This is a genomic window from Thioalkalivibrio sp. ALMg9, assembly GCF_000380625.1.
Taxonomy (GTDB): Bacteria; Pseudomonadota; Gammaproteobacteria; order Ectothiorhodospirales; family Ectothiorhodospiraceae; genus Thioalkalivibrio; species Thioalkalivibrio versutus.
Genome location: NZ_AQYC01000009.1, coordinates 55,919 through 112,017 on the forward strand (window position 1 = coordinate 55,919; position 56,099 = coordinate 112,017).

The 56,099-nt window shown below is 68.0% G+C and carries 54 protein-coding genes (2 of these 54 running past the window's edge); 30 read left to right on the forward strand and 24 right to left on the reverse strand.

The window, feature by feature from the left end; translation table 11 throughout:
- The 3 genes in view from F792_RS0109420 to F792_RS0109430 are tightly spaced (at most 31 nt apart) and all read left to right on the forward strand, a layout consistent with a single transcriptional unit that may run on beyond the window.
- Positions 1–513 carry the final stretch of a PAS domain S-box protein gene (locus tag F792_RS0109420; RefSeq protein WP_018169376.1) on the forward strand. It extends 1,860 nt beyond the left edge of the window, so only the last 513 of its 2,373 coding nucleotides appear in the window; the start codon falls outside the window, past its left edge; it ends in the stop codon at positions 511–513.
- Positions 514–544: 31 nt separating this feature from the next.
- Complete coding sequence (locus F792_RS0109425) at positions 545–4,087, forward strand: PAS domain S-box protein (protein ID WP_018169377.1); 3,543 nt, start codon at positions 545–547, stop codon at positions 4,085–4,087.
- Between the two features lie 24 nt (positions 4,088–4,111).
- The gene (locus F792_RS0109430) at positions 4,112–4,471 is read left to right on the forward strand and encodes a diacylglycerol kinase (RefSeq protein WP_018169378.1); all 360 of its coding nucleotides are present in this window, start codon (positions 4,112–4,114) and stop codon (positions 4,469–4,471) included.
- 189 nt (positions 4,472–4,660) lie between these two features.
- Here the strand turns inward: F792_RS0109430 and znuA are convergent, their stop codons facing one another.
- A complete protein-coding gene (gene znuA, locus F792_RS0109435) occupies positions 4,661–5,746 on the reverse strand; it encodes a zinc ABC transporter substrate-binding protein ZnuA (RefSeq protein ID WP_018169379.1) in 1,086 nt (361 codons plus the stop codon).
- A gap of 44 nt (positions 5,747–5,790) precedes the next feature.
- Between znuA and znuC the strand changes: the two genes are divergently transcribed.
- Positions 5,791–6,624: a zinc ABC transporter ATP-binding protein ZnuC gene (gene znuC / locus F792_RS0109440; protein ID WP_018146126.1), complete on the forward strand. Its 834-nt coding sequence runs from the start codon at positions 5,791–5,793 to the stop codon at positions 6,622–6,624.
- On the forward strand, positions 6,621–7,442 hold the full coding sequence (gene znuB, locus F792_RS0109445) for a zinc ABC transporter permease subunit ZnuB (protein WP_026305946.1): 822 nt from the start codon (positions 6,621–6,623) through the stop codon (positions 7,440–7,442). The genes znuC and znuB overlap by 4 nt, the downstream gene beginning before the upstream one ends.
- Before the next feature lie 481 nt (positions 7,443–7,923).
- Here the strand turns inward: znuB and F792_RS0109450 are convergent, their stop codons facing one another.
- Genes F792_RS0109450 through lgt form a run of 3 tightly spaced genes read right to left on the reverse strand, consistent with a single transcriptional unit; the run spans position 7,924 to position 10,071 of the window.
- Positions 7,924–8,418: a dihydrofolate reductase gene (locus tag F792_RS0109450; RefSeq protein WP_018169382.1), complete on the reverse strand. Its 495-nt coding sequence runs from the start codon at positions 8,416–8,418 to the stop codon at positions 7,924–7,926.
- A 17-nt stretch (positions 8,419–8,435) separates the two neighbouring features.
- Positions 8,436–9,254 (reverse strand): thymidylate synthase, encoded by an 819-nt coding sequence (locus tag F792_RS0109455; RefSeq protein ID WP_018146123.1) that lies wholly within the window; start codon positions 9,252–9,254, stop codon positions 8,436–8,438.
- A 1-nt stretch (position 9,255) separates the two neighbouring features.
- A complete protein-coding gene (gene lgt / locus F792_RS0109460; protein ID WP_018169383.1) occupies positions 9,256–10,071 on the reverse strand; it encodes a prolipoprotein diacylglyceryl transferase in 816 nt (271 codons plus the stop codon).
- A gap of 101 nt (positions 10,072–10,172) precedes the next feature.
- On the opposite strand from lgt, the gene F792_RS0109465 reads away from it, so the two are divergent.
- The 6 genes from F792_RS0109465 to F792_RS0109490 all read left to right on the forward strand — a co-directional run bounded on the left by F792_RS0109465 (position 10,173) and on the right by F792_RS0109490 (position 16,205).
- Entirely contained in the window at positions 10,173–12,206 is a 2,034-nt protein-coding gene (locus F792_RS0109465) for a thioredoxin domain-containing protein (RefSeq protein WP_018169384.1), read from the forward strand.
- Between the two features lie 105 nt (positions 12,207–12,311).
- Positions 12,312–12,725, forward strand: a complete 414-nt coding sequence (locus F792_RS0109470; protein WP_018146120.1) for a rhodanese-like domain-containing protein — start codon at positions 12,312–12,314, stop codon at positions 12,723–12,725.
- A 157-nt stretch (positions 12,726–12,882) separates the two neighbouring features.
- Positions 12,883–13,698 carry a GNAT family N-acetyltransferase gene (locus tag F792_RS0109475; protein WP_018169385.1) on the forward strand — a complete coding sequence of 272 codons (816 nt, stop codon included), beginning with the start codon at positions 12,883–12,885 and terminating at the stop codon, positions 13,696–13,698.
- Between the two features lie 4 nt (positions 13,699–13,702).
- Positions 13,703–14,443, forward strand: coding sequence for a 1-acyl-sn-glycerol-3-phosphate acyltransferase (locus tag F792_RS0109480; protein WP_018169386.1), 741 nt, complete (start codon positions 13,703–13,705; stop codon positions 14,441–14,443).
- A 24-nt stretch (positions 14,444–14,467) separates the two neighbouring features.
- On the forward strand, positions 14,468–15,700 hold the full coding sequence (locus tag F792_RS0109485; protein WP_018169387.1) for a glycosyltransferase family 1 protein: 1,233 nt from the start codon (positions 14,468–14,470) through the stop codon (positions 15,698–15,700).
- Positions 15,675–16,205, forward strand: a complete 531-nt coding sequence (locus F792_RS0109490; protein WP_018176389.1) for a phosphatase PAP2 family protein — start codon at positions 15,675–15,677, stop codon at positions 16,203–16,205. Before F792_RS0109485 ends, F792_RS0109490 begins: the two co-directional genes overlap by 26 nt.
- A 284-nt stretch (positions 16,206–16,489) precedes the next feature.
- On the opposite strand, the gene F792_RS0109495 is transcribed toward F792_RS0109490, so the two are convergent.
- From F792_RS0109495 to F792_RS0109525, 7 genes are all read right to left on the reverse strand, one after another.
- Positions 16,490–16,819 carry a hypothetical protein gene (locus F792_RS0109495; protein ID WP_018169389.1) on the reverse strand — a complete coding sequence of 110 codons (330 nt, stop codon included), beginning with the start codon at positions 16,817–16,819 and terminating at the stop codon, positions 16,490–16,492.
- Positions 16,820–16,889: 70 nt separating this feature from the next.
- On the reverse strand, positions 16,890–18,074 hold the full coding sequence (locus tag F792_RS0109500; RefSeq protein ID WP_018169390.1) for an alanine--glyoxylate aminotransferase family protein: 1,185 nt from the start codon (positions 18,072–18,074) through the stop codon (positions 16,890–16,892).
- 64 nt (positions 18,075–18,138) lie between these two features.
- Positions 18,139–19,404, reverse strand: coding sequence for a glycolate oxidase subunit GlcF (gene glcF, locus F792_RS0109505; RefSeq protein WP_018169391.1), 1,266 nt, complete (start codon positions 19,402–19,404; stop codon positions 18,139–18,141).
- Between the two features lie 4 nt (positions 19,405–19,408).
- On the reverse strand, positions 19,409–20,518 hold the full coding sequence (gene glcE, locus F792_RS0109510) for a glycolate oxidase subunit GlcE (RefSeq protein WP_018169392.1): 1,110 nt from the start codon (positions 20,516–20,518) through the stop codon (positions 19,409–19,411).
- Positions 20,519–20,541: 23 nt separating this feature from the next.
- Positions 20,542–20,946, reverse strand: coding sequence for a DUF302 domain-containing protein (locus tag F792_RS0109515; protein WP_018146111.1), 405 nt, complete (start codon positions 20,944–20,946; stop codon positions 20,542–20,544).
- Positions 20,947–20,974: 28 nt separating this feature from the next.
- Positions 20,975–23,758, reverse strand: a complete 2,784-nt coding sequence (locus F792_RS0109520) for a TRAP transporter permease (protein WP_018169393.1) — start codon at positions 23,756–23,758, stop codon at positions 20,975–20,977.
- Entirely contained in the window at positions 23,751–24,758 is a 1,008-nt protein-coding gene (locus F792_RS0109525; protein ID WP_018169394.1) for a TAXI family TRAP transporter solute-binding subunit, read from the reverse strand. The genes F792_RS0109520 and F792_RS0109525 overlap by 8 nt, the downstream gene beginning before the upstream one ends.
- 147 nt (positions 24,759–24,905) lie before the next feature.
- Between F792_RS0109525 and F792_RS0109530 the strand changes: the two genes are divergently transcribed.
- The 10 genes from F792_RS0109530 to F792_RS0109575 all read left to right on the forward strand — a co-directional run bounded on the left by F792_RS0109530 (position 24,906) and on the right by F792_RS0109575 (position 33,902).
- Positions 24,906–25,700, forward strand: coding sequence for a transglutaminase family protein (locus F792_RS0109530; RefSeq protein ID WP_018146108.1), 795 nt, complete (start codon positions 24,906–24,908; stop codon positions 25,698–25,700).
- 280 nt (positions 25,701–25,980) lie between these two features.
- Positions 25,981–27,240, forward strand: coding sequence for a serine hydroxymethyltransferase (gene glyA / locus F792_RS0109535; RefSeq protein ID WP_018169395.1), 1,260 nt, complete (start codon positions 25,981–25,983; stop codon positions 27,238–27,240).
- A 33-nt stretch (positions 27,241–27,273) separates the two neighbouring features.
- Complete coding sequence (gene nrdR / locus F792_RS0109540; protein ID WP_018146106.1) at positions 27,274–27,855, forward strand: transcriptional regulator NrdR; 582 nt, start codon at positions 27,274–27,276, stop codon at positions 27,853–27,855.
- Complete coding sequence (gene ribD / locus F792_RS0109545; RefSeq protein ID WP_018169397.1) at positions 27,855–29,030, forward strand: bifunctional diaminohydroxyphosphoribosylaminopyrimidine deaminase/5-amino-6-(5-phosphoribosylamino)uracil reductase RibD; 1,176 nt, start codon at positions 27,855–27,857, stop codon at positions 29,028–29,030. Before nrdR ends, ribD begins: the two co-directional genes overlap by 1 nt.
- 361 nt (positions 29,031–29,391) lie before the next feature.
- Positions 29,392–30,075: a riboflavin synthase gene (locus F792_RS0109550; RefSeq protein ID WP_018169398.1), complete on the forward strand. Its 684-nt coding sequence runs from the start codon at positions 29,392–29,394 to the stop codon at positions 30,073–30,075.
- Between the two features lie 24 nt (positions 30,076–30,099).
- The gene (ribBA, locus tag F792_RS0109555) at positions 30,100–31,206 is read left to right on the forward strand and encodes a bifunctional 3,4-dihydroxy-2-butanone-4-phosphate synthase/GTP cyclohydrolase II (RefSeq protein WP_018169399.1); all 1,107 of its coding nucleotides are present in this window, start codon (positions 30,100–30,102) and stop codon (positions 31,204–31,206) included.
- A gap of 77 nt (positions 31,207–31,283) precedes the next feature.
- Positions 31,284–31,763 (forward strand): 6,7-dimethyl-8-ribityllumazine synthase, encoded by a 480-nt coding sequence (gene ribE / locus F792_RS0109560; RefSeq protein WP_018169400.1) that lies wholly within the window; start codon positions 31,284–31,286, stop codon positions 31,761–31,763.
- Between the two features lie 48 nt (positions 31,764–31,811).
- On the forward strand, positions 31,812–32,348 hold the full coding sequence (nusB, locus tag F792_RS0109565; protein WP_018169401.1) for a transcription antitermination factor NusB: 537 nt from the start codon (positions 31,812–31,814) through the stop codon (positions 32,346–32,348).
- Between the two features lie 25 nt (positions 32,349–32,373).
- Positions 32,374–33,366 carry a thiamine-phosphate kinase gene (gene thiL / locus F792_RS0109570; RefSeq protein ID WP_018169402.1) on the forward strand — a complete coding sequence of 331 codons (993 nt, stop codon included), beginning with the start codon at positions 32,374–32,376 and terminating at the stop codon, positions 33,364–33,366.
- Positions 33,367–33,380: 14 nt separating this feature from the next.
- Positions 33,381–33,902: a phosphatidylglycerophosphatase A gene (locus tag F792_RS0109575; RefSeq protein ID WP_018169403.1), complete on the forward strand. Its 522-nt coding sequence runs from the start codon at positions 33,381–33,383 to the stop codon at positions 33,900–33,902.
- A 467-nt stretch (positions 33,903–34,369) separates the two neighbouring features.
- On the opposite strand, the gene codB is transcribed toward F792_RS0109575, so the two are convergent.
- The 5 genes from codB to F792_RS0109600 all read right to left on the reverse strand — a co-directional run bounded on the left by codB (position 34,370) and on the right by F792_RS0109600 (position 41,226).
- Positions 34,370–35,632, reverse strand: coding sequence for a cytosine permease (gene codB / locus F792_RS0109580; protein WP_026305948.1), 1,263 nt, complete (start codon positions 35,630–35,632; stop codon positions 34,370–34,372).
- A gap of 234 nt (positions 35,633–35,866) precedes the next feature.
- Positions 35,867–37,066, reverse strand: a complete 1,200-nt coding sequence (locus F792_RS0109585; RefSeq protein WP_156000327.1) for a hypothetical protein — start codon at positions 37,064–37,066, stop codon at positions 35,867–35,869.
- Between the two features lie 174 nt (positions 37,067–37,240).
- Entirely contained in the window at positions 37,241–37,609 is a 369-nt protein-coding gene (locus F792_RS0109590; protein ID WP_018169406.1) for a hypothetical protein, read from the reverse strand.
- Between the two features lie 63 nt (positions 37,610–37,672).
- Positions 37,673–40,231 carry an outer membrane beta-barrel protein gene (locus F792_RS0109595; protein ID WP_156000329.1) on the reverse strand — a complete coding sequence of 853 codons (2,559 nt, stop codon included), beginning with the start codon at positions 40,229–40,231 and terminating at the stop codon, positions 37,673–37,675.
- Positions 40,232–40,647: 416 nt separating this feature from the next.
- A complete protein-coding gene (locus F792_RS0109600) occupies positions 40,648–41,226 on the reverse strand; it encodes an NAD(P)H-dependent oxidoreductase (RefSeq protein WP_018169408.1) in 579 nt (192 codons plus the stop codon).
- A gap of 149 nt (positions 41,227–41,375) precedes the next feature.
- Here F792_RS0109600 and F792_RS0109605 point away from each other — a divergent pair, with 149 nt between their 5' ends.
- Complete coding sequence (locus tag F792_RS0109605; protein ID WP_018169409.1) at positions 41,376–42,323, forward strand: sodium-dependent bicarbonate transport family permease; 948 nt, start codon at positions 41,376–41,378, stop codon at positions 42,321–42,323.
- A 4-nt stretch (positions 42,324–42,327) separates the two neighbouring features.
- The gene (locus F792_RS0109610; RefSeq protein ID WP_018169410.1) at positions 42,328–42,618 is read left to right on the forward strand and encodes a hypothetical protein; all 291 of its coding nucleotides are present in this window, start codon (positions 42,328–42,330) and stop codon (positions 42,616–42,618) included.
- 193 nt (positions 42,619–42,811) lie between these two features.
- Here the strand turns inward: F792_RS0109610 and F792_RS0109615 are convergent, their stop codons facing one another.
- From F792_RS0109615 to dksA, 7 genes are all read right to left on the reverse strand, one after another.
- Positions 42,812–43,036 (reverse strand): hypothetical protein, encoded by a 225-nt coding sequence (locus F792_RS0109615; protein ID WP_018146094.1) that lies wholly within the window; start codon positions 43,034–43,036, stop codon positions 42,812–42,814.
- 342 nt (positions 43,037–43,378) lie between these two features.
- On the reverse strand, positions 43,379–43,900 hold the full coding sequence (gene thpR, locus F792_RS0109625; RefSeq protein ID WP_018169412.1) for an RNA 2',3'-cyclic phosphodiesterase: 522 nt from the start codon (positions 43,898–43,900) through the stop codon (positions 43,379–43,381).
- A 4-nt stretch (positions 43,901–43,904) separates the two neighbouring features.
- A complete protein-coding gene (locus F792_RS0109630) occupies positions 43,905–45,266 on the reverse strand; it encodes a sigma-54 dependent transcriptional regulator (RefSeq protein ID WP_018169413.1) in 1,362 nt (453 codons plus the stop codon).
- Entirely contained in the window at positions 45,263–48,190 is a 2,928-nt protein-coding gene (locus tag F792_RS0109635; protein WP_018169414.1) for an ATP-binding protein, read from the reverse strand. The genes F792_RS0109630 and F792_RS0109635 overlap by 4 nt, the downstream gene beginning before the upstream one ends.
- Positions 48,180–48,353 (reverse strand): hypothetical protein, encoded by a 174-nt coding sequence (locus F792_RS14920; protein ID WP_018146090.1) that lies wholly within the window; start codon positions 48,351–48,353, stop codon positions 48,180–48,182. The genes F792_RS0109635 and F792_RS14920 overlap by 11 nt, the downstream gene beginning before the upstream one ends.
- A 92-nt stretch (positions 48,354–48,445) precedes the next feature.
- Positions 48,446–49,393: a tRNA glutamyl-Q(34) synthetase GluQRS gene (gene gluQRS / locus F792_RS0109645; protein WP_018169415.1), complete on the reverse strand. Its 948-nt coding sequence runs from the start codon at positions 49,391–49,393 to the stop codon at positions 48,446–48,448.
- A gap of 13 nt (positions 49,394–49,406) precedes the next feature.
- Entirely contained in the window at positions 49,407–49,859 is a 453-nt protein-coding gene (gene dksA, locus F792_RS0109650) for an RNA polymerase-binding protein DksA (protein ID WP_018146088.1), read from the reverse strand.
- A 168-nt stretch (positions 49,860–50,027) separates the two neighbouring features.
- On the opposite strand from dksA, the gene F792_RS0109655 reads away from it, so the two are divergent.
- Entirely contained in the window at positions 50,028–50,798 is a 771-nt protein-coding gene (locus F792_RS0109655) for an HAD family hydrolase (protein WP_018169416.1), read from the forward strand.
- A 13-nt stretch (positions 50,799–50,811) separates the two neighbouring features.
- Here the strand turns inward: F792_RS0109655 and F792_RS0109660 are convergent, their stop codons facing one another.
- Positions 50,812–51,519: a MarC family protein gene (locus F792_RS0109660; RefSeq protein WP_018169417.1), complete on the reverse strand. Its 708-nt coding sequence runs from the start codon at positions 51,517–51,519 to the stop codon at positions 50,812–50,814.
- A 297-nt stretch (positions 51,520–51,816) separates the two neighbouring features.
- On the opposite strand from F792_RS0109660, the gene cysM reads away from it, so the two are divergent.
- The 6 genes from cysM to F792_RS0109690 form a co-directional block, all read left to right on the forward strand.
- Positions 51,817–52,728 carry a cysteine synthase CysM gene (cysM, locus tag F792_RS0109665; protein ID WP_018169418.1) on the forward strand — a complete coding sequence of 304 codons (912 nt, stop codon included), beginning with the start codon at positions 51,817–51,819 and terminating at the stop codon, positions 52,726–52,728.
- Positions 52,725–53,531: a 3'-5' exonuclease gene (locus F792_RS0109670; protein ID WP_018169419.1), complete on the forward strand. Its 807-nt coding sequence runs from the start codon at positions 52,725–52,727 to the stop codon at positions 53,529–53,531. The genes cysM and F792_RS0109670 overlap by 4 nt, the downstream gene beginning before the upstream one ends.
- Positions 53,531–54,859, forward strand: coding sequence for a 23S rRNA (uracil(1939)-C(5))-methyltransferase RlmD (gene rlmD, locus F792_RS0109675; protein ID WP_018169420.1), 1,329 nt, complete (start codon positions 53,531–53,533; stop codon positions 54,857–54,859). Before F792_RS0109670 ends, rlmD begins: the two co-directional genes overlap by 1 nt.
- A gap of 27 nt (positions 54,860–54,886) precedes the next feature.
- The gene (locus tag F792_RS0109680; protein ID WP_018169421.1) at positions 54,887–55,525 is read left to right on the forward strand and encodes a MotA/TolQ/ExbB proton channel family protein; all 639 of its coding nucleotides are present in this window, start codon (positions 54,887–54,889) and stop codon (positions 55,523–55,525) included.
- Positions 55,522–55,950, forward strand: coding sequence for a biopolymer transporter ExbD (locus tag F792_RS0109685; RefSeq protein WP_018650355.1), 429 nt, complete (start codon positions 55,522–55,524; stop codon positions 55,948–55,950). The genes F792_RS0109680 and F792_RS0109685 overlap by 4 nt, the downstream gene beginning before the upstream one ends.
- A 71-nt stretch (positions 55,951–56,021) precedes the next feature.
- Positions 56,022–56,099, forward strand: the 5' end (the start) of a protein-coding gene (locus tag F792_RS0109690; protein ID WP_018169422.1) for a glycosyltransferase N-terminal domain-containing protein. The gene runs 1,059 nt beyond the window's last position; 78 of the gene's 1,137 nt are visible here — the first part of the coding sequence; the start codon lies at positions 56,022–56,024; the stop codon falls past the right edge of the window.

Below are 56,099 nucleotides of genomic sequence, written 5' to 3' on the forward strand. Positions count from 1 at the left end.
CAGAAGGAGCTGGAGGCTGCACTGGAATATCAGGCCTTCTACGACACGCTGACCGATGCCGCCAATCGGGGCCATTTCGAGGCATTGCTGGAGCAGGAGGCCCGGCGGGCGGAGCGCTATGCAGACCCCTGTTCGCTGGTGATGCTGGACCTGGACCACTTCAAGCGGATCAACGACACCCATGGCCACGACATCGGCGACGAGGTCCTGCGCCGGGTGGTGGCGACGGCCGGCGAACGCCTGCGCCAGTCCGATGTTCTGGGCCGTTGGGGTGGCGAGGAATTCATGGTCATGCTGCCCAGTACCCGGGCCGAAGATGCCTGCCGCCTGGCCGAGGATCTGCGCCGGCAGGTGGCCGCGCTGGATCTGCCCCGGGTCGGGCAGGTGACCATCAGTCTGGGGGTGGCGGAGTGTTGTCGTGGCGAGGCGATCAAGGACTGGATCAAGCGTGCGGACGATGCGATGTACCGGGCCAAGCACTCGGGGCGCAATCGGGTCGTATGGCAGGATTGACGGCCACGGCCAAACTCCTGGGGGAGGCTTGATGGATCCTGCGGAGCATGCAGGCACGGGCTTGTTCCACCGGGCCGCCGTGGGGCTGGTGTTTCTGGAGGCCAGTGGCCGCATTCATGCGGCCAATGCGCGCCTGGCGGAATGGCTGGGCTGCGCGGCGGATGACTTCGATGGTGTGCGGCTGGCCGAGTGTGTGCCGCAGGGGCAGCACAAGGCGTTGATGGACGCCCTCGCACGCTCCGGCTCGGCCGAAGTGACCCTGGAGCTTTCGCTCAGGGCGCCGCACGTCGAGGACGCGAAGGCGGTTGCCTGCACGCTGGCGCTGGCGCCCGACCCGGACGGGCGGCTCGCCACCGTGCAGCGCCAGGCGCAAGGCGATTCCGCCGCCCAGGTCTACGAGCAGATCTTTACCGCCAATACCGCCCCGAAGCTGCTGATCAACCCCGAGGATGGCGGGATCGTCGATGCCAATCCGGCCGCAGTGGCGTTCTACGGCTATTCGGCCGAGGCGTTGAAGGCCATGTGCATCCAGGACATCAACACGCTCTCGGCGGACGACGTGCGCACCGAGATGGAGCGGGCGGCTCGCGAGGAACGCCGCTTCTTCCGTTTTCGCCACCGCATCTGCGGGGGCGAGATCCGCGATGTCGAGGTGTATTCCGGCCCGGTGGTGCTGGACGGGACCCAATATCTCTACTCGATCATTCACGATGTCTCGGAGACCCGGCGCTACGAGCAGGAGTTGGAGTTCTACGGAATCGCGTTTGGTCGGCTTCCGGTGGGTGTCTACCGTAATACCCCGGGGCCAGAGGGCCGCTTTGTGCGGCTCAATCCGGCCATGGTGGAGCTGTTCGAGGCGGAAACCGAGACCGAACTGCGTTCGACGCCGGTCCACGAGCTCTACCGCGATCCGGTCGAGCGCGAGGCCTTCAGTCGCGACCTCAAGGCCTACGGGCGGGTTGTCGGTCGCGAGTTGGATCTAAGGACACTGCGGGGACGCCCGTTTCGTGCCCGGATCACCGCGTACCGGACCGAGGATGGGGATGGTCGGCATGTGTTCGATGGCGTGATCGAGGATGTCACTGAATTGCGCGCGGCCGAGGCGTTCCAGACGCGCTTGCTGGGCAGTCTGGCCGAAGGGGTCTTTGGGCTGGATCGCTATGGTCGCTATACCTTCCTGAATCCGGCGGCCTGTCGTCTGCTGGGTTTCGAGGGCGAAGGCGATGCTCTGGGACGGGATGCGCATTCGACCAACCATCACACGCTGGTGGACGGGACCCCCTATCCACCCGAGGCCTGCCCGATCCGCCGTGTCCTCGATACCGGAAAACCGCTGGACTCCTGGGACGATCACTTCGTGCGCGCCGACGGGATCCTGTTTCCGGTGAGCGTCTTTACCGCACCCACGTTCGACGTATCCGGCCGGGTCGACGGCGCCGTGGTCTCGTTCCAGGACCAGACCGCCCGGCATGAGCGCGAGGCGCGTCTGACCAAGGCAACCAGCCACCTGCCCGGGGCGATCTACCAGTATCGGTTGTATCCGGACGGACGCCACGCCTTCCCGTTCGTCAGCGAAGGCGTCCAGCGGGTGTACGGGTTGTCCCCTGACGAGATCCAGGAGGACGCCGATGCGGCCTTCGCTCGGGTGAACCCCGACGACCTCCCGCGTATCCAGGCCAGCATCCAGGAGTCGGCGCGCTTGCTGGGGCCCTGGCAGGTGCGTTTCCGCGTCCGCCATCCGTTACGCGGGACGGTCTGGGTCGAGGGCCGCGCGACGCCGCAAGTCCTGCGAGCGGACGGCAGTATGGTCTGGCACGGGGTGATGATCGACATCACCGAGCAGGTGGCGATGGAGGAGGCCCTGCGTGAGCGTGGCGAGGAACTGGCCGCGGCGCAGCGCATCGCGCACGTGGGGAGCTGGGTCTGGACGATCCAGGAGGATCGCACGCGCTGGTCGGACGAGGTCTATCGTATCTTCGGCCTGCGGCGGGAGGATTGGGAGGCGAACTATGCGGGCTTCTTGCAGGCCGTGCACCCGGACGACCGGGATCGCGTGGCCGCCACGGTGGAGGCGGCGCTGGAGACCGGGGAGTACGACATTCATTTCCGGGTCCTGCGGCCCGATGGCCGTGAGCGCGTGGTCCACACGCGCGGCGCGGTCGAGCGCGATGGCGGCGGCAAGCCCCGACGCCTGATCGGGACGGTGCAGGACGTGACCGACCGCCGCGCGCTGGAGGAGAACCTGCGCCGGCTGGTCGGCATCCTGGAGTTCACCCCCGATGTGGTCGGCATGCACGGGCCGGACGGGAACATGCTGTTCCTGAATGCGGGCGGGCGTGCATTGTTCGGTCTGCCACCGGCCTCCGGAGAGCCGTGGGACCCCGAAACCGGCTGGAATACCCGAAGCCTGCCGACGGAGGTGGGTTCCCTGGAGACCACGGTCCGGCGGTTCCATCCGCCCTGGGCCGCGGACCATATCCTGCAGGAGGCGGTCCCGGTGGCGATGCGCGAGGGCATCTGGCAGGGCGAGACTGTCGTGCTGGATGGCGAAGGCCACGAAGTGCCGGTGTCCCAGGTCATCATGGTTCGCCACGATGGCCAGGGGCAGGTGCGGCAAATCTCGACCATCCTGCGTGATCTCTCGCAACGCAAGGCCGTGGAAGAGGCCCTGCGCGAGAGCGAGGCGCGTTTCCGTCAGCTGGCCGGGTCCGTGAACGAGGTCTTCTGGCTGCAGGACGAGCATTCGATTTTGTACGTCAATCCGGCCTACGAACGGGTCTGGGGGTACAGCCGCGAGCACCTGTACCGCGACCGGACCGAGATGCTGGAGGCCGTGCATCCGGAGGACCGTGCCCGGGTGGAGGCGGTGTTTCTTTCCGGGGCTTTCGGGGACGGAACGGCCGACGAGACCTTTCGAATTCTGCGCCCGGACGGGGAGCAGCGCTGGGTTCGGGTCCGCCGTTACCCGATTGCGGACACAGAGGGTCGGGTGACCCGGGTGGCCGGAACGGCGGTCGACATCACCGCGCTGAAGGCCACCCAGCAAGAGCTGGAACGCAACCAGGCGGAACTCGAGCGTCAGGCCTTCTATGACCGACTGACCGGTGTTGCGAATCGGCGCTATTTCGAAAGCCTGCTGGATCGCGAAGTCGAGCGCGCCGAACGCTACGGACAGGGATTCTCGCTGGTGATGTTCGACCTCGATCACTTCAAGAAGGTCAACGACACCTATGGTCATGCCGCCGGGGATGTGGTGTTGCAGGAGGTGACCCGCGTGGCGGGCGAACGCCTGCGTGGCGCGGATGTGCTCGGGCGCTGGGGGGGCGAGGAGTTCATGGTCCTGCTTCCGGGCGACCCGGCGGAGGCCGGCGCACGGGTGGCGGAGTTGATCCGGGCGCGGGTGGCCGGGCATGCCTTCCCGGGCGTAGGCAGGGTCACGGTCAGCCTCGGGGTGGCGGCGTTTCACCCCGGCGAGCCCCGCGGTGAGCTGCTGCGGCGGGTCGACGAGGCGCTCTACCGCGCCAAGCGCGAGGGCCGCAACCGGGTGGCCGTGGCGCCGCCGCCCGCCGCATGACGGGGCGCACCGAGGGGAATCCGGGTGGCGCATAGTGGCCGACGCGGTCTGGGCCGGGTGCTGCATGCCTTCGGGTATTCCTGGCGCGGGCTGCGCGAGGCGTATCAGCACGAGTCGGCGTTTCGTCAGGAGCTGGCGTTGCTCGCGGTATTGCTGCCGCTGGCGATCTGGTTGGGCGAGAGCGGGGTGGAGCGGGCTCTGCTGGTCGGCAGTGCCTTGTTGATCCTGGTGGTGGAACTGCTGAACTCGGCGGTGGAGGCGGCAATCGACCGGTTTGGCGACGAACGCCATCCGCTGTCGGCGCGCGCCAAGGACATGGCCTCGGCCGCGGTGCTGGTCAGCTTCCTCCTGGCGGCGCTGGTGTGGGGGCTGATCCTGCTCTGACCGCGGTGGGCATCCGGGCCTTTTCCCTTTGGTTACCCCGGCCGAAGCGAAGCGCAGAGCCGGGATATCCGGCCTCGGGGGCTGTCCCGGCGTGGGAGATCCCGGATAACCGCTACGCGGTTTCCGGGGTGACGGCACAGGAAGGTGGGGCGGCGATGCGCAGCGTCCGGAGGTGGGGCCGCGTGTCCGTCAGGAGCCGTTATGTGCCATGCAGTCGGTGAAGCCGTCCGCCATACCCTGCATCAGCAGGAACCAGGCATCGGGGCCAGGCTCCAGCTCCGCGCCGATTGGATCGAGCATGCCGAGCCGGGTCCCGGTACCCTCGGCCACGGTTTCCGCCAGCGCCGGGCGAAACTGCGGTTCGGTGAACAGGCAGGCGACATCGCCCTGTGCCAGACGGCCGCGTAGTTCGGACAGCCGGCGGGCCCCGGGCATGCGCGAGGGATCGACGCTGATGGAGCCGGCCGCGTTCAGGCCATAGTGCTGCTCGAAGTACTGGTAGGCGTCGTGAAACACCATGAAGCGCTGGTCGCGTACCGGCGCCAGTTGCTCGGCGATCCTGGCGTCCATCTCGTCGATGCGCTGGAGCAGGCCGTCCCGGTTGTCCCGGATCGTTGCGGCCTGTTCCGGATCGAGTTCCGCGAGGCGCTCCGCAAGCTGTTCGACGATGGCCCGTGCGACGCCCGGCGACAGCCACAGGTGGCTGTCGTAATCGCCATGTGCATGCCCGTGCCCGTCGTCATGCGCGGCGTGTCCATGATTATCCGAGCCGTGAGCATCGTGGTCGTGCGCGTCATGGTCGTGTGCGTGGTCCGCGTGTCCGTTGTGATCGTCGTGGGGATGATCGTCATGCCCATGGCCGCCATCGTCGCCGTGGTCATGATGGCCTTCCCATACGCCCCCGGTGCGGCCCTCCAGAAGATCGAGATCGAGGTCGTGCATCAGGCTGATGACCGTCGCGCGGTCGGCGATCCCGTGCAGCGAGCGCTCCAGAAAGCCCTCGAGCTCCGGACCGACCCAGACCACCAGGTCGGCCTGCTGCAGGCGCCGTGCCTCGGAGGGACGCATGGAATAGCCGTGGGGCGATGCGCTGGCCGGCACCAGCAGTTCCACCTCGTGGGTGTCGCCGGCCAGCGCGGCAACCAGGCTGTGAATCGGTAGAATCGATGCGACGATGCGCGGGCTGTCGGCCTGCGCGGGCATGGCCACCGTCACCAGAAACGCCAGGGCCAGGAGCAGGGCGAGGAAGGTCGGGCGGCGGGCAGCAGAGCGCATGGGCGGATTCTCCATCGGATTCAATAACGTTATAGTATACCAATATGAATCGCGAAACCCCTTCCCCGCACGCGCAACCGGCGACGGACGCCTCGCCGTTGCTGGCCGCCCGCGACGTCTCGCTGGAACGCGGCGGGCGGGTGATCCTGGATCATGTCTCGGTCCAGGTGCGGCCGGCCGAGGTGACCGTGGTGATCGGCCCCAACGGGGCGGGCAAGACCTCGCTGTTGCGAGTGCTGCTGGGACTGTGGAAGCCGGGACAGGGCCGGGTACAACGCCGGCGCGGGCTGCGCATCGGCTACATGCCGCAGCGCCTGCAGATCGAGCCGGTGCTGCCATTGTCGGTGCGGCGTTTTCTGACGCTGCGCCAGCGGGCCCCGGAGGCCGTCCTGCGCGAAGGCCTGGAGCGGGTCGGCGTGCCGCATCTGCTGCACAAGCCGGTGCAGTCGCTTTCCGGCGGCGAGATGCAGCGGGTGCTGCTGGCGCGCGCCCTGCTCAATCGCCCGAACCTGCTGGTGCTGGACGAGCCCGCCCAGGGGGTGGATATTGTCGGCCAGGGCGAGGTGTTCAAGCTGATCGATGACATCCGCCACGAGACCGGCTGCGGGGTGCTGATGGTGTCGCATGACCTGCACCTGGTGATGGCCGGGGCCGATGCGGTGATCTGCCTGAACCAGCATGTGTGCTGCACCGGCCGGCCGGAGGAGGTATCGCGGCATCCCGAGTACCAGCGTCTGTTCCCGGAGACGGACATGCAGGGGATCGGGGTCTACCGGCACGATCACGACCACGTGCACGATGTGGCCGGGGATGTACACGAACATCACGCCGGCTGCGGCCATGCCCACCGGCCCGGTCCCGGGGGCGATTCCCGATGATGGATGGCCTGCTCGACGATTTCCTGATTCGTGCCCTCCTGGCGGGGCTGATGGTGGCCGCCGTCGCGGGCCCGCTGGGGGCCTTCGTGGTCTGGCGCCGCATGGCCTATTTCGGCGATACCGTGTCGCATTCGGCGCTGCTGGGCGTCGCCCTCGGGGTACTCCTGGGGCTGAACCTGAACCTGATGGTCACGATCGTGTGCGTGGCCATCGCCATCCTGCTGGTACTGCTGCAGCGGCGGCAGGAACTGGCCTCGGACACCCTGCTCGGGATTCTCGCGCACAGTTCATTGTCGCTGGGGATCGTCGCCGTCACCTTTATCGAGGGGCTGCGGGTGGACCTGATGGCCTATTTGTTCGGCGACATCCTCGCGGTCGGCACCGGGGACCTGCTGTCCATCGCCATCGGCGGGGGTGTGGCCCTGCTGCTGCTGATCCTGCTGTGGCGTCCGCTATTGGCGCTGACGGTGCACGAGGAACTGGCGCAGGTGGAGGGCGTTCCGGTACTCCTGGTACGGCTGGGCCTGATGCTGTTGATCGCGCTGGTGATCGCGGCGGCGATGCAGGTGGTCGGCGTGCTGCTGATCACGGCGCTGATGATCATCCCGGCGGCCAGTGCCCGGCGCTTTGCGGCCACCCCCGAGCAGATGGCGATCCTCGCCGGCATCATCGGCATGCTGGCCGTGGGGGCCGGGCTGTGGGGCTCCTTCCAGTACGACACCCCGACCGGCCCGACCATCGTGGTCGCCGCGATGCTGGGCTTCATCCTGGTCCACCTGCTGCCCGGCCGCCTGATCCCCCACTTTGGCGGGCGCTGACAACACCTTTCTTCACCACGAAGCGCACGAAGGCACGAAGAACGGGCTAAGGATCCGGGCGATTGTGCCCCCTAGGGTGCACAGAGAAAGATTGTTCCTGATTAGCCACGAGGGTCAGCCAGTCAGGGGGATCGTCCAGGGGCGCAAATAGCCCGCCGCAGGTCGCTTTAATCCGGGCCTTTCTGGAGTGTCCCCGTCCCCGTCCCCGTCACCGTCCCCGTCCCCGTCCCCGTCCCCGTCCCCGTCCCCGTCCCCGGCCCCGGCCCTTGCCCCTGTACTGTCATCCCGGCCGCAGCGAAGCGAAGGGCCGGGAACCCCGGCCGCCGTGATCCCGGATAACCGCTACGTGGTTTCCGGGATCACGAAGCAGGAGGGGCGTGGAGCCCTGGGGCGTGTACCACTGCGCTCCGGGGCCACCTTCGGCCGCCGGGTGCTGTACACACCCGGGCCCGCACGGTCCCTGGACGGCGCCGGGTCGCGTTCAGCGGCGGCGTTCGAGGCGTTCGAAGGTGAAGGGGCAGGCGTGGCGTTCGTCGGCTTCGTGGTGCTCGGACCAGACGACGTCCCAGTCCGCGGGGTCGAGGGCGGGGAAGAAGGTGTCGCCGGCATGGCACTCGTGCACCCGGGTCAGGTGCAGCACGTCGGCGCGCGGCAGGGTCTCCTCGAACAGGCCGGCGCCGCCGATCACGAAGGCGGGGCCGGCCTCGATGGTGGCCAGCGCCGCATCCAGATCGCGATAGACCTCGACACCCTCCGCTTGCCAGTCCGCCTGGCGCGTCAGCACCAGGTTGCGGCGATTCGGCAGCGGCCGTCCGATGGATTCGAAGGTGCGCCGACCCATGATCATCGGGTGACCGGCAGTCATTCGCTTGAAGTGCTGCAGGTCTTTCGGCAGGTGCCAGGGCAGGTCGTTGTCGCGCCCGATCACGTGATCCGGATCGAGCGCGACCATCAGATGAATCTCGGGCTGGGGCATGGGGACTCCGGTAACGCTCAGATCGCGATGGGGGCCTTGATCGGGGGGTGCGACTGGTAGTCGCGCACCTCGATGTCGTCGAAGGTGAAGGCGAACAGGTCGGTGACGTCCGGGTTCAGGTGCAGGGTTGGCAGCGGCAGCGGTTCGCGCCCGAGCAGTTCTTCGACCTGCTCCTGGTGGTTGCGGTAGAGGTGGGCGTCGCCGAAGGTATGGACGAACTCGCCGGGCTTCAGGCCCACCACCTGCGCGAGCATGTGGGTCAGCAGCGCGTAGCTGGCGATGTTGAACGGCACGCCTAGAAACACATCCGCGCTGCGCTGGTAGAGCTGGCAGGACAGGCGATCGTCGGCCACGTAGAACTGGAACAGGGTGTGGCAGGGGGCCAGGGCCATGCGCCCAGCCTCCGCGTTGGCCTGTGGCGAGATGGATTCGTCCGGCAGGTCGGCCACGTTCCAGGCACTGATGATGTGGCGCCGGGAGTGGGGGCGGTTCCTCAGGTTGTCGATCAGTTCGGCAAGCTGGTCGTGGCCGGCCCAGTTGCGCCACTGCGCGCCGTAGACGGGACCCAGGTCGCCGGCCGCGGTGGCCCACTCGTCCCAGATGCGGACCTTGTGCTCGCGCAGGTAGCCGACATTGGTATCGCCGGCGATGAACCACAGCAGTTCGTGGATTACCGAGCGCAGATGGGTGCGTTTGGTGGTGACCAGCGGGAAGCCGTCGGCCAGGTCGAAGCGCATCTGATAGCCGAATACCGAGCGCGTGCCGGTACCGGTGCGGTCCGGGCGGTCCGTGCCGTGGTCGCGGATGTGCCGCACCAGGTCCAGGTATTGCTGCATCTCAGGCGGTCTCCGGGGCCGGGCGGGGTGCGGGCAGGGGGTTGCGCCGCGACCAGACGATCAGGGCAACGCCGAACAGGATCACCGGCAGGGTCAGGACCTGCCCCATGGTGAGCCAGTCGAAGGCGAGGTAGCCGAGATGGGCGTCGGGCACGCGGACGAACTCGACCGCGAAGCGGAAGCTGCCGTAAAGCGTCAGGAACAGCCCGGAGATCAGTCCGGTACGCCGCGGCTGGCGCGAGACGACCCACAACACCACGAACAGCACGAGCCCTTCGAGAAAGGCCTGGTACAGCTGCGACGGATGACGGGGGATGTAGTCCGCGGCCGGGAAGACCATGGCCCAGGGCAGGTCGGTGGGTTTGCCCCACAGCTCGCCGTTGATCCAGTTGCCGATGCGCCCGGCGCCCAGGCCGATCGGGATCAGGGGGGCGATGAAGTCGGTCAGACGGAAGAACGGCTGGCCGATCTTGCGGGCGTATAGCCAGCAGGTGACCAGCACGCCGGCCAGCCCGCCGTGGAAGGCCATGCCGCCCTCCCAGATGCGGAACAGGCTCAGCGGGTCGGTCAGCGTCGTGTCGAGGTTGTAGAACAGTGCATAGCCGAGCCGCCCGCCGACGACGACCCCGAGTACGCCCCAGAACAGCAGGTCACCGACCTGCCAGGGGTGCAGGGGGTCCCAGTTGCGGGTGCGTGTGCGCCATACGCCCAGCGCCCAGAAGGCGACAAATCCGACCAGGTATGTCAGGCCGTACCAGTACAGGGTTAGTGGGCCGACGGACAGGGCGACGGGGTCGATAAACGGGTGTGTGGGCATGGGCGCTTGCGGATGAAAAACCGGCTGCACATGCTACTCGCCCGGGCCCCGGCATGCACCTGTATGTCGCTAGCCCGATCCACCTGCAAGGAGGCCGCGCGATGAATCGACTGGCCGGGGCCAGCAGCCCGTATCTGCTGCAGCACGCCGACAATCCCGTGGACTGGTACCCCTGGGGCGAGGAGGCGCTGGAGCGCGCCCGCCGCGAGGACAAGCCGATCCTGCTCTCGATTGGCTACTCTGCCTGCCACTGGTGCCACGTGATGGCGCACGAGTCCTTCGAGCACTCGGACACCGCCGCGGTGATGAACGAACGCTTCATCAACATCAAGGTGGACCGCGAGGAGCGCCCGGACCTCGACCGCATCTACCAGAACGCGCACATGCTGCTGTCGCAGCGCCCCGGAGGCTGGCCGCTGACCGTCTTCCTGACCCCGGACCAGGTGCCGTTTTTTGCCGGGACCTACTTCCCGAACACCCCGCGCCACGGCCTGCCATCGTTCGTGGACCTGATGACCCGGGTGTCCGATTTCCTCGCCGAGCACCCCGAGGAGATCCAGCGCCAGAACGACTCGTTGCAGCAGGCACTGGGGCGGATCTACAGCCCGGCCGGTGGCGCGATCCCGGCCCTCAGTGTCATCGACAAGGGGCGCGCCGAACTGGCGAAGACCTTCGACGAGCAGTTCGGCGGTTTCGGGGACGCCCCCAAGTTCCCGCACCCAGCGTCGCTCGAGTGGCTGGCCTGGCACTCGGCGCGCCATGGCGATGCCGAGGCGGAGCGCATGCTGGCCCGTACCCTGGGTGCGATGGCCGCCGGCGGGATCTTCGATCAGGTGGGCGGTGGCTTCTGCCGCTACTCGGTGGATGCCCGCTGGATGATCCCGCACTTCGAGAAGATGCTCTACGACAACGGGCCGTTGCTGGGGCTGTACGCCGAGCGCGCCGCCCACGGCGACGAATGCGCGCGGCGGGTGGTGGAGCCGACGGTCGCCTGGCTGGAGCGCGAGATGCGGGATCCCTCCGGGGCCTTTTATTCGAGCCTGGACGCGGACTCCGAGGGCGAGGAAGGACGCTTCTATGTCTGGGACCCGGAGACGGTCCAGGCGCTCCTGACGGAGGACGAGTGGGCCGTCGCCAGCCGGGTCTGGGGACTCCACGGCCCGGCCAATTTCGAGGGGCGCTGGCATCTGCACGAGGTGGCACCAGCGGCGACCGTCGCGGATGCGCTGGGGATCGACGAAGCGGAGGCGAACACGCGTCTGGACCGGGCCCGCGAACGCCTGCTCGCGGCACGCGAGGACCGGGTGCGACCGCATCGCGACGAGAAGATCCTGGGCGCCTGGAATGCCCTGATGATCGCGGGCCTGGCGCGTGCCGCGCGCGCCCTGGAGCGCCCGGAATGGTTGCGCCTGGCACGCGAGGCGATGACCGCCGTGCGCGAGCGTCTGTGGCGCGACGGCCGGTTGTGCGCCAGCGTGCGCGAGGGGGCGACCGGCGCGATGCCGCGCGCCTACCTGGACGATCACGCCCTGTTGCTGGAGGCCACGCTGGCGCTGCTGGAGGCCGAGTGGGACAGCGACCTGCTGGCCTGGGCCACCACGCTGGCCGACACCCTGCTGGAGGACTTCGAGGACCGCGAACAGGGCGGTTTCTTCTTCACCGCCCGGGATCACGAGGCACTGATCCAGCGCCCGAAGGTCTATGCCGACGATGCCATGGCGGCCGGCAACGGGACCGCCGCTCAGGTATTGCAGAAACTCGGGTTCCTGCTGTCCGAACCCCGCTACCTGGAGGCGGCCGAGCGCACGCTGGCGAACGCCGGCCCGATGGTCGAGCAGGCGCCACTGGGCCACATGAGCCTGCTGACCGCGCTGGACATCCATTACCAGGCGCCGGCCCTGGTCGTGCTGCGGGGGCCAGCCGACGAACTTCCCGCGTGGCAGCAGCGACTGCGGGTGCAGGATGCTCCGGTGTGGACCTTCGCGATTCCCGCGCCGGCCGGCGATCTGCCCGCCGCGCTCGCGGAGAAAGCCGCCCCGGAGACGGGCGTGCGGGCCTATGTCTGTCGCGGGTTGCAGTGCGCGGCCCCGGTGACCGATCCCGTTGCGCTGGAAGGTGCGCTCGACGAGGGTTGAATCGCCCGGACTCGCACCTACGGTAGAATGAGAGCCCGTGTGCAGGAGCCTGCAAGCAGGCTCCTGCGGGGGGTAGTCCGATTCATTGCAAAAGGGAATGTTCGAATGAGCGAGAAGAAGCTGATGGATTTCGTCGCCGAGGCGCGGAAGAACGTGAAGGAGATCGCCCCGGCGGATCTTGCCGAGAAGATGGAGAACGGCGAGGACTGGCTGGTGGTGGATGTGCGCGAGCCCTACGAGTTCGAAAAGATGCACGCGCCGAACTCCATCCTCGTCCCGCGCGGCCTGCTGGAAGGTGCGGCCGATCCCAACACCCCGCACCGCATCGACGCGCTGGTGAACGCCCGCGAGAAGCCGGTGGCCGTGATGTGCGCAACCGGCGGCCGTGCCGCGATGTCCGTGCAGCGACTGCAGGACATGGGCTTTACCAACGTGGTGAACATCGCCGGCGGTATCAAGAGCTGGGAAGGCGAGGACCTGCCGGTGGAATCCGGCGCCTACACGGGCCCGCTGCCGTAGCAGAGGCTGGCCGGGCGGGGGCAGGGGCCTCCGCCCCGAACGGTGCCGTATTCGGGCACGGTTCCGGCGGCGGGTTCATCCGACCGTCATCGTTCCTACACGGGGCGGTCAACCACGCGGCGTAGTCTCCGGGACAGTTCAACCGGAGGTCGCCACCATGAGCGAACCGCAGCTGTCCCCAGCTACACCGATCGCGGCGAACGAAACCGCCTACCGCGTCCACCTCGCGTCCAGCCCGTCGGAGCTCGAGGCGGCCCAGCGCCTGCGCCACGAGGTCTTCGCCGGCGAGATGGGGGCTGCGCTTCCGGATGCTGGATCCGGTCTGGACCGGGATCCCCTGGACCCCTTCTGTCATCACCTGCTGGTGCGCGAACGGCACTCCGGTACGGTGGTTGCCTGCACACGCATCCTCACCGAGGAGAGCGCCAGCACGGCCGGTGGCTTCTACTCGCTGTCCGAATTCGAACTGGGCCCGTTGATGAATCTCCCGGGGAAGACCCTGGAGATCGGCCGCACCTGCGTGCGCGCGGATCATCGTCAGGGGGCCGCGATCAACGCGCTGTGGACCGGCCTGGCGCGGTTCATGAACGCCCATCGTTACGACTACCTGATGGGCTGTGCGAGCCTACCATTGAGCGAGCAGACGCCGGCCCAGCTGGCCTGGCTACGCCTGTTCCATCGAGCCCCGTCACGTCTGCGGGTGACGCCGCGCCGGCCGCTGCCCAATTCCCTGACCATCTGCCATGGCACACCCAGCCGTACCGGGCTGCCGCCGTTGCTGAAAGCCTACCTTCGCCTGGGTGCCCGGGTCTGCGGCGAGGCCTGTTTCGATCCCGATTTCAATGTGGCCGACGTGCTTGTCCTGCTGGATGTGCGCGCCATGCCGGACCGTTACCATCGGCACTTCATGGGCGCTATGACGCCCGCAAGCCGAGGAACGGAGCATGACCGGAACACTGCGGGCACTGGGTAGGCTGATGCGCATCGTGCTGCACATGCTGGCGGGGGTCTGGCTGACCTGGCGGATGGTCCGCCGGGGGGCCGACTTCGCGGAACGCAGCCGCATCCGCCGCGCCTGGTACGACCGCGCGCTGTGGATCGTGGGGGTGCGGCTCCGGATCCATGGCGAGGAACCCCGGCGTACGTCACTGGTGGTGGCCAACCATGTCTCCTGGCTGGATATCCCGCTAATCGGCGCCGCGATGGACACCTGTTTCCTCTCCAAGGCGGAGATCGCACGTTGGCCGATCATCGGCTGGCTCGGCCGTCAGCATGACACCCGCTTCATCGAACGCGGGGCCAATCAGGCGTCGGCCCACTTCGAGGCGATGCGGGCCGGGCTCGACGAGGGCCTGCAGTTCGTGGTGTTCCCGGAAGGCACGACCAGCCGTGGCGAGTTCGTGCGCCGGTTCCACCCGCGACTGTTTGCGGCCGTGGCCGGCACCCAGCACCCGGTACAGCCGGTGGCGCTGGCCTACGAAGGCATGCCGAACGGCCCGGTGCCGGTGTCCTACGCGGAAGACGATCGCCTGATCTCGAATGTCTGGAAGCTGTTGTGTCGGCGCGAGACGCACGTGGAGCTGCATCTTCTGGCACCGCTGGAATCCGCCAACCAGGATCGGCGCAGTCTGGCCGACGGCGCCCGCAGCGCCATTGTCGATGTGCTCGGCCTGCCGGTCGATCCGCCTTCGGGGCGCGCAAGCGCCCGCGCCTCGTAGCGGCGGGCGGGGAGGGGGTTCACCATGTCGTCGCCGCTACACACGGAATCCCGCCGCCCCTCCCGCCCATGTCTGAACCTGGCCCTGGTGACCGAGACCTGGCCACCGGAGGTCAATGGTGTGGCCCATACCCTCGCGCGCCTGGTTGAGGGGATGCGCAGCCGCGGCCATCGCGTGCAGGTGCTGCGTCCGTGCCAGCCGGGCGAATCGAAGGCCGTCGTCGTGGACCCGCTGGAGACGGACGGTTTAATGGAGGAGCGGCCATTGCCGGGGTTGCCGCTTCCGGGCTACAGCGGTTTGCGCATGGGATTGCCGGCTCGCCGGCGCTTGACGGCGCTGTGGACCGAACACCGGCCTGACGCCGTATATGTCGCGACCGAAGGGCCGCTTGGCCACTCGGCCCTGCGCGCGGCACGGTGCCTCGGGATCCCCGTCGCATCGGGGTTTCACACCCATTTCGATGGCTATGCCCGCTACTACGGCGTGGGCTGGCTGACACCTCTGGTGCGGGCCGTCCTGCGCCGTTTCCACAATCGCTGCGACGTAACCCTGGCCCCCACGCAGGCACTGGCCACAAGCCTTGCAGGCCATGGCTTCGAGCGCGTGCGGGTGATGGCGCGCGGCGTGGATACCCGGCACTTCACGCCGGCACGGCGATCCTCGCGCCTGCGTCGGCAATGGGGGCCCGGGCCGGTGGTCCTGTACGTCGGCCGACTGGCGCCAGAGAAGAATCTGGGGCTGGTGGTGGAAGCCTTCCGAACATTGCAGGAGCGCCTGCCCGACGCCCGCCTGGTGCTGGTGGGGGACGGACCCTCCCGTGTCGCGCTTGAGCGGGCACACCCGGACCTGATCTTTACCGGGCAGCAGGTGGGGCAGGCCCTGGCCCAGCACTACGCCAGCGCCGACCTGTTCCTGTTCCCATCCACCTCCGAGACCTTCGGCAACGTGGTGATCGAGGCCATGGCCAGCGGGATCCCGGTGCTGGCCTTCGATACTGCGGCGGCTCACGAGCACGTGATCAGCGGCGTGAGCGGCGCCCGGGTGCGCTTTACCGGCGATGTGACGGCGGATGCCGCAGCCTTTGTCACGGCGGCTGCGGAACTCGCACAGACCCCGGAGGGGTGGAGCGAGATGGGGCGCCACGCCCGGGCGTGCGCCCGTGGGCTTGACTGGGTCGAGGTGGTCGCCGAGTTCGAAACGGTTTGTCTGGAACTGCTAGGAGAGGCGCGCGATGCGAGTCCTGCACTGGATGGATGAGTTCGAGCTGGCGGTCTGCCAGCGGTTCAATCACTACAATCGCCGTCGCGCCGTCAGCGGGTTCTTCGGCTGGATCAGCCGCCTGGGCGATGGGGCCATCTGGTATGCGCTGATGCTTGCCCTGCCACTGATCCATGGGCCGCAGGCGGCCTGGGTCAGTCTGCAGATGGCGGTAGTGGGGCTGGCCTCGCTGCCGCTCTACAAGTGGCTGAAGCGGCGCACCAGCCGGCGTCGTCCCTGCCATCGTGGTCGTCCGTTCGCGCGCACCGTGGATCCGCTGGACGAGTTCAGTTTCCCCTCCGGCCATACGATGCACGCGGTGGGGTTTACGGTGATCCTGGTGGCCTGGTTCCCGGTGTGGGCGTGGCTGGTCGTGCCGTTCGCGGTGCTGGTGGCCGCCTCGCGGCTGGTGCTGGCCCTGCACTACCCGAGCGATGTCGCCATGGGCGCCTTGATCGGCGCAACGGTGGCTGCGACCGTTCTTGGACTGGTCAGCCTGCTCTGACAGCGAACCTGCGTCACCCACTTTGTAATCCCGGAAACCGCGCAGCGGTTATCCGGGATCTGGTTGAACGGCCCGGGGCGTTCCCGGAGATCCCGGCTCTCCGCTTCGTTGCGGCCGGGATGACGGGGAGAGGTTTGCTCCGGCCGGGGGGCGGTGACAGCTTCGCTCCGGCCGGGATGACGAGGAGGGCTTCACTCCGGCCGGGATGGCGGGGCGTTCAGGCCTTTCCGGGGTGATGGCCCACGGAATGCCCCGCCGGCTGTGTCCGGAGGCAGGGCGCGGCGTCAGCCGCGCAGGGCGAGCGCTTCCTCGTTGTAGGCGGCGTCGATGGTGACGATGGTCTTTTCCACCAGGCGGAAGCCCTCGACCGGGGCGTCGTCGCCCATGTACTTCAGGCGGGTCGGGCCGATGGACTTGACCGCCTCGGCCCGTTCCATGGTGGCGTCCGGGCTGTCGGAACCGGCGCCGTCCATCAGGGCGACTAGGACCTCGGCCGCGATGGGGTTGCGGTGGTCTCCGCTGCGCGCCTTTTCCAGTGACGCGGCGGGGTCGCCGTCCAGGAACACGCCGTCCATGTGTTCGTCCAGATACTGCAGCAGTTGACTTAGCGTCATGGTGTAGGTCTCCCGTTGGGTCTCGAAGCGCCGTCATCGCTCGCAGGCGATGACGGCGGCCGGTAATGGTTCAGCCTTGCTGCGCGTAGGTGGCGCGGGCGGCGGACAGCGCACGGCCAGGGGTGACCGCGCCCATGTCGGCCAGCACGGCCTCCAGCGCAGACAGGCACAGCAGCACGTTCTTCTCGTTGGCGCCATGGCCCATCAGGCCGATGCGCCAGACCTTGCCCGCGTACGGGCCGAGTCCCGCGCCGATCTCCAGGCCGTAGCGGTTCAGTAGTTCGCCACGTACCGCGGCCTCGTCGACGCCTTCCGGCACGTGAATGGTGTTCAGCTGCGGCAGGCGATGCTCGGCGTCCACCAGGAAGCTCAGGCCCATGGCCTCGAGTCCGGCGCGCAGGGCAGCGTGATGACGATCGTGGCGCGACCAACTGTTCTCCAGGCCTTCCTCGGCGAGGATCACCAGCGATTCGTGCAGGGCGTACAGGGCGTTGATCGGCGCGGTGTGGTGGTAGGCACGCTTGCCGCCGCCGCCCCAGTAGCCCATGACCAGGTTGAGGTCGAGAAACCAGCTCTGCACCTTGTGGCTGCGTGCCTGGATGCATTCCACCGCGCGTTCGCTGAAGCTGACCGGCGACAGCCCCGGGGTGCAGGACAGGCACTTCTGCGAGCCGGAGTAGATCGCGTCCACGCCCCAGTCGTCCACGTACAGCGGGCTGCCGGCGAGGCCGGTGACCGAGTCGACGATGCTCAGGCAGTCATGCTCGCGGGCCAGGCGGCACAGCGTCTCGACATCCGAGCGCGCCCCGGTCGAGGTCTCGGCGTGCACGAAGGCCAGGATTTTCGCGTCCGGGTTGCCCTTCAGCGCGTCCTCGACCTTCTCGGGGGAGACCGGGGCGCCCCAGTCGTCCTCGATCACCACGGCGGTACCGCCGCAGCGCTCGACGTTCTCCTTCATCCGGGTGCCGAACACGCCGTTGATACAGACGATGACCTTGTCACCCGGTTCGACCAGGTTCACGAAGCAGGTCTCCATGCCGGCGGAACCGGGGGCGGAGACCGGCAGGGTCAGGGCGTTGTTGGTCTGGAAGGCGTACTGCAGCAGGCCCTTCATCTCCTCCATCATGCCGACAAACACCGGGTCCAGATGGCCGATGATCGGGCGGCTCATCGCGGCGAGCACGCGCGGATTCACGTCGGAGGGGCCGGGGCCCATCAGGGTGCGCTGCGGGGGGAGAAAGGATTTTGCCTGCATGGATGCGTCTACCGGATTGGAAAAGGGGGAATCTAGAGTGCTGTCGGGGCTTGGGCAAGCGCCCCTACGCACCGGCGGGAGTTGCGCCGCAGTGGCGTTCGAGCAGTGTGAGCCAGTGCTCGACCGGCGTATCGGTCCCGTACTGCAGGTGCGTCTGGCAGCCGATGTTGGCGGTCACGATGCGCGCGGGGCCGCTGGCCTCGAGGTTGTCCAGCTTGCGCTGGCGCAGACGGCCCGCCATCGCCGGCTGGAGAATGGAATAGGTTCCGGCCGAGCCGCAGCACAGATGCGGCTCGGCGACCGGCACCAGGTGGAAGCCGGCGGCCTGCAGTAGCGGTTCCACGCGGCCGGCCAGGCCCTGGCCATGTTGCAGGGTGCAGGGGGCATGCCAGGCGACGGGCGGGTGATCTGCCGGCGCCCGGATGCCGAGGCTGCGGATGGTCTGGATATCGAACAGCTCGACCGGGTCGCGGACCTGCGCCGTGAAGCGGGCGGCGCGTGCGGCATACGTCGGGTCGTCGGCCAGGATGTGCGCGTAGTCGCGCAGCATCACGCCGCAGCCGCTGGCGGTGCTGACGACGGCGTCCACCCCGTCCGCAAGGATCGACTCCCAGGCGTCGAGGTTGGCCCGGACCCGCTCGCGGGTGCGCTCCGCGAACGCCAGGTGGTGTTCCACCGCGCCGCAGCAGCGGGCCTCGCCGGCCTCGACCACCTCGATGCCAAGGCGCCCGAGCAGGCCCCGGAGTGCGGCGTTGATGCGGGCGTCGATCGCATCGTGCACGCAGCCGCCGAGCAGCAGCACGCGCCCGTGGGGAAAGCCCGCCGGAGTCGCCGCGCCAATGTTGGTTGCACCGGCCCGGGCACCGTGGCGTGCGGGCACGCGGCGCTTCAGGGTGGCGGGCAGCAGTGGGCGGGCCAGGCGGCCCAGCCCCAGGGCTAGACGGAACGGCCAGCGCGCCGGCAGCGCGCGGACCAGCAGGGTGCGCAGCAGCCGGTCGCGCCAGCCGCGCGGGAGGTCTTCCTCGATCACCTCCCGGCCAAAGGCGACCAGGTGGTTGTAATCGACCCCGGAGGGGCAGGTGGTCATGCAGTTGAGACAGGTCAGGCAGCGGTCCAGGTGGGTGCGGGTGGTGGTATTGGCCTCGCCGCTCTCCAGGACCTGCTTGATCTGGTAGATGCGTCCGCGCGGGCCGTCCAGCTCGTCACCCTGTTCCTGATAGGTGGGGCAAGTCGCGTTGCAGAAGCCACAGTGCACGCAGGCACGCAGGGCGTCTTCGGCGATGCGCGCCGCCGGATCATTCTCGAAGCGCGGGTGCAGGCGAGTTTCCATGGCCTCAGCTCGCCGGCACGGTGCGTGGATGAGGGGTGATCAGCGGGGCGAAGAACACGCCGTCAGGGTCCAGGGCGGCGCGGACCTCGCCCTCCAGGCGCGCATGGGCCGGTGCGCGGGGGTGCAGCCAGGCCGCCCCGGCCGGATCGCCGGACCACAGGCGGGCGTGTCCGCCCGCTTGCTCGGTGGCAGCGCGCACTGCGTCCGGGGTGGCCGTGGAGCGCAGCCAGCGCTCGCCGCCGCCCCAGTTGAGCAGCCATTCGCCGGGCAGATCCAGCGGCGGGGTGGCGGGCGGCAGGCTCAGACGCCACAGGCGCTCGTCGCGGGCCATGGGTCGGGTGAGGAAGGGCAGGTGCCGATCGCGCAGTTGCGCCCAGAAGGCCGGGCCGTCGATATCCGGTGCTGCGCCCAGGCGTTCGGCGGCCTCCTGCACGGCCTCCTGGCCACCGCCCAGGCGGATGTGGCCGATACCGTCAGCCCAGGCCAGGCCCGAGAACGGCAGGGCGGTACGGCCCCAGTCGCGCGCCTGCTCGATGAAGGCCGCGGCGGAGCTCTCCTGGCGCAGCCAGGCCTGGTAGGCGGGGGCGGGCAGCAGCTTGAAGCTGACCTCCAGCAGCAGGCCCAGGCTGCCGAGGCTGCCGGCCATCAGCCGCGAGACGTCGAAGCCGGCGACGTTCTTCATCACTTCGCCGCCGAAGCGCAGGATCTCGCCGCGACCGTTGACGATGCGGGTGCCAAGCACGGCGTCGCGCAGGCTGGCGGTCCAGGGGCGGCGTGCGCCGGACAGGCCCAGGGCCACCATGCCGCCCACGGTGCTGGACGGCGTGGGCATGGCCGGTTCGAAGGGCAGCATCATGTCCACTTCTTCCAGCGCGGCCTGCAGTTCCATCACCGGCGTGCCGGCGCGCACGGTCACCACCAGCTCGCTGGGTGCGAGGTTGACGATGCCGTGATGGCCGCTGGCCTCCAGTGGCTGGACATCCGGTTCGAAGCCCGTGGGGAAGGCACGCGCGCGCTGACTGCCGCCGCCGGCGATCGCCAGGCGGTGCCCGGCGGCGACGGCCGTTCGGATGCGCTCGGCCAGCCCGGCGGACTGGTCGGTTCCAGTATCCATAGGTGTGCTCGCGAAGCTGGGGACTAGCCAGTCTCGAGGGTCAGGCGCACGCGCTCCAGACGATGGCGTACCTCGCCGGCCAGGTCTTCGACACCGGGTTTGTCGACCAGACCCATGACCGCGACCGGGTCCATGAAGCCGACCGTGCAGGTGCCGTTCTCGTTGTCCTGCACCAGCACGTTGCAGGGCAGCAGAAGGCCGATGTTGGGGTCGGCTTCGACGGCCTGGCGTGCAAGGTTCGGGTTGCAGGCGCCGAGGATGCGGTAGGGGCGATGCTCCAGATCCAGTTTCTTCTTGAAGGCCGCAGCGACGTCGATATCGCTGAGGATGCCGAAGCCCTCCTCGCCGAGGGCGGCCGTGGTCTGCGCGATCACGTCCTCGATGCCGCCCTTCACGATGACATTGAAGCCGTAGTTGGGTTGTTCCATTGCGGTGTACTCCGATTGCGGTTCGTGGTTACGCCGAAAGGGCGGGGGTGTCGGCGGAAGGGCCGCGCCCCGGCGGTTCCGCGCGTCGGCGCTGATTCCAGACTACCAGCAGTCCCAGCGCCAGGGCCGGAAGGTAGAACCAGTATGGGCTGGGGCGCTCGGTCGGCACCAGTACGCCGGTGATGGTCCAGCCACCCTCCAACCCTACGCGGCCGGCCGGGCTGCCGAAAGCGACCGTCTGGATCTGTGCCTTCTGGTCGTCCGGGTCGAAGCGCACGTCCAGCCCGGCGTCGGCCAGACGCTCGCGCGGGGCCAGATCGGGGTCGCCCAGGGGGAACATCACCGTGCGGGTGATCTCGCGGCCCTCCAGGTCGATGCCGGTGGCCTCCAGGCGCAGCGAGTCGCGGTCCGGGATGGTCTCGACGACCTCGAGCAGGGTCTCCGCCGGCTGGTGCTGATAGGGAGCCGCGATGCGGTCCATCAGCACGGTCGGGACCAGCAGCACGAAGGCGACTGCCATCAACGCGGCGGACTCCCAGTAGCGGCTGCGGGTCAGGAACCAGCCCTGGGTGGCCGCGGTAAAGGCGAGGATGCCGGCCAGCGAGCCGAGGAAGACCAGCGCCAGCTGGAACACGTTGTCCACCCCGATCAACAGCAACTGGCTGTTGAAGATGAAGAAGAACGGCAACGCGATGGTGCGCAGGCTGTAGGCGAAGGCCTGGATCCCGGTGCGAATCGGGTCGGCCTTCGCGATCGCCGCGCCGGCAAAAGAGGCCAGGCCCACCGGTGGCGTCACGTCGGCCATGATGCCGAAATAGAACACGAACAGGTGGGCCGCGATCAGCGGGATCAGGATGTCGTGCTGGGCCCCCAGATCGACGATGATCGGGGCCATCAGGGTCGCCACAATGATGTAGTTCGCGGTGGTCGGCAGGCCCAGGCCAAGGACCAGGCTGATCACCGCGGTCAGTACCAGCACCAGCAGCAGGTTGCCGCCGGACAGGGTATCCACCAGGTCGGTCAGCACCAGGCCGACGCCGGTCATCGCCACCGTGCCGACGATGATCCCGGCCGCGGCGGTGGCCAGGCCGATACCGATCATGTTGCGCGCGCCGGTCTCGAAGCCCTGGAACAGTTCCCAGACCCCAACCCACGCGGCTTGCAGGAGACGCCCCTGGCGCCGGAACAGGGCCACCAGCGGGCGCTGGGTCAGCACGATGAAGATCATGAACGCCACCGCCCAGAACGCCGCCAGCCCCGGCGACAGGCGTTCGACCACCAGCGCCCAGACCAGCACCACCAGCGGCAGCAGGTAGTGCAGCCCGCTCAGGACCGTGGGGGCGACCCGCGGCAGCGGGCGCTCGGTATCCAGGGCCTCGGGGTCCGGCTCGCGCGCGACGATCCAGACCAGTACCAGGTAGGTGGCGAACAACAGGCCGGCGATGATCCAGGCCGCGGCGTCGCCGGCGACGATCTTGATCCAGCCCAGTCCCCAGTACACCGCACCCGCCAGGATGATCAGGCTGGCCACGGTCAAGGCGAAGCTGATCAGGCGCCCGCGCCAGGTCGTCACGGTGGCGCGCTGGAGGCCCTCCATGCCGTTCTTGCAGGCCTCCAGGTGGACGATGTAGATCAGTGCGATATAGGCGATCAGCGCCGGCAGGATCGCGTGCTTGAGCACCTCGACATAAGGGATGCCGACGTACTCGACCATCAGGAACGCGGCGGCGCCCATCACCGGCGGCATCAGCTGGCCATTCACCGAACTGGCGACCTCTACCGCGCCGGCCTTGTGCGGGGCAAAGCCGACCCGCTTCATCAGCGGTACGGTGAAGGTGCCGGTGGTGACCACGTTGGCGATCGACGAGCCGGAGACCACGCCGGTCATCCCGGAGGCCAGCACCGCCGCCTTGGCCGGGCCGCCGCGCAGGTGCCCGAGCAGGGCGAAGGCGACGCGGATGAAGTAGTCGCCGGCCCCGGCGCGCTCCAGCAATGCACCGAACAGTACGAACAGGAAGACGAAGCTGGTGGAGACGCCCAGCGCGATGCCGAATACACCCTCGTTGGACAGCCACTGCTGGGCCATCGCGCGCGGGTAACTGGCGCCGCGATGGGCGATCAGGTCCGGCATCAGCGGCCCGGCAAAGGTATAGAACAGGAAGATCGCGGCGATGATGGTCAGCGCCGGGCCGAGCACCCGGCGGGTGGCCTCCAGCAGCAGGATCAGCCCGATCCCGGCCATGATCAGGTCCACCTCGGTGGGGGCGCCGGGGCGTGTCGCCAGCGCCTCGTGGAACAGGTACAGATACAGGGCGCTGAAGGCCGCGACCACGGCGAACACCCAGTCGCCAAGGGGCACGCGATGCACGGGGTCGTTTCCGCGCAGGAGTGGCCAGGCGACCACCACCAGGGCGATGCCGAGCGCCAGGTAGACCTCGCCCAGGCGTTCCAGGCCGAGGAACTGCCACAGCCCCAGTGCGATCAGGGCCAGCCCACCCAGGGCATAGAGGATGCCGATGGCGTGTTGCCAGCCCTTGCCGCGGGCGGTGGCGCGGACCGCCGGGAACAGCAGATAGCCGAGGAAGATCGCGAACGCCAGGTGGATCGAGCGGGCCTCGGTCTCGGAGACGACGAAGATGTCGACCCAGTCGGCGATCGGCGAGGCGATCCAGATCTGGAACAGCGACCAGGCCACGGCGGTGAGCCAGATCAGGCTGCGGGTGGCGCGGCCCGGGTGGCGGCCGCCGGTCTCCAGTTCGGCGACCTGGCGGTCATCCGGGGCGGCTGGGTCCTGGGGTCGAGTCTCAGTCATCGATCAGTCCTGCCTCGCGGAAATAGCGCTGTGCGCCGGGGTGCATGGGGGCGGACAGGCCCTCGTCCACCATGCCCTCGCGTTCGAGACCGCTGAACGCCGGGTGCAGGCCGCGGAAGGTCTCGAAGTTGTCGAACACGGCGCGGGTCAGCTCGTAGGCGGCCGTGTTCGAGGTGCGGTCCGAGGTGACCAGGGTCGCGCCCACGCCGTAGGTGCGGATGTCCTGGTCCTGCCCCGGGTAGGTATCGGCGGGGATCACGGCCGTGAGGTAATAGGGCGTCGAGCGGATCAGCTCCTCGATCGCCGGACCTTCGATGGACACCAGGCGGGCGTCGCAGGTGGCGATGGGCTCCTGGATCGCCGCCGACGGATGCCCGACCGAGAAGACGAAGGCGTCGATCCGGTTGTCGCACAGCGCCTGCGCCTGCTCGCGCGAGGGCAGTTCGCCCACGCGGCGGAAGGTGTCGTGGTCCCAGCCGAGCTTCGCCATCAGCTCTTCCATCAGGGTGCGCTGGCCGGAGCCGGGATTGCCGATGTTCACCCGCTTGCCCGGCAGGTCGTCCAGGCCCTGGATGTCCGCATCCGGGCGGACCACCAGGGTCAGTGGCTCGGGGTGCAGGCTGAACATCGCCCGCAGGTGGTCGGCGGGCCCGAAGGCCTCAAAGCGGCCGCTGCCATGATAGGCGTGGTACTGGAGATCCGACTGGGCCACGCCGAAGTCCATGTCGCCGGAACGCACCATGTTCAGGTTGAATACCGAACCGCCCGTGCTCTCCGCGGTGCAGCGCATCCCGTGGCTGTCGCGGCGGGTGTTGAACAGCCGGCACAGGTGCTGGCCGGCCGGGTAGTACACACCGGTGACGCCGCCGGTGCCGATGTTGATGAAGCGTTGTTCCGCCTGGGCCAGGGGGGCGAGCAGCAACAGGCCGAGGGCAAGCAGCCCACCGGTCAGGTGCCGGGTGCGGCGTCTCGCGGTGCGGTGGTCGGGTCGTCCTCGCATACGGGCTCCGGGGAACAGGCGATTTCGGAAGTGTAGGGAATCGCGGGCCAATGTACACGGTCGCAGCCGGCTGCCAGGGCCACCTACGTGTAGCCCCGCCGCCGGGCAGGGCGTAGTGTAGGAGGTTCACCCCAAGAGGCCCCGTTCATGTGGCTCGAGACCCGTTGTGACTTCGAGTTCGAGATCGTCGAACCCACGCCGTTTGTGCTGATGCTGCGACCGCGCAGTGGCCCGCTGCAATGGGTCGCGCGCGAGGAATATCGCCTGGTGCCGACGGCGCCGGTGTCCGAGTTCGTCGACATCTACGGCAACCTCTGCCAGCGCCTGATCGCGCCGCCAGGGACGTTCTCCATCCATACCGCGGCGGAGGTGCAGACGGCCGAGGCCCTCGACCGGGCCCCGGGCGCACCGTTTGTCGAGGTGCAGTCCCTGCCGGATGCCGTACTGAGTTATCTCCTGCCGAGCCGGTTCTGCGAATCGGATCGCTTCAACCTGATGGCGACCGAAATCACTGCCGGCCAGTGGCTGGGTTACGACCAGGTGGCGGCCATCGAGCAGTGGCTGCGCGAGCGCATCGAATATCTCCCGGGGACCAGCGATATCCCGATCTCGGCCGCGGAGGTGAATCAGCGCGGGAGCGGGGTGTGTCGCGACCTGGCGCATCTCGGGATTGCACTGTGCCGCAGTCTCAGTATCCCGGCGCGCATGGTGGTCGGGTACCTGCACGGCCTGCAGCCGATGGACATGCATGCCTGGTTCGAGGCCTTCGTCGGGGGGCGCTGGTACACCTTTGATGCGACCCAGGCCGAGTTGCGGGGTGGCTACGTGGTCGTGGGCTACGGCCGTGATGCGGCCGATGTGGCGGTCTACAACCAGTTCGGCCTGCCGGTATACCCGACCCGCCACGACGTCGACGTCCGTCGAATCGAAGGGCCGAACTAAGGCGTTGGAGCGAGCGCACGCGGCCCGTTTTCCGGATGAGCGGAAGGGGTTTGTGCCTCTGGTCTTCCCGGGGTGCGGCCGGGCATCAAAGTGCCTGATCGGACTTGCGAAACACCGGTCTTGGAAGGGGGCTCGGTGGTCCGCAGCGGCCGTGTCGGGAGACGTCCGGCCTGAAAAGAAGGGCTGGATGGCGTATGATTGGCGGCCTTTTTGCGGCAGCGCCCCAAGTAGCTGGCGCGCCGAAATCCGCTGAATCCAACGCTTTGAACGGGAGACCCGAATGTTTTCGATCGACATGAGTATCCACGGCTACGATGACGACCTCTGGAATGCCATCCGCGACGAGTCGCAGCGTCAGGAAGAGCACATCGAGCTGATCGCGTCGGAAAACTACACCAGCCCGCGCGTGATGGAAGCGCAGGGTTCGGTGCTGACCAACAAGTACGCCGAGGGCTACCCGGGCAAGCGCTACTATGGCGGTTGCGAGCACGTCGACGTGGTTGAGCAGCTGGCGATCGATCGCCTCAAGCAGCTCTACGGTGCCGACTACGCCAACGTGCAGCCGCATTCCGGCTCCCAGGCCAACGCCGCGGTGTACATGGCCCTGCTGCAGCCGCATGACACCGTCCTGGGCATGAGCCTGGACGCCGGTGGCCACCTGACCCACGGTGCCAAGCCGAACTTCTCCGGCAAGATCTACAACGCGGTGCAGTACGGCATCACCGACGAGGGCCTGATCGACTACGACGAGGTCCAGCGCCTGGCCACCGAGCACCAGCCGAAGATGATCGTCGCCGGCTTTTCCGCCTATTCGCGCGTGGTCGACTGGAAGCGCTTCCGCGAGATCGCGGATAGCGTCGGTGCCTACCTGATGGTCGACATGGCCCACGTCTCCGGCCTGATCGCTGCCGGCGAGTACCCCAACCCGATCGACCACGCCCATGTGGTCACCTCCACCACGCACAAGTCCCTGCGCGGGCCGCGTGGCGGCTTCATCATCTCCAAGGGGCAGCCGGAACTGAACAAGAAGTTCCAGTCGCTAATCTTCCCGGGCACCCAGGGTGGTCCGCTGATGCACGTGATCGCCGGCAAGGCGGTGGCGTTCAAGGAGGCCCTGGAGCCGGAATTCAAGACCTACCAGAAGCAGGTGATCGCCAACGCCCGCGCGATGGCCGAGGTGCTGGTGGAGCGTGGCTTCGATATCGTCTCCGGCGGTACCGACAACCACCTGTTCCTGCTGAGCCTGGTCGCCAAGGGCATGACCGGCAAGGCCGCGGATGCCGCGCTGGGCCGCGCCAACATCACGGTCAACAAGAACGCCGTGCCGAACGATCCGCAGTCCCCGTTCGTGACCTCCGGCATTCGCATCGGCACCGCCGCGCTGACCACTCGCGGCTTCACCGAGTCCGAGTCCCGCGAGCTGGCCGGCTGGATCGCCGACGTGCTGGATGATCACGAGAACGAGCAGGTGATCGACGCGACCCGCGAGAAGGTCCTCGAGATCTGCCGTCGCTTCCCGGTGTACGGTCACGGCGAATAACCACCGCCAGTTGGCCGGCTGACGGGGCACGGGATGCGCTGTCCGTCCTGTCATGATCAGGACACCCGCGTGGTCGATTCGCGGGTGGCCGGACCGGAGCAGGAACAGATCCGGCGCCGGCGGCAGTGCCGTGCCTGTGGTGCGCGCTTTACCACCTTCGAGCGGGCGGAGTTCAGCCTGCCGCGGGTGGTCAAGCGTTCCGGTGAACGGGTCGCCTTCGACGAGGAAAAGCTGCGCAGCGGTCTGCGCCGGGCACTGCACAAGCGCCCGGTGAAGACCGATGATGTCGAGCGCGTGATCGACGACATCAAGCGCCAGCTTTCGGCCGTCACGGCCCCCGAGGTGAAGTCCGACCGCATCGGCGAAATGGTGCTGGCGGCCTTGCACGGGCTGGACCATGTGGCCTATATCCGTTTTGCCTCTATCTATCTCAGCTTCGCCAGTGTGCAGTCCTTCCGTGAGGCGATCGAACGGCTGGAGGATGACCTCAGCCCGGAGATGCGCCGTTCGCAGATGCGCCTGATCGACGAGGAGGCGACCGGAAACGCCCCGGAATCCGCGGCGGACGGGCGGGCCACCCCGGCGACGGACGGCGGCTCGCAGGAGGGGATGTAATGGAAGCGCCGACGACCGAGCAGGTCATTGCCGACCGCCGGCACATGGCGCGCGCCCTGGAACTGGCGGATTACGGCCGCTTCACCGCGGATCCGAATCCGCGGGTGGGCTGCGTCATCGTGCGCGACGGCCGGGAGGTAGGCGCGGGCCTGCACTGGAAGGCCGGCGAGGTGCATGCCGAGGTGAACGCGCTGCAAGCGGCCGGTGAGGCCGTGCAAGGCGCGACCGCCTACGTGACTCTGGAGCCCTGCAGTCATCAGGGCCGCACCCCGCCGTGTACCGATGCGCTGATCCGGGCGGGCGTCGCGCGGGTCGTGATCGCGATGCTGGATCCGAACCCACAGGTATGCGGGGGCGGGATCGATGCCTTGCAGGCGGCCGGTATCCGGGTCGACAGCGGCGTGCTGGAGGCCGAGGCACGGGCGCTGAACCCCGGCTTCGTGCAGCGCATGGAGCAGGGGCGCCCCTGGGTGCGGGTCAAGCTGGCCGCGAGCCTGGACGGGCGGACGGCCATGGCCTCCGGCGAGTCGCAGTGGATCACCGGCGAGGCGGCGCGGCGCGACGTGCAACTGTGGCGGGCGCGGGCCGGGGCGATCGTCACCGGCAGTGGCACCGTGGTCGGCGATGACCCGCGCCTGAATGTGCGCATGAAGCCGTTTGATCTGGCTGCCCACGCCGGCTTCCCGGATGACCCGCGGTATCACGATCTGCCGACCCGGCAGCCACTGCGCGTCATCCTCGATGCGCGCCTGCGCACGCCCCCGGGCTCGCAGATCCTGCGTGACGGGCCGGTCTGGATCCTCACCAGTCCCGATGTGGCGGGCTCGCCTGCGGCGGATGCCCTGCGCGGCAAGGGTGCCGAGGTGCGGGCCGTGCCGCTGGCGGAGGAATCTGCCGAGGGCGGGCTTGATCTGGGTGCGGTGCTTACGGAGCTGGGACGGGCAGAGGTCAACGAGCTCCACGTGGAATCCGGACCCGGCCTGGCCGGTGCGCTCGCCCGCGGTGGCTGGGTTGACGAGTGGCTGATCTACCAGGCGCCGTTGCTGATGGGCTCCAGCGCCCGTCCCCTGGTGGAGTGGCCACTGGCCCGCATGGCCGAACGCGCCGAACTCGAAGTCGTCGACACCCGCTGGGTCGGCGATACCCTGCGCCTGCTTGCCCGTCCGCGTTCCTAAGGGCTTGTTTGCATCACGAAGCGCACGACGACAGGAAGAGCGGGCAGGGCAAGTCGCAAGAGCGATCGACAGGAAGACGGGGAGGATGATGGAGCTCGAGGCGCGGCAATCCAACGCCTCGGCGCTGAATAAACCATAGGGCCCCCTGTTCGGCTTCGTTCTAAGCGCCTTCCGATCTGCAATCGCCATTGACCTGCTTCGTGGCTTCGTGGGCTTCGTGATGGCCCTTGAAGGACTTGCGAGGACCGGCGTTGCCACTATAAACGCCCGGGTCGTGGTGCGAATTCATTAGCGTTTCCCTATGATGGGGCGCCTGTGGCCCGGCATTGTGCTCCGGACCCGACCGAACGAGTGGACATCCATGTTTACCGGAATCATCGAGACCCTTGGCAGCCTGGAGCGCCTCACCCCCAGCGGGGGCGATGTGCGCTTGCACGTCAATGCGACCGGGATGGACCTGTCGGATACCCGCCTGGGGGATTCCATCGCGGTCAACGGCGTCTGCCTGACGGTGACCGATCTGCCGGGCAATGGCTTTGCCGCCGATGTCTCGCGGGAGTCGCTGGATGTCACCACGCTGGGCCATCTCGGTCCGGGGGATCGGGTGAATCTCGAACGTGCGCTGGCGCTGGGTGATCGCCTGGGCGGGCACATGGTGTCCGGGCATGTCGACGGTGTGGGCGAAGTCGTGGCGATGGAGCCGGACGCGCGCTCCACCCGCGTGCGGTTTCGCGCGCCGGCGGCGCTGGCTCGCTACATCGCGGCCAAGGGCTCGATCACCATCGACGGCACCAGCCTGACGGTGAACCGGGTGGACGGCGCCGAGTTCGAGGTCAACATCATCCCGCACACCTGGTCACTGACCCGGTTTGCCGTGTACGCAGTGGGCACGCCGGTCAACCTGGAGGTGGACCTGATCGCCCGCTATCTGGAACGCCTGATGCTGGGCGATCGCGCGGCCGAGCCGGGCGGGCAGGCGGGCGATCTGTCCGAGGCCTGGCTGGCCGAGCAGGGCTTTCCCAATCACTCCGGTTCGCGCGACTAACTGCGCAGCCGAAAGCAGGAACCTATGGAATTTTCCAATACCGAAACCATCCTGGAAGAGCTTCAGGCCGGACGCATGGTGGTCATCGTCGATGACGAGGATCGCGAGAACGAAGGCGATCTGCTGATGCTCGCCTCGCACGCGCGCCCGGAAGACATCAACTTCATGGCCAAGTACGGCCGGGGGCTGATCTGCCTGACGCTGACCCGCGAGCGCTGCAAGCAGCTGGCGCTGCCGTTGATGGTGACCGACACCAACGACGTGCACGGCACCAACTTCACGCTGTCGATCGAGGCGGCCGAGGGCGTGACCACCGGCATCTCCGCCTACGATCGCGCGCACACCATCCGCACCGCCGTGGCGCCCAATGCGACGCCCGAGGACATCGTCCAGCCGGGCCACGTGTTCCCGCTGATGGCGCAGCCGGGCGGGGTGATCGTGCGGGCCGGGCATACCGAAGCCGGCTGTGATCTCGCGCGCCTGGCCGGGGCCGAGCCGGCCGCGGTGATCGTCGAGATCCTGAACGAGGACGGCAGCATGGCGCGGCGTTCGGATCTCGAACGCTTCTGCGCCGAGCATGACCTGAAGATGGGCACCATCGAGGATCTGATCCGCTACCGCATCGAGAACGAGAAGACGGTCCGGCGGGTGTCCGAGCGTCCGTTCCCGACCGAGCATGGCGAGTTTCGCCTGCTGGCGTTCGAGGACGAAGTGGACCACGAACTGCATTTTGCCCTGGTGCGTGGCGAGCCAAAGCCGGACCAGGACACCCTGGTGCGCGTGCATCTGGAGAGCACGCTGTGCGATACCCTCGGGTATGCCGGTCCGGATCGTGGCTGGCCGCTGGATGATGCCCTACGCCGGATCGACGAGGCGGGCGCGGGTGTGGTGGTGGTGCTGCGCAAGCACGAGAGTGGCAACGCCCTGGCCCAGCGGCTGGAGAATATCGGTCAGCCCGCGCCGGAGGAACGCAGCGGGCGCGAGAACTCCGCCGAATGGCGCATGTACGGGATCGGCGCACAGATTCTCGCCGACTGCGGCGTCGGGCGCATGAAGCTGATGTCCGCGCCGAAGCGCTTCCACGGCCTCGGGGGTTTCGGCCTGGAGGTGGTGGACTACGTCCACGAGTAGACCGACGGCGGTGCTACACTAGCGCCATTCGAAAACGGGGCCCGCGGGTCCTTCATCAGCCCAACCGGAAGTTCATCATGTCCGAGATCAAGACCCTGGAAGGCGTATTCACCGACGCCGCCGACCACCGCTATGGCCTGCTGCTGGCGCGCTTCAACAGCCTGATCGTCGAACGCCTGCTGGAAGGGGCCGTGGATACCCTGAAGCGTCACGGGGTGCAGGAGACGAACCTGACCATCGCCCGTGTGCCGGGTGCCTATGAACTGCCGCTGGCGGCGCAGGCCATGGCGCGTTCCGGGCAGTACGATGGCGTGATCGCCCTGGGTTGCGTGATCCGTGGTTCGACGCCGCATTTCGATTACGTCGCGGGCGAGGCGGCCAAGGGTCTGGCGCAGGTGCAGATGGCGGAGGACCTGCCGATCAGCTTCGGCGTGCTGACCACCGACTCCATCGAGCAGGCGATCGAGCGCGCCGGCACCAAGGCCGGCAACAAGGGCGCCGATGCCGCCATGGGCGCGATCGAGATGGTCAGCCTGATGCGCCAGCTGCGCGGCTGATCCCGCACTGCCTACCCAGTGTTATCCGTCCACCCGAACAGGCTTGTCGTGACTGAACCCTCTGATCCCCGCCCCGAAGGTAGTGCCCCGCGCAAGGATGCCGATGCCGGCAAGTCCGCTCGGGCCCGGCGCCCGCGCAGCACGCCCGAGCAGCGGGCGCGGCATGCGCGTTCCTTCGCGCGCCGGCGCGCGATGCAGGCGCTTTATTCCTGGCAGATCACGGGCGCCCACCCGAAGGACATCCTGGCCGAGTTCCGCGACGATGAGGAACACGCCAAGGCGGATGCCGAGTACTTCCGTGAACTCCTGATCGGCGTGACCGGCGACCGCGAGGCCCTGGATGCCCGCATGGAGCCGTACCTCGGCCGCCCGCTGGATCAGCTCGATCCGGTGGAGCACGCCCTGCTGTGGTTGGGCCAATGGGAGTTGGCCGAACGCTTCGAGGTGCCCTACCGGGTGGTGATCAACGAGGCCGTCGATCTGGCCAAGCGCTATGGCGCCGAGCAGTCGCATCGCTACATCAACGGCGTGCTGGACCGGCTCTCCGCCGACCTGCGCGGCCCCGAGCGCTCCACCCCGCGCTGACCCCGGGCGGGTCAGCACCACGGCCATGGCCGGCCCCGATTCCGAATTCGATCTGATCCAGCGCTATTTCGGCACGCCGAGCGCGGGCGCGGTTGCCGATGGCGTGCGTCTGGGCATCGGAGACGATGCCGCCCTGCTGGCCGTGCGTAGCGGCCACGAATTGGTCGTCACCGTTGATACCCTGGTCGAGGGCACCCACTTCTTTCCTGATCACCCGCCGGCAAGCGCCGGCCACAAGGCCCTGGCCTCCAATCTCAGTGACCTGGCCGCGATGGGGGCCGAGCCGTTGGGCGCGGTGCTGTCGCTGACCCTGCCGCGTGTGGATCATGACTGGCTGGCGGGCTTCAGCCACGGCTTTCTGGCGCTGGCCGAGGAGGTCGGGATCCCGCTGGTGGGCGGGGATACCAACCGGGGTCCGCTGGCGATCAGCGTGACGGTCCTGGGCGAGGTGCCCGCCGGCCAGGCGCTGCGCCGCGAAGGTGCCCGGCCTGGCGATCGCCTGGTGGTTTCCGGTGCGCTGGGCGGAGCGGCCTGCGGTTTGGCCCACGAGACGCAGCGGCGTGCAGAGGGGAGTCCCGTAGACGCCTCGAGCCCCGCCTGCGCCAGGCTGTTCTGGCCCGCGGCGCGCCTGAGTCTGGGCCGTGGTCTGCGCAACCGCGCACGGGCCGCCATCGATATCTCCGACGGCCTGCTGGCGGACCTGGGCCATCTGTGTGCCGCCTCGGGTTGCGGTGCGCGAGTCGACTGGCCCAGCGTCCCGCGCGACCCGCTGCTGGCGGAGGTGTCCGAGCAGCAGGCTCGCTCCTGCGCACTGAGCGGTGGCGAGGACTACGAGCTGCTGTTCGCCCTCCCGCCGGGGGAGTCGCTGGACCTGCTCGCGTTCAGCGTGGACGTCCCGCTGACTGTGATCGGCGAGTGCACCGAGGGTGCGGAGGTGGTGGTGGAGGACGCAAACGGGCAACGGCTGGACGTGGCGCGGGCGGGCCACGATCATTTCGCGCACACAGAAAAAGAATAGGGACAGGGGGAGCCATGCCGGAGCAGAAGATCCGCAATCCAAAGATGCCGTCGGTAAGAACCGTGTTTGGCGACCCCATTCACCTGCTGGCGTTCGGCTTCGGCAGTGGCCTGTCGCGCTGGGCCCCGGGCACCACCGGCTCGCTGGGTGCACTGGTGCTGTACTTCGCGATCATGAATTTCCCGGAGTGGGCCTACCTTGCGATCACCGTGGTCGTGGTGATGGCCGGCTTCCACATCTGTGGCGAAAGTGCGCGCAAGCTGGGCGTGCACGATCATCCCGGCATCGTCTGGGACGAATGGGCCGGCATGCTCATCACGCTGGCGTTTGCCCCGGCGGGGCTGATGTGGGTGGTCGTCGGCTTCCTGCTGTTCCGGGTGTTCGACATCCTCAAGCCCTGGCCGGCGAACTACTTTGATGAAAAGTGGCACGACGGCCACGGGATCATGATGGACGACGTCGTGGCGGGCCTGTACGCGGGGTTCGCGCTGGTGATCCTGGGTGGGCTGTTCCAACAGCTGGTGGTCGAGGCTTAGGGAGACGCTGAACCGTGTTTCCCTGGACGTGATGGACTTGGCAGAGTCACAGGCTGCCGGGAACCATGGGTACGCGCGGACGCCTCAGGGGCAGGCAACGACGCAAGGAGTGAGTGGCATGAAGTCCCTCTTTCGTTCCCTGACGCAGGTTGCGGTCATGGGCGCCGTTCTGGCGTTCGGTGGCGCGCAGGCTCAGCCGTCGGGCGGGCCGCCGCCCGGGTCTCCGGGCGCCAGTGGCGACACGCCCGCGGCGGGCAATGGGCCGCCCGGGCATGGTGGGACCCCGCCGGGGCAGCGCCGCGGCGACTCGCGCCCCGATCAGCGCCTGGATCTCCCGCGGGCGCCCGGTTCATCCTCGGCGCCGACTCCGGACGATCCGCCGCTGCCGGACCCGTCCGACCCTCCGAAACCGCCGACGCCACCGGCACCGAACCTGCCAGGGCTTTGATCAGGCTTTAATCCGCACTTCAATCCGCACTTCCCTGGCGCGGGCGCCACGCGGCGGGTGAGGCGGGAGCCATCAGGAGGGCATAGGCAGCCGTTGCCACGATGACGCCCAGCAGAGGAGGTACCACGGGTGCGTAGTACGCCGCGGCGGATCCCGCCGCGTACGCCAGCAGGCCGGGCCAGTGGAACCCTGGCAGGCGGGCGGAGCCCAGGCGGGGGTATCGCCCGCGATGGCGCAGCCAGAAGTCGGCGACGATTACGCCACCGAGCGGCGGGATGAAGGTCCCCAGCAGGATCAGGAACGGCACCAGATAGTCATGCATCCCGGCGACCGCGAGGGCCGTCCCGATCGCGGCCCCGAGCACGGTGACCAGCCGCCGGCGCTGGGTGCGCAGCAGATTGCAGCCGGCCACGCCGAAGTTGTAGATGGTGTTGTCCTGGGTGCTCCAGATGTTCAGCAGCAGCATCAGTACCGTGATCGTCACGAAGCCCTGCGCCAGCATGACGTGGACGATGTCGGCCTCGTGGTAGATCAGGGCGCCGAGCGCGCCGGTCAGGACCATTAGTCCGTTTCCCAGCACAAAGGCCGCCAGGGTCGCGATGACCGCAATGCGCGGGGTGCGGGCGAAGCGGGTCCAGTTGGTGGCGAGGGTTGCACCGCCAACAAAGGTGCCGATCACGATGGTGAGGGCGGCGTGGAAATCCATCTCGGTGCGCGGGTCCTGACCAAGCAAGCCCCCGGGGCCGCCGGCGTCGCCGATCCCGATGAATAGCGTGAACAGGATGAACAGGAGCATGACCGGTACCGCGACGCGGGAAAGCCAGTCGAGACCGCGATAGCCGATCATCGCGGTGATGCAGAAGGCGAACCCGAACAGCACCATCAGCCCGACTTCCATTGGTTCCGGCAGTGCGGTGGTCTCGACCAGGATGATCGCGACGGTGGCCGTGCCCCAGGCGTACCAGCCGATCTGGGTGAACGCGAGGATGACGTCGGAGAGTTTGCTGCCCCATTCCCCGAAGCAGAAACGCCCCATCAGGACCGTGTGCAGTCCGCTCTTGCAGCCGATGTAGGCGAGCGTGGCCGCGTAGGTCCCCAGTAGCAGGTTGCCCAGTGCGATCACCAGCATCAGCTCGCCGAAGCTGAAGGCCAGGCCCAGCGACCCGCCGGCCCACAGGGTCGAGGTAAAGAAGGTGAACCCGAACAGCACCACGGCCATGGACCAGAAGCCCTTGCGGGCATGGTCCGGTACTTCGCTCAGGGGGTGGTCGTTGTGATGCACGCGCACGGCCGGTCGGAAGACCGCCCGAGTGTACCGGCCTAGGGGCTACATTGCCCCGCCAACGCGTGGATACCTATCGTTCAGGCGGAGGCGTGTGTCTCGCAGGCGGTTCGGGTTGTGATCAATGACCAAGACGAGGGCAAGGTGGGCCTCGGAAAAACGGGGCGCATATTTGCAGATGCGCCCCGTTTGAGGCATCCCGAGCGAGGCGGGATGGGGTTAGTTAGCGCGGGGTCAGAACTCCAGGCCGAAGTCGTGGACGAACTGGATCACGCGCACGGCGTCGGTCACGTTCTGGGTGAAGGTGTCGATCCCGACCCCGTTGTCCTCGATGATCGGGACCTCGTCCCAATTGATCGATTCCAGCAGGTTCACGATCGTCGGGATGTAGACGTCGTTGTCCGCGTCGTAGACCAGGATGGTGACATCGTGGTCGAAGCGGGTCTCGCGGTCGTAGGTGGTGTCGGCGACGAGCGCCTGCAGCTCGTCGAACACCCCGAGGAAGGTCGAGATGCTGACCACCTGGTCCACGCTGATGGCGCTGGTCTTGTCGGCGCCGGCGGCAAAGGCCGATGCGGCCAGGGTGCCGAGCACGTCCGGGGCGACCTTCAGGGTCAGGTCGTAGGGCGTGCCGTGGTCGATCCCGCTGACCGAGACCACGTAGAAGCCGTCGACGGGATCGCTGGCCGAGGCCACAAGCAGGGCCTGATACAGCGCCAGGTTCTGCAACGGGGAGTCGATGTAGCCGCCGGTGATCTGGTCGTAGAGGCGACCGCTTTCGTCGGTCCACTCGAAGATGTTGTCAGCGGTAATTTCCATGCCGTCGACTGCGGTCAGCAGGGAGGTCAGCTGGGCCTCCAGCACCCGCGAGGGCGAACGCGAGACGTTCAGGCGGCCCATCTCGACCTCGAGCACCTGATCGGCGTACTCGGCGGGCACCTCGCCGTCCTCGGTCAGCTGGATGACCTCCGTGCAGGCCACGTCGAGACAGGGCTGGACATGCCCGTTTTCATCCAGGATGGCGACCCCGTTGTCATCCCGCAGGACGACCATCAGGTCGCCGAACAGGTCACCCCGGCGGGTATCGCTGCCCGCGCGCCCCATGCCGCCCGGGTCAACGGTGCGGTCGCGGCCGGCCCAGTCGGGGCGGTCGGAGTCGTCCTCGCCGTCGTCATGGGTAGGGGTGAACAGACCGCGCCGCGGCCCGCGCAGGACCTCGTCGGCCAGCGGCGAGTCGGAACGCCCGCGACTGGGCGAATCGGCCCGCTGCCCGCCGGCCGGACGCCCCTGCAGGCCCTGCAGTCCCTGGCCGCCGGCGGCTCCGCCCTGACCGCCGCCGTGCTGCTGGGCGTGGGCGGCACCGATCACGGGGCCGTTTGCCGGAGACAGCAGCAGGGCGCCGCCGCCAATGGCGAGCGCGACGCCCGCGATCAAGACTTTGCTTGTGAACTTCCGATGATCAACACGCATTGCAATACCCTCCTGTAAGGGTCAGTCGGTCTTGCCCATCCTCTGGTGTCAGGGATCGAGGCAGTGTCCTGGGGGTTACCAAGCTGGGCCCGGTTTTCTGGAGTTTTCGTCCGGGATCTGTCGTGGGTGTGGTCGCGTTCAATGGGGGCGGTCGTGGGGCTCGTCGTCATCATGGCCATCGTCATGGCCGTCGTCGTGGCCGCCCCGGTCCGGGTCATAGCCCCGGCGGTGGCCGCGGAAGACCTCGTCCACCAGCGGGCTGTCGGAATGTCCGGAGGCGCCGGATCCATGGCCTCCGGTTGCACCCTTGTGCTGACCCACGCCGTCGTAGCCGATGCCGCGGCCGGGACCGGTGCGGCTGTCGTGGCCACCGGAGTGGCTGTCGCCGTTGGCGAGGGCCGTACCGATCAGGCCGGGGGTCGTGGCTGTTGTTGCCAGCAGCCCGAGGGTGCCGGCAAGCATGCCTGCCAGCAGCCATCGGCGCGTCAGGCGGGGTGTGCGGTTCATGATGTTTCTCCCTGGCACCTCGGGGTGCCGTTTTCCCTGGCAAACGCTGATCAGCGTGTTTGCCTAGAAGCGGTAGCCGATTCCGATCTGGAAGGTCGCTTCGTCGTGGTCAAAGGTCTCGTGGGCCGAGTCACTGGTACTGGTGGAATAGCCGATTCGGTACGAGTCGTAATCGGTGTGGCTGTAGTCCAGGCGCACGAACAGGTTCTTGCTGGCGGGCATCTCGAGGCCGAAACCGGTGCGCAGGCCGGACAGGGTGCGGCGGTCGCGGATGTCCACACCCTCGCCGGCGAACTGGTAGTCGGTGTCGAACTTGCTGCGCACGTGACCCACACGGGCGTACAGCAGCGCGCCGTCGAGGAGGTAGCCGACCCGCACGCCGGCGCCGAGGCCGGTGCCACGCTCCGCTGAATAGTTGCGCCGGTTCGGGTCGCGCGCGCTCTCCCAGGCGGCTTCCGACTGTTCGGCCTCCAGTTCGACCCCCAGGTACAACGGCGACGAACCGATGCGGCGTCCATAGCCGGCAAACACGCCGCCCTGCACACCGTCATCGGCCCGGTCGGCGCGCAGCGTGCCGCTGCCGTCCTGGCCACGGTCCTCGCCGCGGTTGTCGGTATGCAGCCAGCTGGCGCCGCCCTGTGCCCCGATATACGGCCCGTCGAAGGCATCGTCGGGAACGGCCGCGATGGCCGGCGCGCTGGCGTCGTGGAAGCGGTAGCCGACCCCCAGGCGCAGGGTCGATTCGCGGTTCTCGAAACGGTCCGAACGGTCGTTGTTGTCCTCGGCGTCGTAGCCGTGGTAGCCGGTGTAGCTCCATTCCATGCGACCGAACCAGCGCGGATTGAACGCGACCTCGGCGCCCGTGCCGAGGCGCACGCCCCGCTGCGTGTCATGCTCATGCACGAGTGTGCCCCCGTGCCGGTAGTCGGTGGTGAATTCGGTGAAGGCGAGCCCGGCCCGGCCATACAGCATGGCCGTCGGGTTCAGCGAGTAGCCCAGGCGGGCCGAGCCGGCTAGGCTGGTGCCGCGCTCGACGGAGAAGACGCGCGAGCCGTCGGAGCGAGCGTGATCCCAGCCGCCGTTGCCCTCGTCGAGCTCCGCTTCCAGGGCCAACTGCCAGCGATCCTGGTTCCAGGCATACCCGAGGAATCCACCGCCCACCGCGGTCAGGTCACCAAAGCCGGCCCTCAGGCGCCCGTCACCGGTGGCCGGGCCGCGGGGCCCGTCGACGTCCGAGCTGAGCAGCGAGGGGCCGGCCTGGAGCCCGGCATAGAACCCGTCGCCGGGGTTGTTCGGGCCCAGAGGGATGATGGGCCGGCCGACCAGCTCGGCCTCGAGGCCGATATAGCTGATGCCTTGTTCGTAGTTCGCGTCGGGGTCGGTGGAGTCGCGGCGCTGGAAGCTGTGTCCGGCGGTCAGGCTCAGGTGGCGATTCAGGCGGTAGTCGAGGGAGATCCCGGCGCCGGTCACGTGGTCGCGGCGTTCGCTTTGCTGAAAATCGTTGCGGCTCCAGTACGCGGGTACCGAGGCCGTCAGCCTCGGGGTGATGCGGTGGTCCACGGTGACCGTCGCCACGTTGTCGATCGATCCCGGGGAACCGAAAACGGTCGTCTCGCCAATGGAACGGTCGGCCTGCAGGTCGATGCTTGTACGCGGTGTCAGACTGGCATCGATGCGGGCTCCGGCGTCCCAGGTCGAGATGCGGTCAAAGCGCGGATCGTCGTAGGACTGCTGCATGTGCCCGGCAAAGAACTCGGCATAGCCGGCTGCACCGATGTCGCGCGTCATGCCGAAGGCGACCGCGCTTCCGTCGCTGCTGCGTTCGTAGCCGAAGCGGTCGATGTCGTCGCGGTAGCGTCGCCAGTCCAGGGTGCCCTGGGCGAACGGTTGCCAGGTGGCCTCGCCTAGCCGGGTCCAGCGGCCACCCAGTTCATACTGGGTTCGGTCGCGGTCACTGTTGTCCAGTGAACCGCCGCTTTCCAGCGGGACCGAGTCGAAGTCAAGCTCGCGCACCGTCACACCGAGTCGCAGGGCGGACTGGTCGAAGCCGAGGGCCACCCCGCCGACCCCCTGGTGCTCGCGATAGGTGGTCGGTTCGAGCGCGGCACCGGGAAGATCCACTGACGCGCGTTCTTCGTGGAGTCGCCGGGAGGTGAGGGACCCGAACAGGTTGTCGCCGTCTTCGAGGTCGTAGCGGCCCTGGAGCCGGACGGAATAGTCGGTGTAATCCTCGTCGCGGTAACCGGAATGGCGTGCGGTCTCGGCGCTGGCGGCAAAGGCCAGTGCATGGCGGTCCCAGGCCGTAACGAGTGTGAGCCAGGGTGTGAATGCCGTGATGCCGGCGGATTCGGTCGAGCCGGGCGTGGCGTAGATGTTGTCGTCATGCGACCGCGACAGGCCAAAGCCCATGTTGAAGCGATAGGGGCGCTCGCTGCTATCCGCTTGCCCCGGTGTGGTCGCTTCTGGTGTGTCTTGGGCAAGCGCGGAGGTCCACGCGGCGGCCACCAGTGCGAGCAGGGTACCGGTGTACAACGCGGTACGGGCAATGTGGTGGCTCGGGTGGCGACCTGGAACGCCCTTGGAGGGACCCGGTGCCGGATCCTGCTCGCTATATGGACACACTATGATGACTCCCCCCTGGGGTGACGGCGTTCTTCCGCACGCTTCGTATATGCGTTTCTTCGCTTATAGCGCTATTCCCGGGTGGGAAAATCCCGCTCGTTACGGGATCGTGATTTCTTGGTGTGCTGGGATAAGTTTCTGTTTTGGAGTTGGGAATGAGCGGGGGTTCGTCGGGACCCGGGTCCGTGCCCGGCCGTGGCACATTGCGAGCGACCGGGGGACGTCTCCGTGCATTCTTCGAGGCGTGGGCAGGGTCGGGGAGCCGGTGGGATGGTGTTCTGGAGTCGTGATGTGCATCCGATAACCCGGGCACCGGCTTGCGCAGGAACAAGATGTTGTCGGGCGGAAGGGTCGGACCGGTTCTCGGGGAAAGACGGCGACCGGAATGCGCGTGACCAGGGGCCGGTGTCCGTCGGTTATTTCCCCTGGCGGCCGAGTTCGCGCAGGTGGTGGAGCCAGCGCTCGCGGGAGGCGGCGTCACCGCCGTTCTGCCCGATCAGGGTGTGGCGGATCGGGCCGAAGCCGCAGAAGCGGAAGATGTTGCGTTCCAGGCTCTTCAGGCTGTGGGCCCCATAGAACCAGCGGTAGGCCAGCGCCGGCATGCCCATGGTGACCACGATGCGGACCGAGCGGCCCTTGAGGCGCGTGTGGCGCAGGCGGTTCATGTCGCCATCGCCGACGAATGCCGGGCGCAGGGTCTGTTCCAGGAAGCCCTTGACCAGGGCCGGCATATCGCCCAGCCATAGGGGATAGATCAGGACGATGTGGTGGGCGACCTCGATCAGTTCCTGCGCCTCGAGGATCGCGGGCGGAACGGTCTCGTCGACAAACTCGGCCTGGTTCTTCAGCAGTGGAAAGTCGCGGTGGGCAATCGTCAGGGTGTCCACCGCGACGCCGGCCTTCTCGGCCCCTTCGCGGTAGGCATCGGCCAGCGCGTGGTCGAGGTGGCCTTCGGCCGGGTCGGGGTGTCCCTGAAGGATAAGGATGCGCGTCATGCAGCTGTCCTCGTGCCGGGAAGACTTCTCTTCAAGCCTAGATTAGATGACGGGGCTTGTTGCCACGCAATGGTTTTCTGCCGGGCGGGTCTCGCCTACGATTAGGGTGCGAGTTGCAGCGCATTGCGGCTTCAGCACACGGAGGCGAGATGGCATTCGATCCGGTTGTACTGTTCTTCCTGCTGGGCGCCATTGCGGGCCTCGCCAAGTCGGATCTGAAGATCCCGATGGCGATCTACGAGGCGCTTTCGATCTATCTGTTGCTGGCGATTGGCCTGATGGGCGGGGTCAAGCTGGCCGAGAGCGAGCTGTTGCCCTTGCTGCTGCCGGGGTTGGCGGTGCTGGCGGTAGGTTCGTTGATCCCGCTGATCGCGTTCCCGGTTCTGCGCTGGGTGGGGCGCATGCCGCGGGCGGACTCGGCCTCGATCGCGGCGCACTATGGCTCGGTCTCGGTGGTGACCTTCTCGGTCGCCGTGGCCCTGCTGGCTTCGCGCGGGATCGATTACGAGGGCCACATGGTGGTCTTCCTGGTGCTGCTGGAGATGCCGGCCCTGATCATCGGCATCCTGCTGGCGCGCATGGGCAGCAAGGGCCCGACGCGCTGGGGCAAGACCATGCACGAAGTGTTTTTCGGCAAGAGTATCTTCCTGCTGGCCGGCGGCCTGGTGATCGGTTTCATCGCGGGTCCCGTGCACATCGAGCCGCTGGAGCCGATGTTCTTCGACCTGTTCAAGGGCGTGCTTGCGCTGTTCCTGCTGGAGATGGGGCTGGTCGCCTCCAGTCGCATCGCCGACGTGCGCCAGTACGGCTTCTTCCTGGTGACCTTCGCGATTGTGATGCCGATTGTCTCGGCCGTGCTGGGTACGCTGCTGGGGTATGCGCTGGGCATGTCGATGGGCGGTACGCTGTTGCTGGCGACCCTCTATGCGAGTGCCTCCTACATCGCCGCACCGGCGGCCATGCGTATCGCGGTGCCCCAGGCCAATCCGGCGCTTTCGATTGGGGCCTCGCTGGGGGTCACGTTCCCGTTCAATATCTTCCTGGGTGTGCCGCTCTATTTCTGGATGGCCCAGACCCTTTATTCGCTGGGAGGCTAGCGCGATGGAATCCGATGACATGCATCTGCTGACGGTGGTGGCCGAGGCGATCCTGGAGGAGATGCTGATCGACGAGGTGCGCGGCATGGGTGCGGCCGGCTACACGGTGACTGACGCGCGCGGCTGGGGCCGGCATGGCAAGCGCCGGGGCAACTGGCGCCAGGGTGGCAATATCAAGGTCGAGGTGGTGGCTTCGGCCGAGTTGTGCGATCGCATCGCAGCCCGGTTCAAGGAACAGTACGAGGCGGACTATGGTTTGTTGATGTTCACCGTCCCGGTGGCGTTGAAGAATTAGGGACGCACCGGGTCCGGGGAATCGAGTTTCCATGGAGTGAAGTGTTTCGCGGAATTTCCGGGAACTCGACTGTCACCCTTGGGGGGCGCGGGGTCTGGCTGCTATCAAGGGGGCCTGAATGAACGGCGTTACAGCCCGCAGGAGGCTCCCAATGACGAGATTTCGTAGCACGGCCCTGGCCATCGCGCTGGGTTCACTGTTTGCCGCCGGTTCGGCATACGCGCAGGCCCCGCAACATGGGGACCCACAGGGCGGAATGGGCCAGGGTATGCCGCCCGCCGAACAGGGTGCCCCGCCGGCCGGTGGTCAGCAGGTCCCGGGCCAGGGCGGCATGCCGCGCGGCCAGGGTCAGGAGCGTGGGCAGGGCATGCCTCAGGGGCAGCCGCCGGAGCAGCCCGGCCAGCGCAGGCAGGGGCAACAAGCTCCCGGGCAGATGGAGCGCGGTGGCCAGCCGGCACCTGGGCAAAGCGGAGCGCCGACTCCGCCCCAGGGACAGGGCCAACCGCGTCAGGGACAGGGTCAACCTCAAGGACAGGGGCAGCCCCAGGATGCGCCCCCGTTGGGACAGCAGCGCCAGCCCCGGGGCGAGGATGCACCGCCGCTGGGCGAGGGAACACCGACGCGACCGGGTACCGGAACCCAGCCAGCCGATCCGGCAGACCCCGCCCAGCCAGCCGACCCTTCGGCAACGGATAACCTTCCGCCTCTCGATTGATCCGACTCTCGCGGCCGCCGCTGGCCTGCCGCGCGGGCGGGCTGGTCAGGTCCGGGCGAGGATGCGGTAGGGCCCGGGATGGCCGTCTTTTCCCGACTCGATCAGCGCAATCGTGTCCGCCAGCCAGCGCAGGGGCGGTTCGATGCGTTCGGTGTCGGGTGGCGCGGCGTGGCGTCGCAGGGACACGTGGGGTCGGAAGGGGCGCGGCGGGCCGAGGTCGATACCGCAGTCGTTGCACAGGGCATGTGCCTGCTCGGCGAGGTCGGCCAGTGCGGCGGGCGGCTCGGCAGGAGCGGCCCAGGTGATGCGCGGCCCGGTAAAGTGACCCAGATGGTCCAGGGTCAGGTCGATCGGCGCGCAGGCGAGTTCCGTGATGCGCCCGGCCAGACAGTCGGCCTGTCCGACCGGGATCGTTCCGGCGAAGGCCAGCGTCAGGTGCAGGTGATCGCGCGGGACCGGTCGGCCGGGGCCGTCGAGTTCCTGGCCGAGGCGGGCTAGTGTGGCGCGTGTGGGGTCGTCGGGCCACAGGGCCAGAAAGACCCGCCGGGCTGCGGGGGATGCGGCCACCGATTCAGCCGCGCGGGCGGGGGAGATTCTCACGCTGACGGCGTTCCCACAGGGTCTTGCGGCTGATGCCGAGGGCCCGGGCCAGCTCGGTCTCGGTCATGCTGCCCTGGTTTTCCTGCACGAAGTGCCGGAAATACTCGTTCAGGCTCGAGCCCTTGCCCTTGCGGGTCGGAAACGCGGGGTTGGGGATCTCGTCGTCCCGGGCCGGGGTGCCCGTCGAGAGTCCCATGTGGTCCGCTTCGATGCAGCCATCCGGGCTCAGTACCCACCCGCGTTCCAGGGCGTTCGCCAGCTCGCGCACGTTGCCGGGCCAATCTTGCGACTCCAGGGCCTGGCGTGCCGCGTGTGACAGTTGTGGCACTGGCCCCGAACCGGCCAGTGCCTCGAGGAAATGCCGTGCCAGGGGGATGATGTCCTCGCGCCGTTCGCGCAGGGGCGGGATGGACAATTCCAGGACCCGCAGGCGGTAGTAGAGATCGGCACGAAAGGCCTGTTCCTCGATCATGGCCTCGAGGTCGCGGTGGGTGGCCGCCAGCAGGCGTACATCCACCTTCAGGTTCTCGTTGGACCCGACCGGGCGGAGCTCGCCATCCTGCAGGACCCGTAGCAGGCGGGCCTGGGCCGCGGGTGCCAGTTCGCCGATCTCGTCCAGGAACAGCGTGCCGCCGTGCGCGCTCTGGATCAGGCCGGTGCGCGCCTTGACCGCACCGGTGTAGGCACCCTGGGCGTGACCGAACAGCTCGGCCTCGACCAGACCCTCGGGGATGGTGGCGCAGTTGACCGCGACGAACGGGCCGCTGGCGCGCGGGCTCAGCTCGTGCAGGGCGCGCGCGGCGAGCTCCTTGCCGGTACCGGACTCGCCGCGCAACAGTACGGTGGAATGGGTCATGGCCACGCGCCGGATCTGATCACGCAGCTGCTGCATGGCCGCGCTGTCGCCGACCAGGCCCAGCCCGGGGCGGGGAGACGCATTGCTACCCGCCTCGGCCGTTTCCGGGGCGGGGCGGTCGCGCTCGGCGCGTGCGCGCAGCGCGGCACGCAGGGTCAGCAGCAGGGCGTCGTGATCGAAGGGCTTGGCGATGTAGTCGGCGGCCCCTTCCTTCATCGCGTTGACCGCCGAGGGGACCGATGCGTAGCTGGTCATGATGACCGTGGGCGTGCGGGTGAACTCCGGCAGCAGCTCGATGCCCTCGCCATCCGGCAGGCGCAGATCCACCAGTTGCAGATCGTAGGGATCGGCGGCTGCGAGCGCCCGCGCCTCGGCCAAGTTTTCGGCCACGCCGACCTCGAAGCCGTGATGCTCCAGGAACCGCCGCACGGCGCGGCGGATCGGGGCTTCGTCGTCAACGAGCAGGATGCGGGTCATGAGTCGTCGCGTGGCAGAGTCAGCAGGAATCGAGCACCGCCCTCGGGGCGGTTGGCGGCCATCAGGGTACCACCGTGGTCGCGCACGATGCTGTAGGCCACTGGCAGCCCCAGGCCGGTGCCCTGGCCGGCCGGCTTGGTGGTAAAGAACGGCTCGAATAGCCGTTCCAGGCTGGATTCGTCGATTCCGGGGCCAGCGTCGTCGATGGTGATCTGGACATGCCGTCCGTGGAGTCGGGCCGCGATGGTGACGGTGGCGTCCTCGGGCGAGGCCTGCTCGGCGTTGGTCAGCAGGTTGATGAACACCTGCAACAGCGTGGCATGCGAGCCGCGGACGTGCAGCCCCGCGAGACCCGAGGTCGTGAACTGCAGGTCGTTGCGCCCGGCCAGGCGCATCAGGCGGATGGCCTCGGCCACGAGATCGTCCAGCGCGATGGTCTCGAAGTGTCCGGCCGAGGGGCCCTCGTCGGCATGGGCGAAGGTGATCAGCGACTGCACGATGGCGTTGATGCGTCGGGTCTGGGCCAGGATGTCGTCGGCGATGCCGTGGATCTCCTGCGGGTCGTCCTCCAGGGGCAGGGTCTGCGCCAGGGAGGCGATACCGGTCAGTGGATTGCCGATCTCGTGCGCGACCCCGGCGGCAAACCGGCCGATGGAGGCCAGGCGATCGCCGTGGGCGATCTCGGACTCGAGCTGGGCGCGTTCGGTCACGTCCTCGATCAGGACCACGCGGCCTTCCACCTGACCCTGGGCATCCTGCAGTTCGGAGCGGTGCAGGTTCAGGCGGCGGTTGCCGGCAGGCAGGTCCACGTTCAGTTTGTACCACTGGCGGTCCGGGCTCTCCAGGAAGGCGGTCAGCAGGCCGCTCCACGGACTGTCGAGCTGACCGATGTTCTGACCCACGGCGTCTTCCGTGGCGACCTGCGTGAGCTGCGCCAGGGCCTGGTTCCAGCCGGTGATCTCGCCGGTATTGGTAAGGCTGGCTACCCCCAGCGGGAGCTCGTGCAGGATCTGGCGATGAAAGCGGCGCAGGGCGTCCAGCTCGGCCGCCAGGCCGGACAGCGGCAAGGGGCGGGTCTCCAGCTGTTCCTCGATCCGCCGCAGGCTTTCGCTCAGGGTGTGGCGCCCGGCGGCATCCAGGCGCAGGTGCTGGTCGACGATCATGCGAGCCAGTACCGGCCCCAGCAGGCCGGAGAGATTGCGCTCGATGCGCTCGCGGAGGTGGCGCAGATCGCCGCGCGACCGCGTATGGCGTGGCAGGCCGAGATCATCCAGGGCGCGCTGGACCTCGTGGCGCGCGGTGCCCGGGCCCAGGGTGGCCGCCAGCGCGGTCTCCATCTCGGTGACGTCGCCCGCCAGCGGCAGGCCCGCGCCGGGGGCGGTGGATTCGTTGGGGCAGCAGGCCCGGCCGGCCTCGGCCTCCTCGGGGTTGGGCCGGGTCAGCAGCGAGCCGACGACGAACAGGACCGCGTTGACGCCCAGGCTCAGCATCAGCGCAAAGGTCCACGGGTCCAGCATCTCCGCGTGCAAGAGGCGTTGCGGGTCGGGCAGGGCGGTCGCGATCCCGGCATCCGACAGCAAAGGCATGACGAGGGTGAACGCCCAGCCGGCAATCCCGGCTCCTAGGCCCAAGAGAAATCCGACCCGGGTCGCCTGTTTCCACAGCATCAGGCCGATCAGGCCCGGCAGAAGTTGCGCCACCGCAGCAAACGAGATCAGCCCCAGCTGCGCCAGGCCCTCGACGACCTGCAGCAGGCCGTAGAAGGCATAGCCGAGCCCGATGATGAACACGATCCAGATGCGCCGCCCCCAAAGCAGGCGGGTGTAGAGGTTGGCGCTGCGCTCCTCTTCGTGCAGTCGGGTCAGTGGCGAGAGGTAGTTGGTGCCCATATGGGCGAGCGCCAGGGTGGTCACGATCATCATCGCGCTGGCGGCGGACAACCCACCGATGAAGACCAGCAGGGCGAGGCTGGGCGACTCCAGCAGCCCGGCGATGCCGATGGCGTAATAGTTGGGCGAGATGCCAAGCCCGGCTGCCTCCCCGGCCCAGTAGAGCACCGGCATCGGCAGGTTCAGCAGCAGCAGGAATGCGGGGAACGCCCAGGCCGCGGTGTTCAGTGCCTGCGGGTTGATGTTCTCGGTGAACAGCATGTGGAACTGGCGTGGCAGCAGGAAGGCGGCCGCGAAGGCCAGGATCATCATCGCGAACCAGCCGCCCTGGCGCACCGGCTCGTACAGCGCATCGACCGCCTCGGGATGGGCGGCCAGCCAGTCGTTCAGCCCGCCGAGGCCGCCGAACACGGCGTACAGCGCCACGGCGGCAATCACGAGGATGGCGAGCAGCTTGACGATGGACTCGAAGGCGATGGCCAGCACCAGACCGGCGTGCTTTTCGCGCGGGGCGATGTGGCGGGCGCCGAACAGGATCGCGAACAGCGCGATGGTGCCGCTGAAGGTCAGGGCGAGCAGATGCGGCGGGGTCTCCGCGGTCAGCACGGCGGCGGACTCGGCCACGGCCTTGATCTGTAGCGCGATGTACGGGAGTACCCCGGCGAGCATGAACAGGGCGACCACGGGCCCGGTGAAGCGGCTGCGGTAGCGAAAGGCGAACAGGTCGGCCAGCGAGGTCAGCTGCTGCTCGCGGGTCAGGCGCAGGAGGGGGCGCAGCAGCCAGGGGGTGGCGGCGAAGGCCAGGGTCACGCCGAGGTAGATGGTCAGGTACAGGTAGCCCTGGTCGGCGAGGAAACCAAGGTTGCCGTAGAAGGTCCAGGACGTTGCGTATACCCCCAGCGACAGACTGAACACCCAGCCATTGGCCGCCAGTCGGCCTACTCGGGGGACGCGGTCGGCCAGGAACGCTATGCCGAATAGCAGGGCGAGGTAGGCCACCCCGACCGCGTAGATCAGACCCAGGCTAAGGGTCACGGCGCCCGCTCCGGCTCAGTGCCGCGATGGCTACGACGAACAGCGCCCAGGCCGTGAAGGGCCACCACCAGGCAGGACTCAGGTAGGCAACCCAGAGGACCAGCGGGCTCAGAAACAGCAATGCGCCCAGCAGGGCGATCAGGATGGCGCGAGGGGCGTCCATCGTCAGCCGCTCGCAAGCACCTTGCGGTGCGCGGGCGAGCGATCCTGCGGGGCCGTCCGGGTTGGCGCGCGGGTGGAGAGCATGCGGCGAGTCTACACCGCGCGCGCGGCCCCGGGCAGTGCCGCCGGCAATGGCAGGTGGTCGCCGAGGGTGTGTCCCTGCAGGCGCTCCAGGGCTTCGGCCAGCTGGGCCTCCGGTGCGTCGGGTGCCTGGGCGTCGCCCGGGGCCAGGCCGATCACCGTCAGGGTGTCGGCCAGCTGCCGCCGGGCGGTATCCGCGTGGATGCCCTCGGCTCCGGTGGCCTTGGCCAGCTTGTCGCCGCCGGGCGCGACAAGGACCGGGTGGTGGGCATAGGCCGGTGGGGTGGCGCCCAGCGCCTCGTAGAGTTGCATCTGGCGCGGGGTGGAGCCGAGCAGGTCGATCCCGCGCACCACGCGGGTTACGCCCAGGTCCAGGTCGTCCACCACGGTGGCGAGCTGGTAGGCGACGATGCCATCCGCACGGCGGATCACGAAGTCGCTTCCGAGTGCCTCCAGATCGAAGGCGACCGTACCCAGAAAGCGATCCGCGATCGTCCAGTAGCGAGTGGTCGCCCGGGCACGCACGGCCCGTGGCTCGCGTTCGGGCGGCAGGCCGTGGCGACAGGTCCCTGGATAGATCGGCCCTTCCCAGCCCGGCCGCCCGCGCGCGGCCAGGTCCTTGCGGGTACAGCCGCAGGGGAAAGCCAGGTGCGACGTCAACAGGGTGTCCAGGGCGCGCTGATAGGCGGGACCGCGTTGGCTTTGCCAGGTGACGGGGCCATCCCAGACCAGGGCGAAGGCCTCGAGGGCATGGAAAATGGCATCGGCCGCCCCCGGGCGAACCCGGGGGGCGTCGATATCGTCGATTCGCAGATGCCAGCGGCCGTCGGTACTCCGGGCATCGAGCCAGGAGATGACGGCGGCCAGCAGGGAGCCCGCGTGCAGCGGGCCGGAAGGGGTAGGGGCAAACCGGCCGACATAGCGGTCGGCCCGGGTAATCCGTTCGGGCGTGACCGTCACGGCCCGGCCGGGATCAGGCGCGCTGCTTTTCCTTGATCTCGTCGAGCTGCTTGCAGTCGATGCACATGGTGGCCGTCGGGCGGGCCTCCAGGCGGCGAATGCCGATCTCCACGCCGCAGGTCTCGCAGTAGCCGTAATCGTGGGTGTCGATCTTGCGCAACGCCTCGTTGATCTTCTTCGACAGCTTGCGTTCGCGGTCGCGGGAGCGCAGTTCCAGGCCGAACTCCTCTTCCTGGGTGGCGCGGTCGGCCGGATCGGCAAAGTTGGACGCGTCCTGGCGCATGTGCCCCACGGTGCGATCGACTTCCTCGGCCAGCTCCTGGCGCCATGCCCGCAGCAGGCTGCGGAAATGCTCGAGCTGATCCGGATTCATGTAATCTTCGTCCGGCTTCGGCTCGTAGGGCGCAATGCCCCCGGCGACCATGTGCTGGGTGGAGGGCTTGTCGGTCTTTTCGTCAGCAGCCATGCGGGCTTTCTCCGGCTGGAAAAATGAGGCGCACTTAGTACCAGAGTCGGGCGGGCCGGGCAAGTCCCGTGCCATGACTGTTGGTGCCTGGTCTCGGCTGGATGCCGGGAATGTGCCGGCTCGCGGCCGGTTTTTCAGCGAGATACGGGAAAAGGCGGAAATAACGGGATGACGGAATTGCAGGCGCTGATTTTCGATGTGGACGGCACATTGGCGGACACTGAACGCGACGGTCATCGCGTCGCCTTCAACAAGGCGTTCGCGGATGCGGGCCTGGACTGGGACTGGAGCATCGCGCGCTACGGCGAGTTGCTGCGCGTGACCGGCGGCAAGGAACGCATCCGCCAGTACCTGTCCGAGGACCATCCCGAGGTCCTGAACGAGCCGGGGATCGATGCGCGTATTCGCGAGCTGCATGCGGCCAAGACGCGGCACTACGTGGCCCTGCTTGAGACCGGCGCGATCCCGCTGCGGCCGGGGGTGCGCCGGTTGCTGGACGAAGCGGAGGCCGAGGGTCTGCGCCTGGCGATCGCCACGACCACCACACCCGAGAACGTCACGGCCCTGCTGGAGGCCACGCTCGGAAGCGAGGGCCCGTACCGCTTCGAGGTGATCTCCGCCGGCGACATCGTGCCGGCCAAGAAGCCGGCTCCGGATATCTTTACCCATGCACTGGAGGCGATGAACTTGCCGGCGGAGGCCTGTCTGGCCCTGGAGGACTCCGACAACGGCGTGCGTTCCGCCCGCGGGGCGGGGCTGGAGGTCGTGGTCACGACGAACGACTACACCCGCGAGCAGGCGTTTGATGGCGCCTTGGCCGTGCTGGATGGGTTCGGTGAGGCGGATCAGCCCGCGACGGTCCTGGCCGGTCCGGCACTGGAAGGCTCGGTGGTGGATATCGCGACCCTGCGCGCCTGGGTCTCCGGGGCGAAGGGATAGCCGGCGCGCCGGCTCAATCGTTTTCGCGCGGCGGCAGGCGCGGGTCCTCGATCTCGGTCCCGTCGAGCATCTGGGTATCCAGCAGGAAGCCGACGGCGGCGTCGCTGACCCCGTTGATCACGAACTGCACGGCCAGGACCGCGAGAATCAGACCGAACACCTTGGTCAGGATGTCCTTGCCGGTATCCCCGAGGAATTTCACCAGATAGCGCGAATGGACCATCGCGTAGTAGCACGCGACCATGCAGGCCAGCACCGCCAGGAACACGAGGACCAGGTGATAGATGGTGGGGGCCTCGCTGGTCAGGATCATGACCGTCGCAATCGCCCCGGGCCCGCTCATGAACGGGATGGCTAGCGGGATGACCGAGATGTCCTCGGTCACCTGCCCCTTGTCGGCCTTCACCTCCTCGGCGGTCTCGCGCTCGCTGGCCGCCTTCTGCCGGATCATGCCGATCGCGATGCCGAACAGGATGATGCCGCCGGCGATACGGAACGCCGCCAGCGTGATCCCGAAAAGCTGGAAGATCACCCCGCCCAGCAGGGCAAAGGCGAACAGCAGGGCCGTGGCGACCTTGACCGAGCGCAGGGCGGTGGAGCGGCGCTTCTCCTCGGAGGCGCGCGGCAGCATTGCGGTGAAGATGAACGCGGTCGTCAGTGGATTCACGATGACGAACACCGCGAGGAAAGTGACGATCAGGTATTCGAGCAATACGAGCATGGCTCTAGCTTAGGCAGAATGCCGTACCTTTGCGATGTGCAGCGTGGAGTCGCCACTGACATTGTTGCGAGCACCGTCATTGCAAGGCCCCGCAGGGGCCGTGGCACAAAGGCGCGAAGCGCGTTGAACGGCCACAGGCTGGCCTGAACGGCGAGCGTAGCGAGTAATCTCTGGAATGCCGCACGCCGTCGGAATCCGGTGATTTCAGAGGGGGATCGCCACGTCGCGGTGTTCCACGCGATGACGGGGCGAGCATGCATGGGCATGGATCGGGTCCGATCGTTATACTCTGCGCGCATGAAGAAACGCCTGCACCCGGAATCCTTCCCGACCCTCGAGCACTTCGTCGGCAATACGCCGCTGGTGCGCCTGCAGCGCATGGCGGCGGATCTGCCGTCCACCGTGCTGGTCAAGCTCGAGGGCAACAACCCCGCCGGTTCGGTCAAGGACCGGCCCGCGCTGAACATGATCCAGGCGGCCGAGCGCCGCGGCGACATCCAGCCCGGCGATACCCTGATCGAGGCGACCAGCGGCAACACCGGCATCGCGCTGGCGATGGTCGCGGCGATGAAGGGCTATCGCATGATCCTGGTGATGCCGGACAACATGTCGGCCGAGCGCCGCGCCTCGATGAAGGCCTTCGGCGCCGAGCTGGTGCTGGTCTCGCGCGAGGAGAGCATGGAGGGCGCGCGTGACCTGGCGGACCGCATGGAGGCCGAGGGCAAGGGCCGGGTGCTGAATCAGTTCGGCAACCCCGACAACCCGGATGCGCATTACATCGGCACCGGGCCGGAGATCTGGCGCGACACCGAGGGCACGGTGACCCACTTCGTCTCCGCGATGGGGACTACCGGCACCATCATGGGCGTGTCGCGCTATCTCAAGGAGCGCGATCCGGAGGTGCAGATCGTCGGCGTGCAGCCGGCCGAGGGGGCGTCCATCCCCGGCATCCGGCGCTGGCCGGAGGCCTATCTGCCGACCATCTTCGAGGCCTCGCGGGTGGACCAGACCGTGGACGTGACCCAGGAGGAGGCCGAGGAGACCATGCACCGGCTGGCGAGTGAAGAAGGCATCTTCGCCGGGGTCTCCTCCGGTGGTTCGGTGGCCGCGGCGTTGAAGCTGGCGGCGCAGACCGAGGGTGGGACCTTCGTCGCGATCATCTGTGACCGCGGCGACCGCTACATCTCCACCGGCGTGTTCCCCGCATGAGTGCCCCGGTCCTGATCTTCGATCTCGAGACGGTCCCGGACATCGAGGGCGCGCGCCGTCTGCACGACTTCGAGGGGCTCGCCGATCACGAGGTCGCCGAGGCGATGTTCGCGCTGCGCCGTGCCCAGACCGGCTCCGAGTTCCTCAAGCATCCGTTGCATCGCATCGTGTCGATCGGCGTGCTCTATCAGGGCGGCGATGCGCTGAAGCTCTCCGCCTTCGGCCGCGAGGGCGAGGACGGCCAGACGCCCTCCGAGGCCGAACTGCTGCGGCAGTTCTTTGACGTGATCGACAAGCGCACGCCACAGCTCGTTAGCTGGAACGGCGGCGGCTTCGACCTCCCGGTGCTGCATTACCGCGCGCTGGTCAACGGCGTGCAGGCCCCGCGCTACTGGGAGCAGGGCAACGACGATCGCGAGTTTCGCTATAACAACTACCTGTCGCGCTTCCACTGGCGCCATGTGGATCTGATGGACGTGCTGGCGGGCTTCCAGGGCCGCGCGGTCACCAGCCTCGACATGATGGCCAGCCTGCTCGGCTTCCCCGGCAAGCTGGGTATGGATGGCTCGAAGGTCTGGCCGGCCTGGCGCGACGGGCGTCAGGCCGAGATCCACGACTACGTCGAGCACGACGTGCTGAACACCTACCTGGTCTGGCTGCGCTTCGAATACATGCGCGGCAACCTGACCGACGCCGCCCTGGCCAGCCGGCAACAGCAACTGGCCGAGTACCTGGAGGGCAGTGGTGCGGCGCACCACCGTGAATTCCTCGACGCCTGGCAGCCTGCCGGGACCGACACCTGATGGCACGCATCGACAAGACCCCGTTCGAGGCCCGGATTGAGGAGGTCACCCTGGACGGCCAGGGCGTGATCCGTCGCGAGGGCAAGGCCTGCTTCATCCACGGCGTGCTGAAGGGCGAGCGCGTGATGGCGGTGCAGACCGGGCGCAAGCGCCGTTTTGATACGGCCGAGGTGGTCGACGTGCTGGAGCCGGCCGCGGGCCGGGTCGAGCCGCCCTGCGAATTCTTTGGCCTGTGCGGTGGCTGCAAGCTGCAGCACGCCTCGGTCGAGACCCAGCGTGAAATCAAGGAACAGGCCCTGTTCGACGCGCTGGAACGCATCGGCCACGTGACGCCGGAGGCGCGCTTCGAGCCGCTGACCGCCGACACCCTGGGTTATCGCCGCACTGCGCGGCTGGGCGCCAAGCACGTGCCGAAGAAGGGCGGGGTGCTGGTCGGCTTTCGCGAGCGCGGCAGCCCGTATCTCGCCCAGATGACCCACTGCGAGGTGCTGCACCCGGCAGTGGGTGGGCGTATCCAGGCGCTGCGCGAATTGATGGACGGGCTGGAGGCGCGCGATCGCCTGCCGCAGATCGAGGTCGCGGTGGATGACGACGAGCGCGTGGCGTTGATCTTCCGCAACCTTGATCCGCTGTCCGAGGCGGATACTGAGCGCCTGTCCGCCTGGGCCGAGGCCGAGGGCATCCAGGTGTATCTGCAGCCGGGCGGGGCGGACACGGTGGAGCCGCTGGCCGGGCCGATCGAGCCGCTGATCTACCGCCATCCGGACTACGGCGTGTCGGTGCCCTTCATGCCGACCGATTTCATCCAGGTGCACGCGCAGATCAACCGCAAGATGGTGCCGCAGGCCCTGGAGGCGCTGGACCTGCAACCGGGGCACCGCGTGCTGGACCTGTTCTGCGGGCTGGGCAACTTTACCCTGCCGCTGGCACGGACCGTGACCGAGGGCGAAGTGGTCGGCGTCGAGGTGGACGACGCGATGCTGGCGCGGGCGCGTGCGAATGCCCGTGACCAGGGCATCGCCAATACCCGCTACGAGCGCGCAGACCTGGACGATGTCGAGGCGTTGAAGAGCGCCGCCTGGTTGCGCGAGGACTTCGACCGGGTGCTGCTGGACCCGCCGCGTACCGGCGCGGCCGCGGTGATCGAGGCCCTGGCGCCGCAGCGGATCGAACGCCTGGTCTATGTGTCCTGCAACCCGGCGACGCTCGCCCGTGACGCCGAGCGCCTGGTGCATCATCATGGCTATCGCCTGGAGCGGGCCGGGATCATGGACATGTTCCCGCACACTGCGCACGTGGAATCCATGGCCGTGTTCCGGCGCGCCTGACGCGCTTCGATACTTTAGGGGAATTGCATGCTGGAGATCGTACAAGCGGGTGGGTGGCTGATGCTGCCGATCCTGCTGTGTTCTGTACTGGCCGTGGCCATCGTGCTGGAGCGGCTGTGGACGTTGCGCCGCTCGCGGGTCGTGCCGCCGCGCCTGCTGACCTCGGTGTGGGAACAGATGCGCACGCAGGGACTCAAGCTGGACGATATCCAGCGTCTGCGTGCGGGTTCCCCGCTGGGCGCGATCCTGGCCGCGGGTCTCGCGACCCATGACCGCGCCCGCCAGATCACCCAGGAGAGCATCGAAGAGGCTGGCCGCCGCGTGGCCCACGAGCTCGAGCGCTACATGAACACGCTGGGCACGATCTCGATGATTACCCCGTTGCTGGGCCTGCTGGGCACCGTGGTCGGGATGATCGAGGTGTTCACCGTGATCACCGAGATCGGCGTCGGCAGCCCGCGCGATCTGGCCGGTGGCATCTCGCAGGCCCTGATTACCACCGCGACCGGGATCGGCGTGGCCATCCCCGCGCTGGCCTTTCATCGCTACTTCCGTGGCCACATTGACGAACTGGTGCTGGAGATGGAGCAGGAGGCCACCAAGCTGGTCGAGGTGATCCATGGCGAACGCGAGGCCGGTGCGGTCGAGGGCGGGGCCAAGGCGTGAACTTCCGTACGCCAAGCCGGCAGGAAGAGCCCGGCGTCAATCTGACGCCGTTGATCGATGTGGTGTTCCTGCTGCTCATCTTCTTCATGGTCTCCACTACGTTCGATCAGCACGCGGATATCGAGCTGACCCTGCCCTCGGCCGACCGCGAGGCCGAGGCCGTGGAGCGCGCGTGGATCGACATCATCGTGGACGCGAACGGCAACTACTTCATCAACGGCCAGGAACTGATCAACCGCCGCGCCGAGACCCTGGAGCGTGTGCTCTCAGAGGCCCGCGAGGGCCGCGAGGACGACCCGGTGCTGATCCGCGCGGACGCCAATGCCACCCACCAGTCGGTGGTGCGCGCGCTGGATGTCGTCGGCCGCCTGGGTATCACCTCGGTCTCCATCGCCACCCTGGGTGACGCCGCCGATGACGACTGAGGCGTACCACCCGCAGCACGTCGAGCCTGGCTCTGTGCCCGAGACCGTCCCCTGCCGCGAGGAGGTGGGGGATGCGGGGTGATGCAGGAGGTTACGGCGCTCGGCGGTTTGCGGTCTGGGGCGCGACCTGGCGCGATTATCGTCGCGGT

What these genes read in the sequence shown, in the direction of transcription:
- thiL (WP_018169402.1), top strand. Translation starts at nt 32,374, where the DNA reads ATGGCCGGCCCCGATTCCGAATTCGATCTGATCCAGCGCTATTTCGGC.
- F792_RS14920 (WP_018146090.1), bottom strand. Translation starts at nt 48,353, where the DNA reads ATGGACGCCCCTCGCGCCATCCTGATCGCCCTGCTGGGCGCATTGCTG.
- F792_RS0109500 (WP_018169390.1), bottom strand. Translation starts at nt 18,074, where the DNA reads ATGCAGGCAAAATCCTTTCTCCCCCCGCAGCGCACCCTGATGGGCCCC.
- F792_RS0109610 (WP_018169410.1), top strand. Translation starts at nt 42,328, where the DNA reads ATGGAATCCGATGACATGCATCTGCTGACGGTGGTGGCCGAGGCGATC.
- znuA (WP_018169379.1), bottom strand. Translation starts at nt 5,746, where the DNA reads ATGCGCTCTGCTGCCCGCCGCCCGACCTTCCTCGCCCTGCTCCTGGCC.
- F792_RS0109515 (WP_018146111.1), bottom strand. Translation starts at nt 20,946, where the DNA reads ATGGAACAACCCAACTACGGCTTCAATGTCATCGTGAAGGGCGGCATC.
- znuC (WP_018146126.1), top strand. Translation starts at nt 5,791, where the DNA reads ATGAATCGCGAAACCCCTTCCCCGCACGCGCAACCGGCGACGGACGCC.
- F792_RS0109450 (WP_018169382.1), bottom strand. Translation starts at nt 8,418, where the DNA reads ATGCCCCAGCCCGAGATTCATCTGATGGTCGCGCTCGATCCGGATCAC.
- F792_RS0109480 (WP_018169386.1), top strand. Translation starts at nt 13,703, where the DNA reads ATGCGCATCGTGCTGCACATGCTGGCGGGGGTCTGGCTGACCTGGCGG.
- F792_RS0109485 (WP_018169387.1), top strand. Translation starts at nt 14,468, where the DNA reads ATGTCGTCGCCGCTACACACGGAATCCCGCCGCCCCTCCCGCCCATGT.
- rlmD (WP_018169420.1), top strand. Translation starts at nt 53,531, where the DNA reads ATGGCACGCATCGACAAGACCCCGTTCGAGGCCCGGATTGAGGAGGTC.
- F792_RS0109465 (WP_018169384.1), top strand. Translation starts at nt 10,173, where the DNA reads ATGAATCGACTGGCCGGGGCCAGCAGCCCGTATCTGCTGCAGCACGCC.
- ribD (WP_018169397.1), top strand. Translation starts at nt 27,855, where the DNA reads ATGGAAGCGCCGACGACCGAGCAGGTCATTGCCGACCGCCGGCACATG.
- F792_RS0109525 (WP_018169394.1), bottom strand. Translation starts at nt 24,758, where the DNA reads ATGCGAGGACGACCCGACCACCGCACCGCGAGACGCCGCACCCGGCAC.
- F792_RS0109470 (WP_018146120.1), top strand. Translation starts at nt 12,312, where the DNA reads ATGAGCGAGAAGAAGCTGATGGATTTCGTCGCCGAGGCGCGGAAGAAC.
- ribE (WP_018169400.1), top strand. Translation starts at nt 31,284, where the DNA reads ATGTCCGAGATCAAGACCCTGGAAGGCGTATTCACCGACGCCGCCGAC.
- lgt (WP_018169383.1), bottom strand. Translation starts at nt 10,071, where the DNA reads ATGCCCACACACCCGTTTATCGACCCCGTCGCCCTGTCCGTCGGCCCA.
- znuB (WP_026305946.1), top strand. Translation starts at nt 6,621, where the DNA reads ATGATGGATGGCCTGCTCGACGATTTCCTGATTCGTGCCCTCCTGGCG.
- F792_RS0109660 (WP_018169417.1), bottom strand. Translation starts at nt 51,519, where the DNA reads ATGCTCGTATTGCTCGAATACCTGATCGTCACTTTCCTCGCGGTGTTC.
- F792_RS0109455 (WP_018146123.1), bottom strand. Translation starts at nt 9,254, where the DNA reads ATGCAGCAATACCTGGACCTGGTGCGGCACATCCGCGACCACGGCACG.
- F792_RS0109605 (WP_018169409.1), top strand. Translation starts at nt 41,376, where the DNA reads ATGGCATTCGATCCGGTTGTACTGTTCTTCCTGCTGGGCGCCATTGCG.
- dksA (WP_018146088.1), bottom strand. Translation starts at nt 49,859, where the DNA reads ATGGCTGCTGACGAAAAGACCGACAAGCCCTCCACCCAGCACATGGTC.
- glcF (WP_018169391.1), bottom strand. Translation starts at nt 19,404, where the DNA reads ATGGAAACTCGCCTGCACCCGCGCTTCGAGAATGATCCGGCGGCGCGC.
- F792_RS0109680 (WP_018169421.1), top strand. Translation starts at nt 54,887, where the DNA reads ATGCTGGAGATCGTACAAGCGGGTGGGTGGCTGATGCTGCCGATCCTG.
- nrdR (WP_018146106.1), top strand. Translation starts at nt 27,274, where the DNA reads ATGCGCTGTCCGTCCTGTCATGATCAGGACACCCGCGTGGTCGATTCG.
- ribBA (WP_018169399.1), top strand. Translation starts at nt 30,100, where the DNA reads ATGGAATTTTCCAATACCGAAACCATCCTGGAAGAGCTTCAGGCCGGA.
- cysM (WP_018169418.1), top strand. Translation starts at nt 51,817, where the DNA reads ATGAAGAAACGCCTGCACCCGGAATCCTTCCCGACCCTCGAGCACTTC.
- F792_RS0109600 (WP_018169408.1), bottom strand. Translation starts at nt 41,226, where the DNA reads ATGACGCGCATCCTTATCCTTCAGGGACACCCCGACCCGGCCGAAGGC.
- F792_RS0109655 (WP_018169416.1), top strand. Translation starts at nt 50,028, where the DNA reads ATGACGGAATTGCAGGCGCTGATTTTCGATGTGGACGGCACATTGGCG.
- F792_RS0109475 (WP_018169385.1), top strand. Translation starts at nt 12,883, where the DNA reads ATGAGCGAACCGCAGCTGTCCCCAGCTACACCGATCGCGGCGAACGAA.
- glcE (WP_018169392.1), bottom strand. Translation starts at nt 20,518, where the DNA reads ATGGATACTGGAACCGACCAGTCCGCCGGGCTGGCCGAGCGCATCCGA.
- F792_RS0109670 (WP_018169419.1), top strand. Translation starts at nt 52,725, where the DNA reads ATGAGTGCCCCGGTCCTGATCTTCGATCTCGAGACGGTCCCGGACATC.
- F792_RS0109575 (WP_018169403.1), top strand. Translation starts at nt 33,381, where the DNA reads ATGCCGGAGCAGAAGATCCGCAATCCAAAGATGCCGTCGGTAAGAACC.
- F792_RS0109530 (WP_018146108.1), top strand. Translation starts at nt 24,906, where the DNA reads ATGTGGCTCGAGACCCGTTGTGACTTCGAGTTCGAGATCGTCGAACCC.
- glyA (WP_018169395.1), top strand. Translation starts at nt 25,981, where the DNA reads ATGTTTTCGATCGACATGAGTATCCACGGCTACGATGACGACCTCTGG.
- F792_RS0109490 (WP_018176389.1), top strand. Translation starts at nt 15,675, where the DNA reads ATGCGAGTCCTGCACTGGATGGATGAGTTCGAGCTGGCGGTCTGCCAG.
- F792_RS0109520 (WP_018169393.1), bottom strand. Translation starts at nt 23,758, where the DNA reads ATGACTGAGACTCGACCCCAGGACCCAGCCGCCCCGGATGACCGCCAG.
- F792_RS0109550 (WP_018169398.1), top strand. Translation starts at nt 29,392, where the DNA reads ATGTTTACCGGAATCATCGAGACCCTTGGCAGCCTGGAGCGCCTCACC.
- F792_RS0109590 (WP_018169406.1), bottom strand. Translation starts at nt 37,609, where the DNA reads ATGAACCGCACACCCCGCCTGACGCGCCGATGGCTGCTGGCAGGCATG.
- F792_RS0109425 (WP_018169377.1), top strand. Translation starts at nt 545, where the DNA reads ATGGATCCTGCGGAGCATGCAGGCACGGGCTTGTTCCACCGGGCCGCC.
- F792_RS0109630 (WP_018169413.1), bottom strand. Translation starts at nt 45,266, where the DNA reads ATGACCCGCATCCTGCTCGTTGACGACGAAGCCCCGATCCGCCGCGCC.
- F792_RS0109495 (WP_018169389.1), bottom strand. Translation starts at nt 16,819, where the DNA reads ATGACGCTAAGTCAACTGCTGCAGTATCTGGACGAACACATGGACGGC.